Source organism: Streptomyces sp. S063, from assembly GCF_002832675.1.
In the GTDB taxonomy this organism is placed as follows: Bacteria; Actinomycetota; Actinomycetes; order Streptomycetales; family Streptomycetaceae; genus Streptomyces; species Streptomyces sindenensis.
Map to the genome: position 1 here is coordinate 7,295,619 of NZ_CP021707.1, position 55,308 is coordinate 7,350,926.

Sequence of the window (55,308 nt, forward strand, 5' to 3'; positions counted from 1 at the left end):
GTGGACCTGCACCGGCTGCGTCTGGCCGATCCGGTACGCCCGGTCCGTCGCCTGCGCCTCGACCGCCGGATTCCACCAGCGGTCGAAGTGCACGACATGACCGGCACGGGTGAGGTTGAGCCCGGTCCCCGCCGCCTTGAGGGACAGCAGGAACACCGGCGCCTCGCCCGACTGGAAGCGGGCCACCATCTCCTCGCGCCGGGCCACCGGCGTACCGCCGTGCAGGAACTGCGTGTCCACCCCACGCGCGGCCAGGTGTGCCTCCAGCAGCCGGGCCATCTGCACGTACTGCGTGAAGACCAGCACCGAGCCCCGCTCGGCCAGGATCGTGTCCAGCAGTTCGTCCAGCAGCTCGACCTTCCCCGACCGGTCCGCGATCCGCGGCTGCTCCTCCTTGAGGAACTGTGCCGGGTGATTGCAGATCTGCTTGAGCGACGTCAGCAGCTTCATCACGAGCCCCCGCCGCTCGAAGCCGTCGGCGGCGGAGATCTCCGCCAGCGTCTCGCGGACCACCGCCTCGTACAGACCGGTCTGTTCCGGCGTCAGCGACACGGCCCGGTCGGTCTCGGTCTTCGGCGGCAGCTCGGGCGCGATGCCCGGGTCGGACTTCCGGCGGCGCAGCAGGAACGGCCGCACCAGCGCGGCCAGCCGCTCCGCGGCGCCCGGATCGCTGCCGCCCTCGACCGCGGCGGCGTACCGCGTACGGAAGGCGCCGAGCCGGCCGAGCAGACCGGGCGTCGTCCAGTCCAGAATCGCCCACAGCTCGGAAAGGTTGTTCTCCACGGGGGTCCCGGTGAGCGCGACCCGGGCCCGGGCGCCGATCGTCCGCAGCTGCTTGGCCGTCGCCGAGTGCGGGTTCTTGACGTGCTGGGCCTCGTCGATGACGACCATGCCCCAGGACACGGCGGCGAGCCGGGGCGCGTCGAGGCGCATCGTCCCGTACGTCGTCAGCACGAACTCGCCGTCCACCAGTCCCTCCAGGGAGCGCGACGCGCCGTGGAAGCGGCGGACGGGGGTGCCCGGCGCGAACTTCTCGATCTCCCGCTGCCAGTTGCCCATCAGCGAGGTCGGGCAGACCACCAGCGTCGGACCGGCGGCATCGCGATCGGTCTGCCGGTGCAGATGCAGGGCGATGAGCGTGATCGTCTTGCCGAGGCCCATGTCGTCGGCGAGACAGCCGCCGAGCCCCAGCGAGGTCATGGTGTTGAGCCAGTTCAGCCCGCGCACCTGGTAGTCGCGCAAGGTCGCGGTGAGCGCCTCGGGCTGCCCGATCGACTGCCGCGCGGCGGATTCCGGATCGGCCAGCCGGTCCCGCAACCGCTGGAGCCAGCCGGTCGCCGCCACCTCGACGCGCCGGCCGTCCACCTCCGTCGTACCGGTCAGCACCGCGCCCAGCGCGTCGATCGGGGTGACCTTGCGGTCCTGGGTCGCCCGCGCCCGGCGCGCCTCCTCGGGGTCGATGAGCACCCATTGGTCACGCAGCCGCACGATGGGCCTGGACGATTCGGCGAGCCGGTCCAACTCCTCGCGGGTCAGCTTCTGGTCCCCCAGGGCGAACCGCCAGTCGAACGACAGCAGCGCGTCGGCGGAGAGGAACGAGGGAGTGTCCGCAGCGGTACGCCCCGGTGGTCCGGGCCGCCGCCCGTCGCCCTCCGGGTCCGTGACGTCCCGGCCCGTGGCGTCCCGGCCCGTGACGTCCCGGCCCGTGACGTCCCGGCCCGTGACGTCCCGGCCCGTGGCGTCCCGGTCGTCCGGGCCGATCACGGCGCGCGCGGTGAGCTTCCTGGCCATTTCCTTGGGCCAGTGCACCTGCACACCGGCGGCGGCCAGGGCGCGCGAGGCGGACCCCAGCAGTTCGGCGATCTCCTCGTCGGCGGGTTCCACCGAGTCCGGCACCGCGGCGGAGAGCAACGGCGCGAGCGGGGGCCACGCGCGGGCGGCCCGCCGAAGGGACAGCAGAGCGTCCATCCGGGCCCGTGGCCCGAACGCGGCGGCGGTCCGCGAGCCGCCCGCCCACAGCTCTGCCGCATCGGCGACCAGGGAGGGATCGCTGACGCTGTGGATCTGCAGCACGGCCCGGAACGACGGCGCGCCCCCATCCGTACCGGACCCCTCCGCGCCCCGGTCGGTTTCGTGGTCCGCGTCCGCGCCGCTCCGCCGCGACGCAAGGCCCGTGACCTCGATACGCAACGAGAGCCGTACGCCCGCGTCGTGACCCGCCGCCACATCGGCCGCCCAGGCCCGGCCCTCGGGCAGGCGTTGGGGCTGGTGCGCGGTGAACGCGGGACCGGCGGCGGCGAACCCCGCTGCCGGGGTCCGGGGCATCGCGTCTGCCACGGCATCGAGGAACGCACGCAGCAGGCGCTCCGGTTCGGGCAGCCACGGTTCGCCGTCGCCGTCGCTGTTTCCGTCGTCCGACGTCATGTCCGGGACCGGAGTCGCGTGCGCCGCAGGCGGCATCGACGCCGCCAGCTCCCGTACCCGTTCGAGGTCCTCGGCGCTCAGCGGCCCGATCCGCCAGGCGTCGTGGTCGGCGGGGCTCAGCCCCGGCAGCAGCAGACCGCGCGCGACGAACTGGAGGGCGAGGAGCGCCCCGGCGCCCCAGAAGGCGGTTGCGGGGGAGGCCTGCGCGGCGGCGCGTGCCCGGGTCAGTACCGGAAGAGCCTCCCGGAGCGGGAGGAACAGCGCCGGAACGGTACGGGGCCGCAGGTCGGCTTCGACGACGGTCAGCTCCGACACGGTCCCGGAGGTGTCGCAGGGGATGCTCCCGTCCGGGTCCCAGAACGCGATCATGCTGGTGCGGGCCGGGTCCGCAGGGACGAAGATGGCGGAACAGCGGGACAGTCCGGCGATCTCGAAGGGCGTTGCCGCAGGGTGCCTGTGCACAGGAATGGCTGATTCCTCAAACTTGACTAGTGGGCGGAGTCGCCGAGGGTACTCCACTTTGATTGTCGGCGCGCCGCTTGCCTGCGTGGTGTGCGTCACGTTTCTTGGGGGCTGATTCCCGGCTTCCTGGTGGCCAGGTCTCCACGGTGCAGTCAGCCCCACCACCGCGTACGGGGGTCTGCCCCAGGTGGATCAGGGTGGTGGCGCCATGGCTGCCTCGGCCCTCGGTCCGTACGTTCGATGAGGTCAGCGCCTTAGAGGTTCCAGAGACCGGAGACGTCATGCCCCAGGCGACAGCCACTGTTGCGGATCCCGCCGACGAAAGCAGCCCGGGCAGCCCGGCCGGGCCCAGCGCCGCGGCGGCCGGGAGCGACTTCGCGCCGCTGCTGCGCGCCGCGAGGGACCAGGGTCTGCTGGAACGCCGCACGGACCGGTACGTTCTCGGCATCGCCGTCAATCTCGCGGCCCTGGGCCTGTTGGTCACCGGCTTCGTCCTGTTGGGCGACACCTGGTGGAGCCTGCTCCTCACCCTGCCGATGGCGGTTCTGTGGACCCGTACGGCCTTCGTCGCACACGACGCGGGGCACGCGCAGATAACCGCGGACCGCAGGACAGGCAGGCTGATCGGTCTTGTGCACGCCAATCTGCTCCTCGGCATGAACGAGGCGTGGTGGAACGACAAACACATGCGCCACCACGCTCATCCCAACCACATCGACAAGGATCCCGACGTCGGCGTCGGCGCCCTGGTCTGGACCCAGAAGCAGGCGGAGCAGCGGGAGGGCCTGGCGCGTTGGCTGACCAGGAACCAGGCCCGGCTGTTCTTCCCGATGCTGCTGCTCGAAGGCATCGCGCTGAAGATCTACGGATTCCAGTTCCTGCCGCGTCAGCCCCTCCGGGAGCGGGCCGTCTCGGCGCTGCTGCTCACCGCGCACTTCGCGCTCTGGGCGACGCTGTTGTTCAGCACGCTGTCCCCGGGCAAGGCGATCGTCTTCGCCCTGGTGCTGCACGCGCTGTTCGGTCTCCACCTGGGCCTGGCCTTCGCGCCCAACCACAAGGGGATGGAGATGCCCGACCCCGAGGGCGAGCGCTGGGGGCACCTCCAGCGGCAGGTCCTGACCTCGCGCAACGTACGCGGCGGCCCTCTGACCGACTGGTTCCTCGGCGGGCTGAACTACCAGATAGAGCACCACCTCTTCCCCAGCATGCCCCGCCCCCACCTGCGGCTCGCCCAGCCCCTGGTCAGGGCATACTGCGCCGGCATCGGGATGCCGTACACGGAGACCGGGCTGATCGAGTCCTATCGCCAGGCGCTGGCACACATGCACGACGTCGGTGAGCCGCTGCGGTAGCGCGGGAAACCCGGGAACGTAAGGGAGCGCGGAGGCGTTCACACAACAGGAGCGGCGCCGGCCGCGAAGGAGGCGTGGACCATGTCGAATGGTGCGAAGGTCGCTGTCGGGGGCGTGCTCGCGGCAGCCATCCTGTGGCCCCTGATCGGATTCTGGTGGGCACTGCTGGTCGTGATCGGTGTCCCCGTGGCGGGCTACCTGCTGCTGGACCCCTCCCAGCGGCGCAGGCTCCGCAGGATCAACCGCAAGGAAATCGGTCGCTGATCCGGACGTCGGTCTGGCTGTGCCAACGGCCGGGACGTCACAGTGCCGGGGCGGCCAGCCCGTCCAGGGCCGTGAGCAGGCCGGGCAGTGACGTTCCGCGGCCGACGGGGATGACCGTGCCCGGCTCCTCGTCCAGCAGGAACAGGGCGATGTCGTTCGTCCGGGCCACCATCGACCAGCCCGGGCCGTCGACGCGCAGGGTGCGTACGTCGGCCGAGGCATAGGAGGAACGGATCCGCCCGGGAGGCGGCGGAGCCTTCGTGTAGGCGGTCGCCTCCGACAGGGCCCTGCGGACACCGGGGTGCCGGGGGAAGCGGGAGGGGTCGTTGTCCTGATCCCCTCCGGTGCCGTTTCCCGCAGTCGCCTCGGCGTCGTTCGTGGCCTGGCCCTCGGTGTTGCTGCCCCGCTCCCCGGTGGTGCCGGGCAGCGGAAACTGCGTGTCGTCGATCTGCTCGCGCCACGCCGACCACTGCGCGGCGATCTCGTCGGCGCCGAGCCGGCGCTGTGCCGGACCCCAGGCCTCCGCGTCGGGCGGGGCAAGTGGCGCCGGGCCCTCCCCGTCCGTATCCGGGTCGTGCGGATCCGGGACACCGGGCGCCGAGACGGCCAGGTCCATCGGCCAGCCCGGCAGAGCGCACACCATGGAGCGCTCGTCGGGGGAGAGGTCGTGCTCCATGCCGCAGTCCCACGCGGCGATGGCGACGGCCACCTGGGAGGTGTCCTCGACGACCACCGTCCACCGCGCCCCCTCACCGTCCTGTCCGAGGATGAGCCCGTACCCCTCCTCGTACGGTTCGAGCGCGAGCGCATCGCACGCGGCGACATAGTCGTCCCCCAGCACACTGGGAAACCGCGAGGGTGTCAGCAGCATCGCGGTCAGCACCAGCAGCGCGTCGTCGGCGGCCGCATCATCCGCACCTGCCACGGTGCCCTCCCCATCGCTCATCGTCTGCCCGCTCCTCGCCACGCCCCGTGTTTCCCGTTTCATCGTTCCCGGGGCCGTCGCTCCTGGATCCCGTCGTTCCCTGTCCGTCGGCGCACCCTAACTACTCGGTAACCTCCTCGTCGAGGGTCTGACCCTCCCCGGCGTGCACCGGAGCGGACCCGCCCCGTCCGGGTCCGGAGAACCGAAGAACGGGAGCGTCCGGGAGGCCTCCGCGTAAAGTTGGACATCCGGCCGAGCGAAGGGAACAGCATGGTGACGCGGTACGACCGGCTGAAAGAGATTCAGCGACTGGACCCCGAGCGGGACTTCCTGGAGATCTACCGGCTCACCGTCACGTACGAGTTCCCCTGGGACATCACCCGCGCGCTCGAACTGGCCCTCTACCGCACCTATGCTGTGCCCAGCATCGGCCGACTCCTCGACGAGACAGCGGAGTTGACGGAGCGCTCCCAGAAGCGTTACGACGACACCGCCCTGCTGCTCGACACCGTGGTGGAGCACGGCTTCGACACCGACGAGGGTCGCACGGCGGTCCGCCGGATCAACCAGATGCACCGCAGCTACGACATCAGCAACGAGGACATGCGCTACGTCCTGTGCACGTTCGTCGTCACACCGAAGCGGTGGCTGGACGATTTCGGCTGGCGACGCCTCTGCTGCCACGAGCTGGCAGCCTTCGCCGCTTACTACCGCACGCTCGGCGCACGGATGGGCATCAAGGACATTCCGGAAACCTACGAGGACTTCGAGCGCACCCTCGACGCCTACGAGGACGAGCATTTCGGCTGGGACGAAGGAGCCCGACGGGTCTCCGACGCCACCTTGGCCCTGATGGGCTCCTGGTATCCGGCGCCCCTCGCCCCGGTGGTGCGCGGGGCCAGCCTCGCCCTCCTGGACGACTCGCTGCTCAAGGCCTTCCGCTATCGCCGACCGGGTCCGGTGGCTCGCGGACTGACGAGGGGCGCACTGCGGATGCGGGCCCGGGCCGTCCGGCTCCTGCCGCCCCGGCGGAAGCCCCACTACGCGCGCCAGAACCCCGAGATCAAGGGATACCCGGACGGGTACGAGATCGCGGGGCTCGGCACGTTCCCCACTCCGGGCGTCCGTGGCTGCCCGGTCCCGGGCCACCGCCCGTCGCAGGCATCCGCCGAGTGACGGTGCACCGCCCTGGGCGGTACACCGCCGAGCCGGGGACGCGGCGTGACCCGCCCCCCGGCCGGTCCGCCGTGGAGCGGGGCGCAGGGCGGCCGGACCGGGGGCCGTCGGCCTCAGCCCTGCTTGGAGGCGAGCGCGAGGAAGCGGTCGTCCTCGTCCGTGTAGGACTCCAGCAGCCACCCCGCTCCGGCCAGCAGTTCACGCAGCCTGGGCTCGGCCCGCAGGTCGTCGTCGGTGATGGAGCGCCCCTGCCGCGCGGCGAGCGCCGCCCGGCCGATCGGGTGGAACAGGGCGAGGACTCCGCCCGGCCGGACCACGCGCGCGAGCTCCGCCATATCGGCCTCGGGCCGGGCCAGATGCGAGATCAGCCCGGCCCCGAACACCGCGTCGAGGGCGCCGTCGCGCAGGGGCAGCCGCGCGACGTCGGCACGCATGAGCGTCCCGCTGGCTCCACGCCCCGCCCGCGCCGCCGCCTCCAGCATGGCCGGGGTCAGGTCGGCGCCCAGCACCGTGCCCTCGGGCCCGACCACCGACCGCAGCGCGGGCAGTGCGCGCCCCGTGCCGCAGCCCGCGTCGAGCACGGCATCGCCGGGGCGCAGCCCCAGCAGGCCGGCCGCCGCCATGTAGGCGGGGCCGTCGTCGGGGAACCGGCTGTCCCAGTCGGCCGCACGCGGGGTGAAGAAGTCCAGGACATGGGTGTGGGTGAGGTCGTCGGTCATGAGGGACATGCTCGCGCAACCGGCGGAGGCGTGCGAGCGCCGCAACCCGGCCCGTCCGGTCAGACGTTGACGCCGTAGTCCGAGGCGATGCCCGCCAGGCCTGAGGCGTAACCCTGGCCGACGGCCCGGAACTTCCACTCGGCGCCGTGCCGGTACAGCTCGCCGAAGACCATCGCCGTCTCGGTGGAGGCGTCCTCGCTCAGGTCGTAACGGGCGAGCTCGACGCCGTTCGCCCGGTTCACCACGCGGATGAACGCGTTGCGTACCTGGCCGAAGCTCTGGCCACGGCTCTGGGCGTCATGGATCGAGACGGGGAACACGATCTTCGCTACCTCGGCGGGAACCGACGACAGATCGACCTCGACCGACTCGTCGTCGCCCTCGCCCTCACCCGTCAGGTTGTCACCGGTGTGGCGGACGGAACCGTCGGGGCTGTTGAGGTTGTTGTAGAAGACGAAGTGGCTGTCGGAGAGGACCTTGCCCGCCGCCGAGCACAGCAGCGCACTGGCATCCAGGTCGTGATCGGCCCCGGTCGTGGTCCGTACGTCCCAGCCGAGCCCGACGGTCACGGCGGTGAGGCCGGGGGCCTCCTTCGACAGGGAGACATTGCCGCCCTTGGCCAGGGTCACACCCATGAATTTCCTCCAGTCTTCGGACGGTCCGTACCTGTGATCCGGAGATCCGCGGCTTCACCGCATCCGAGTCCGGTGACCGGATCCGTTCTGCTGTCACTTGTCACTTTTGCTGGCCGCTATCCGTTACAAACGCTCGGCGCGACACTCCCGGTTCCCCGGATCGTCAGGGCGAGCTCTCGTCCTTCATCGCCCTGGCCTCGCTCTTGAGGATGCGCATGGACTTGCCCAGCGCACGGGCCGTGTCCGGCAGCTTCTTCGAGCCGAAGACGGCGATCACGACGACCGCCAGGATCAGCAGGTGCCAGGGTTGCAGGCCGTTGCGCAGCATGCCGGTCCCGCCCTTCTCTCCGTACGGGTTTCTCCGCGGCGGTAACACTTGCCGCATTGCGCAACTGTACAACTAGCGCATGGGGCCGGAACGGGCGCCCCTCGACGCCCCGACGCCTTCTGCCGCGGCGTCGGGCACATCGGTCAGATGGCGGCACTCGTAGCGACGGCGGGCCGCCGTGAGCGCGACCGCGTACAGCCCCAGGACCGAGCCGAGCAACAGGTAGTAGAGGGGCGGCAGGGCGCTCATGCTCAGCAACGGCCCGACCGGGGTGAGCGGGAGGGCGACCCCGACCGCGGCGAGACCCGCAGCGGCGGCCCGCAGCGGCCCGCCCGCCCGGCGTTCGGCGGCGCTGCGGCCGGTCCGCAGCAGAACCATCACGAGGGCCTGGGTGAGCAGGTTCTCCGTGAACCACCCGGCGTGGAACGCCGCCTCCCCGCCGTCCCCGGACGCATGGTGGAGGGCGAGCGCCAGCACCCCGAAGGTGGCGAGGTCGGCGGCCGCGTTGAGCAGACCGAAACCCGTGATGAAGCGCAGGAAGTCGCGGGGCCGCAGCGCGGTGGGGCGGCGCAGGGCCGACGCCGGCGGGCGGTCGAACGCGAACGCCAGCTGCGCCGCGTCGAAGCAGAGGTTCTGCACCAGCACCTGCGCCGGGAGCATCGGGAGGAAGGGCAGCATCAGCCCGGCGGTCAGCATGGCGATGACGTTGCCGAGGTTCGACGAGAGAGTGATCCGCAGATAGGAGGCGATGTTCCCGCTGCTGCGCCGTCCCGCCAGCACCGCACGGTCGATCGCGGTGAGGTCCTTCTCCGCCAGGACGACATCGGCCGCCTCCCGGGCCACGTCCACGGCGTTGCGGGGGCAGATGCCGACATCGGCGGCGCCGAGGGCGGGCAGGTCGTTGACGCCGTCGCCGAGGAAGCCGGTCGTGCGACCGCCGGCGCGCAGGGCCGAGACGATCCGGGCCTTGTGCTCGGGGGTGCAGCGCGCGAACACGACGGCCCGGTCCGCCACCTCCACCAGCTCCGCGTCCGACAGGGTGTCCACCAGTTCGGCGGTGACCACATCGTCGGGACCGGAGTGGCCCTCGGGGCGCAGACCGAGGTCCGCGCACACCCGGGCCGCGGTGCCGGGATGGTCGCCGGTGAGCACTTTGACGCGCACACCCCGTCGTGCGAGCACCGCGAGCGCGTCGGCGGCGCTCGGAGCCGGAACGTCCCGCAGTGCCACCAGTCCCAGGAAGGTCAGGCCCCGCTCGTCCGCAGGGGTGTACGCGCCCACCCGGGACGCCCGGTCGGCCCGGGCCACGGCCAGCAGACGCAGCCCGGACGCGGCCTTCCGGTCGGCCAGGGCGAGCAGCCGGTCGCGCTCGTCCCCGTCCATGGCGCACCGGTCGAGCACGGCCTCGACGGCGCCCTTGGTGACCAGGGTGTGAACGCCGAGCCGTCCGGGCCGCCTGACCACGGCGGTCGCGACGCGGCGCACCGGATCGAAGGGCAGGACGGCGACGCCCTCGTAGACGTCCGGATCGACCGCCCCGGCAGCGGGCGGGCCGTCTGTGCCGACGGCCTCCAGGACCGCTTCGTCGAGGGCGTCGGCGGCGGGCAGTTCCGCCAGCTGGAGCGTCCACAGAGCATTGACCGCCGCCCACCGCAGTACGTCGGGGTCGGGCCGGCCCTCGCCGTCGACCGCCGCCGCGACGACCGGCCGGTCCTCGGTGAGGGTGCCGGTCTTGTCCAGGCACAGCACATCGACCGCTCCCAGGTCGTGCAGCGCCGGGAGCCGTTTGACGATCACTCCACTGGTGCGCGCCAGCCGGGCCGCGCCCCGCGCGAGCGCCGTGGTGACGATGACCGGCAGCATTTCCGGGGTGAGCCCCACCGCGACGGCCACGGCGAAGGGCAGCGTCTCCAGACCCCGTCCGCGCAGCGCCGCATTGGCCATCAGCACCAGGGGAGGGGTCAGGAGCATGAAACGGATGAGGGTCCAGGAGATCCCCCGGACCGAACGGTCGAAGGCGCTCGCGCCCCGCTGTCCGGCCCGGCCGTCATGGGTGGCGGCGAACCGGGTCTCCGCGCCGGTGGCCACGATCACCGCCGTACCGCTGCCCGAAGCGACACTGCTGCCCTGGAAGCACCACTGGGGCTGTGCGAACGGTCCGGCCCCGGACAGCGCCGGGTCGGGGACGTCCAGAGCCTGCTTGACCACCGGCGCCGACTCCCCGGTCAGGGCCGACTGATGCACGGTGAGGCCGTCGGCGCGCAGCAACTGCACATCGGCGGGCACGAGATCACCCGGTTGCAGCCGGACCACGTCTCCCGGTACCAGGTCGGCGACGGGTACTTCCCGTTCCCGGGGAGGGGAGTCGTCAAAGGCGCGGCGCACCACGGTCGCGGTGGTCGCCACCAGTTCGCGCAGCGCCGCGGTCGACCGGTCGGCGCGGTGCTCCTCGGCGGAACGCAGCAGACAGCTCACGGCGACGAGGGCCAGGATGACGCAGGCGGTGCCCCAGGCGGCAACGAGGGCCGACACCAGACCCAGACAGAGAAGTACGGAGGTGAAGGGGTCCCGAAGGCTGCGCAGGAATCGGCGGGGCCAGGGGACGGGCCGCCGGGCCGGCAGCACGTTCTCGCCCGTCCGGAGGAGCCGGATCTCCGCTTCTGCCTCCAGCAGCCCGCGCGGCCCACTGCCGAGGGCACGCAGCGTCTGGAGAGGGGTGGGCACGGCGCCGGGGAGCGGTGCGACGGAGGGCGGCGTGCCGATGGTGGGACGCCCCGGGCCCGCGGCTGGACGGCTCTCAGGCACCGAGTTCACGCAGGCGGACGGGCGCGGGGGAGGGGTGCCCGGCGCGTGCGGCCAATTGGCCGACCATCAGCCGGACGACCGTCACCACATCGGGATCGTCGACGAGATAGACCTGCCGCCGGCCCTCACGGCGTGATCGGACGAGCCCGGCCAGCTTCAGCTTCGTCAGATGCTGGCTGACGGAGGGGAGCGTACCGCCCACACGTTCGGCGAGTCCCGTCACATCGCTCTCGCCCTGGGCCAGTGCCCACACGATGTGCAGTCGTGCGGGTGTCGCCAGGAGCCCGAAGGCCGCGGCGGCCTCCGCCAGCACCTCAGCGGGCGGATCCTGGAAACCGCCGCCGGAACCTGTCGACACGCTCGCATCCCCTCGTCCCCGGGCCGCCGGCACGGACCCGGCCTCGCTGCCCGTTCCGGACGGCCGAAAAGAACCAGTGTAGGGGCCGTGACGGAAGCGGCCGGGGCCCGTCCGGAACGTCCGGCCCTCCTCCCGCCCGCCCAAGAGAGACGCAATGGGGTCGGGATGCGGCAAGGAGCGACGGATACGAAGCCTCATCGGCCAAGAGCGATCAACTCGCTCGAACGAAGCCGAACGGTTGCCATGCTGTCCGCCCGACCTGTCCTTGAGGCCCGAAGTGACGGCGAAGCCGGCCACGAGCTTCAGCAGATTCGAGAAGACAGCCCAGAAGACAGCCGAGAAGAGAGACCTGAGAGAGCCCTGAGAAGAGAGCACCGACAAGCCCGACAAGAGGGCCCCGAGGAGAGAAGGGACGTATGCCCTCCGAGTCCGTCTACGGCGACGAGAATCTCCGTGCCACCCACCGAACCTCCGCGAACGTGGGCCGGACCATGCTCGGAGAAGACATCGAGCTCACTCTGAAGATCGTCGTGGCGGGCGGCTTCGGTGCCGGGAAATCGACCCTGATCGGCTCGGTCAGCGAGATCCGCCCGCTGCACTCGGAGGAGACGCTGAGCGAGAGCGAGGCCAGGAGGGGGCCGGAGCGGAGCGACACCGGCGGGGTGGGGCGGAAGACCACCACAACCGTGGCGATGGATTTCGGCCGTATCACCGTCCACTCGGGCCTGTCGCTCCATCTGTTCGGCACGCCGGGCCAGGAGCGCTTCCAATTCCTCTGGGAAGAGCTGAGCGAAGGCGCCCTCGCCGCCGTCGTGCTCGCCGACACCCGGCGACTGGAGGACTGCTTCGCCGCCGTCGACCACTTCGAGCGCCGAGGGATTCCCTTCGTCGTCGCCGTCAACCGCTTCCCCGGCGCTCCCGACCATACGGAGCACGATGTCGCGCAGGCGCTCGACCTCGACGTGGGCGCGCCGGTCGTGCTCTGCGACGTCCGCGACCGGGCCTCGGGAAAAGAGGTCCTGATCCGTACGGTCGAGTATGCCGGGCGCATGCACACCGCCCGGCTCCTCGCCGCCGTCGGCTGACGGCCCGGCGTCCGGGGCCCTCCGTCAGTCGGCCATGTCGGCCATCGCGATCACCTTGTCGATCCGCACCCGTACGACCAGTTCGCCGGGCACCCCGTTGCGCCGGCCGAACTCTTCGGCGGCGCCGGCCCCCACGTAGCGGCCGGCGATCCGCGTCGCCCATCGCAGGAGTTCCTCGGGGTCCTCGCTCAGCTCGGCACGCCCCTGCACCACCACGAACGCGTACGGGGGCCGGTCGTCGTCGACGCACAGGGCGACCTGCCCGTCCCGTGCGAGGTTGCGTCCCTTCACACTCTCCTTGCCGGTGTTGAAGACCACCGAGTCGCCGTCGAGAAGGAACCAGACGGGCGCGATGTGCGGGCGGCCGTCGGCCCGAACCGTCGAAACCTTCGCCGTGCGGGTGCCCTCCGAGAGGAAGGCCCGCCATTCTTCATCGGTCATGTGGTGTGCCATGGGCTCATCCTGAGGCCGAGCCCCGCATGGCGCGAAGCGGCACCCCGGGCAGTCGGGGGCGCTTGCCCCCACGGGAGCGGTGCGCGAGGCTTACGCGCGTAGCGGGGAACGAAGGTACGGGGAGGACGAGCACATGCCGCTTGACCGGGGACTTGACTGGCTCCTTGACGATCTCACCAGCAGGGTGCAATACATACGCCACGCGTTGGTGCTCTCGAACGACGGGCTGGTCACCGGGGCCAGCAGTGGCCTCGCACGAGAGGACGCGGAGCACCTGGCGGCCGTCTCGTCCGGCCTGCAGAGTCTGGCGCGCGGGTCGGGGCGCCACTTCCGGGCGGGCCGGGCCCGCCAGACGATGGTCGAGTTCGACGAAGCGCTGCTCTTCGTGACGGCCGCGGGCGACGGCAGCTGCCTGTGCGTCCTGACCGCCGCCGAAGCCGATGTCGGGCAGGTCGCCTACGAGATGACCCTGCTCGTCAACCGGGTCGGTGAACACCTCGGAGTCTCCGTCCGGCAGGGCGGATCTGAGGGTATCGTACCTTTCTGACCTGCCATTCTCGTCGCCGCTGAGGAGTTATCCACAGGGCTGACGGGCGATGACTCCCTCGGGCTACCGTGATTACGGAGAGTATTCGAGTCGACGGGGGAGAACAGTCATGACAGTCAAGGAAATGCTCCGAGGGCACATCGCCGGCCAGGGGAACGCGAGCGCGGAGGCGCCGGGCGAGGACGGGCCTGCTCCGTCCGCCGACCCGGCGGCGACGGTCGCGGCCGGGCGAGCGTCCCAGGAGCTGGGGATCCGCCGTGCGGAGTTCGAGCTGGCGGTGCACCTGGGGCTGATCGCCGTCGTCGGTGTACCGGGCGGCGGGCGGCCACGGGTGCATGAGGACGAGGTCGCGCGCCTGCGGGAGCAGCCGGGCTCCCCCGACGCGCTGGTCGAACGGGTCCGCACCGTCGGTACGGCGCAGGGGGCGGCCTTGCTGGGCATCGCTCCGGCACGGTTCACCCGGCTGGCCCGGGCGGGCTGTGTCTCACCGGTCACGTTCTATCTCAACCGGTATCGCGCGGTGGTCTGGCTCTATCTCGCGGACGAGCTGGCCTCGTTCGCGGCGCGGGAGCCCGAGCTGCTCGCCGGACGGACGCCTCCGGGGATGCGCACGATGCTGGAGTCGGGCGTCGATCGGCGGGCGCGCAACTGGCGTTCGCAGCGCATCGACCGGCTGCTGGACCGCACGACGGACCCCTGGGCTCGAACGGCGGTCCAGGCGTCGGCGCTGGATCCGGTGCAACTGGCGGAAGTGGTGGACGACCCCTACGAACGCGCCTATCTCGTACGGGTACGGCCGGAGCCGGTCTTCGGGCGTCCGGGGTCCATGGCGGCCAGGGAAGCCATGGCGGAGCTGATGCTCGCCGACGACCCCGACGAGATCCTCTGGCGGCGGGTCAACCTGACGCTGGAGCTGGACGCGGCCCGCGAGGGCCGGCCGGCCCCGCGCCCCGGCGACGACGGAGGAGCCCGGACGACACCATCCGCCCGGAGCGGAGCCCGGCCTCGGCCCGGGCATCAGGCGCCTGCCGCCGAGTTGGCGACACCGGCACCGGCACCGCCCGCCCGCAGTGGGACGCCACGTCCCGCAGCGGCGGGCCGGACGGCGAGGAAGGGGCTGCTGGCCAGGGTGGGGTGGCGCGGCCGGGGCGCCGGATGAGATTTCGCGACGATCACTCGGATGGGCCATCCTGTCCGCATGTTGATCAGGGAAGCAAAGTCCGAGGACTGGCCCGCCATCTGGCCGTTCTTCCACACGATCGTCTCCGCGGGCGAGACGCTCACCTATCCGCTCGACCTCGGTAAGGAGGACGCGGAGGGGTGGTGGTTCGTCCCGGCACCGAGCCGGGTGGTCGTCGCTGTCGACGAGGACGGGACGGTGCTCGGCACGGCGAAGATGAACCGCAACCACATGGGCAACGGATCCCACATCGCGAGCGCCACCTACATGGTCGACCCCGCGCACTCGGGCCGGGGCGTGGGGCGCGCACTCTGCCAGTACTCGGTCGACTGGGCCCGTGCTGAAGGGTATCGAGCCATGCAGTTCAACGCGGTGGTCGAAACGAACACGCACGCCGTCAAGCTCTATGAATCGATCGGCTTCGAGGTGATCGGCACCCTTCCCGAGGGCTTCAACCACCCCACGGAGGGCTATGTAGGGATTCACATCATGCACAAGTCCCTGTGACGACGTACCGCCGGCACAGGCCATAGGCCCACCCGCCCAGCGGGAACAGTAAAGCGGGCAGAAGGAGCAGCAGAAGCAGAAGTTGAGTAGGCGCGGGAGCGGGAGTGGCGATCAGGCGGTGGGGTGATCCGTTGCCGGTCCCAGCTCCGGGCCCGGCAAGGCACGACCCGCCGGGCCGCCGTCCGCCACGCCGCTCGCAGTGACCGCCGGGACGACCGTCCCGGCCCAGGAGAGGGCCGTCCACCCCGAGTCCGGCGTTCCCTCGACCACCACCACACCCGTGTTGTCCAGGCCGTGTCGGGCGGCGAAATCGACTGTGACGTTCCGTGCGCGGGCGGCTGTCCACACACGGATGGCGGCGCCGTGACTGACGAGCGCCACCGTCCCGTGCTCATCGGCCTCCGCCGCTTCGGCCACCACCGCGTCGAAGCGGGCCAGCGCCTCCGTCCCGTCCTCGCCCCCGGGCAGTCGGCGGGCGAGGTCCCCGGCGGGCCAGGCGAAGACGGTCGTGAGGAACTGCCGGATCGCTTCCTCGTCGGCCCGCATTTCCAGGTCACCCGCCGACAGTTCCCGGATTCCGTCACGGATCCGGACCTCGATGGCCCGCTCAGCGGCCAGGGGCGCGGCCGTGAGTTGTGTACGCGTCAGCGTGGAGGCGTACAACGCCGCGATGTCCTCCCCGGCGAGCGCTCCGGGCAGGGCAGCGGCCTGTCGCAGCCCGAGGTCCGTGAGCCCGGGGCCAGGCCGCGCGGTGTCCAGGAAATGGCCGAGGTTGGACGGTGTCTGGCCGTGACGGATCAGTAGCAATCGCATAGAACGGGTCATGCTCCAGGCTCAGGCGCGCGGGCGGCGGAAAATAGATGCACATCCCACCCTCTCATTCGGCCATCTCCGGAGGACAGCCTGACAGAGGTGTGCCCGCCTTGCCGGAAGTGGCGTGGATATGCCCGGAGTTCAAGCGACGGGTCAGGCACAGGGCGGCTGCGTCGATCCGGGGTGATGGCAGTACTGTGCGCCCCACCGCCATTCGGGCGATGAGAAGTATCTGGAGGAAGAATCCATGACCATACCCAGGAGATCGTGGCGTGGCGCGGGAGCGCTCGTGGCCGCTGCGGTCGTCGGTCTGACCGGTGGCGTCATCTCCGCCGGTCCGGCCGTCGCTCACACCCCCACCTGGGCCGTGACCTGCTCCGAGGTGACCGTCGACCTCACCAACTACACGAGCGACGTTCCCAACACGGTGACGGTATCGGTGGACGGCAAGGACCTGCTGCCCACCGAGACGTTCGGCCGTGAGTTCCACAAGAAGCTGGCGCTTCCCGACCACGACAAGCCGGTGACCGTCCGACTGGTCGTCAAGGACGCCGACGGCGACGGCAAGCACTCCATCGACCAGACGAAGACGGCGGAGGTGTGCGAGGACGAGCCCAGCCCGACGCCGACCGAGCCGGGCCCCAGCGAGCCGGCCCCGAGCGAGCCCGCCCCGTCGGAGACGCCGTCGACCGGGACGCCCGAGCCGAGCGACGAGCCCTCGGAGTCCGCACCCGCCGTGCCCGCCCCGAGCCCGAGCTCGCCGGACCTGGCCGAGACCGGTTCGTCGTCGGCGACGCCGGTCATCGGCGGCGCCGCTGTCGCGGTGCTGCTGGCCGGTGGCGGCATCCTGTGGGCCGTCCGCAAGCGGCGTACCGCCCAGGACTGATGCCTCGCGTGAACCGCGGTTGAGGCCGTACGAGCCGTGGTCGGGGGGTGTCTCGCACCACCGCGTTGGTGCGAGACACCTCTTTCGCGCTTCCCCCTCTCCTGGCGGGCCGCCATCCTTCGCGCCGGGTCACTGCTCGGCGAGCGGCGGCGGTGGCATGGTGGCCGACGGGGGAGTGGGGCCGATCTCGCACCAGACAGCCTTGCCCTCACCGCGGGGTTCGATCCCCCAGCGCGTGGCCACCGCGTCGAGCAGGAGCAGTCCCCGGCCGGAAGTGGACGTCTCGCCCGGGGTACGCCGACGGGGCCAGGCGCTGGACCGGTCCTGGACGGACAGCCGGATGCGTCGCACCGGTTCGGGCAGCACTTCCAGGGTCAGGACGGCCCCGCCCTCGGTGTGCAGGAGCACGTTCACCAGCAACTCGCCCGTGACCAGCTCCGCATCGTCGGCGAACTCGGCCATGTCCCAGTCGGCGAGGGCCTGACGGACGATCGCGCGGGCGTCCGAGAGCCCTTCCGGGTCCGCCTGGTGGATGTACTGGTGGAGTCGCGGCGCGTGCGACGACCCCACGTCCGGGCTGCGGCGCAGCACGAGGAGTGCCACATCGTCCCCCGACCCCCACCGTTCCCACAGCCGTTCCGACAGATGATCGGCCAGCGCCTCGGCCCCCGCGGGCCCGGCGCTCACCTCGTTGCGCAGCGCGTCGATCCCCGCGTCGAGATCGGCGCCGGGCTCCTCCACGAGCCCGTCCGTGTACAGCACGAACGTCTCACCGGGCACCAGATCGAGCCGGGTCTCCGGGTACTCCTCGTCCAAGAGGTCCGTCGAGGTGCCCAGCGGCAGCCCGCCGCGCACCTGTGGGCTGCCGACCCGCCCGTCGACATGGCGGATCAACGGGCCGAGATGCCCGGCCCGCACGACCTTCACCGTCCCGGACGCCAGGTCGACCTGGGCGTACGTACAGGTGGCGAAGCGCTCGGTGTCCAGTTCGGAGAGGAAGCGGGAGGCCCGTGCCAGCACGGTGGCCGGAGGGTGCCCCTCGGAGGCGTAGGCGCGCAGGGCGATGCGCAACTGGCCCATGATGGCGGCCGCGTGAGTGTCGTGACCCTGGACGTCCCCCACGACCAGCCCGTAGCGGTTCTTGGGCAGAGTGATCACGTCGTACCAGTCGCCGCCGACCTGACGCCCACTCCACGCGGCGTGGTAGCGGACCGCGATCTCGCCGCCCTCGACCTCCTGTATCCGGGGCGGGAGCATCGCGGACTGGAGCTGGGTGGCGAACTCCCGCTCCTCGTCGAAGAGCATCGCCCGTTGCAGGGACTGGGCCACGATCGCGGCGAGCCCCAGGCACAGAATGCGCTCGTCCGCGTTGAAGACCGTGCGCTCGCGGTAGAAGAGGGCCAGGCCGCCGAGCGACCGCGCCTGGGCCACCAGAGGGAGATACGCCGCCGCCCGGAATCCGAGCCTGCCGAGGTGCGGCTCCAGTTCCGGATACCGGCGGGCCAGCGCCGCGAGTGAGGTGATGAACCGGGGGCGCCCGCTGCGGATGGTGTCGGCGAGGGGAAGGTTGCGGTCGAGATCGCCGGAGCCGAGGCCGTCGAGCACTTCGAGCGACTCCCCGCTCAGCGCGACGATGTTCAGCGCGGAATTCTCCACCAGACCCAGGGCGAGGCCGTCCGCCCCGAGGCGTGCCAGTCCGCCGGGCCCGGTGAGGGCGGCCGTCACATCGTCCACGGTCACCGCCCGGGACATGGCGCTCGTTGTTCGTTCAACGATATTGGTCTGGCGCTGCCGCCGCTTTTCCAGATCGAGCACGAAGGCCGAATGGGTGACTTCCGCCGTCGCGTCCCGGACGATCCCCACGATCCGGTGGGCCATTCCGTCCTTCGAACGCAGGATGCGGGCCTGGACATGGGTCCACTGCGTGGTCCCGTCGTCCAGGGGCACGCGGAAGTGGACGCTGAAGGAACTGCTGCCGCCGGTGATGGCCTCGTCGATCGTGACGTCGAGCCGGGCCCGTTCCGCCGGTTCCAGGTGCTCCAGCAGGGCGCCCGGGCGTGCGTCGAACGTCGCCGGATCCACGCCGAACACCATGAGCCCGGCCTCGTCGATGTCCAGGGTCCGGGTGTCCAGGTCCCAGTCGAAGCTGCCGGTCCGGTTCATGGCGAGGCGCTCCGTCGGCCGGATCTCACCGTTGGTTCTCCGGTCGATCCGGGGGAGCGGAGAGGCTTCGGCGTCCTGCCGCCGTTCGTCGTCGGTCATTCCTGCTCCGGAGGTCGTCCGGCGGGGCCGGGCGTCGGCGCGTCCCGTAGGCCTCAATTGTCGAGCCGCATCCATCGGAGTGCCACAGCGGCCGGTCCGGGGCCGCGGAACGACGGGCCAGGGCCGTACGCCACCATGGAGGGCCGTCCCACCTGCCCACGAGCCCAGCGAGCGGAGCGCACCATGAACGACGACCGGCCCGTCCTGCTGGAGACGAGGGGCACATGCATGCACCTCACACTGAACCGCCCCAGGGCCCTCAACGCCCTCAGCCACACCATGGTGCGACTGCTCGACGAGGCCCTGGCCCGAGCCGAGCAGGACGATGCGATCCACTCGGTCCTCCTGTCCGGAGCGGGCGACCGGGGCCTGTGTGCCGGGGGCGACATCCGAGCCCTGCACGACGACGCCCGGGCCTCGGGGCGTGCCTCCCTCGGATTCTGGCGTGACGAGTACCGGCTCAACGCCCGTATCGCCCGATTCCCCAAGCCGTACGTCGCACTGATGGACGGCATCGTGATGGGCGGTGGGGTCGGGGTGTCGGCCCACGCCGGAATCCGTGTCGTCACCGAACGCTCCCGCATCGCCATGCCCGAGACCGCGATCGGCTTCGTGCCGGACGTCGGGGGCACCCGCCTGCTGGCCGCCGCCCCGGCGAACTGGGCACCCATCTGGCGCTCACGGGCCGCTCCGTCGGGGCCGCCGACGCCCTCCTCTGCGGCCTGGCCGATCATCACGTCCCCGCCCGGCTCCTGCCGGCCCTGACCGAAGCACTGGGGAAGCCGGCCGGTCCGGGCACGTCCGTCGCAGACATCGTCCGGGGGTTCGCCGCCCAGCCGCCCGTCGGCGAGCTCGCCGCGCAGCGCGACTGGATCGATGCCTGCTATGCGCCCGGCACCGTCGAGGACATCATCCGGAGACTGCGCGAGAGCGGTGTCCCCGCAGCGGAGGAGGCGGCGGACGAACTGCTGACCAAGTCGCCCCTCGCCCTCAAGGTCACGCTGGCCGCGGTCCGCCGCGCCGCCCGGCTCGACAGCCTGGAAGCCGTCCTCGACCAGGAGTTCCGGGTCTCCAGCCGGGCGTTCGAACACCCGGACTTCGTGGAAGGTGTTCGGGCCCGGATCATCGACAAGGACAACGCCCCGCAGTGGAAGCCGGGCTCCCTCGCCGAGGTCGATGACCAGGAGGTCGCCCGGTTCTTCGCTCCGCTCGGCCCCGACGAACAAGAACTCGGTCTCGCTCCGGGACCCGCCGGAATCCCCGCCCGGCACGGACAGGGCGGGCAAGGCGGGTAGGAAGGACGCTGCCCGTGGCGCCCGGCAGAACCCGCCCCGCCGGGCGCTATCTGTCGCTGCCGGAAAGGCTCGGCTGCAGCGCCCGGACGAGAGCGAACAGCCGGTCCTCGTTGCCCGTCAGTCCCGCGCTGCGCAGGGCCTGGTCGGCCTCGCGCATCGGAGAGGTGAGCAGCGGCAGATAGACCGGTGCGTCGTCGGGGTCCGCGAGCGCCGCCCGGGTGGCCTCCAGCAGGCGGACGTACGCCTGCGCCGCGGCGAGTTCGTCGCTGTCCATCTCAGCATCTCCTCCTCAGAGCTGTCGGACCGTCAAGCATCTCTCATGGGTCTGACAACGCCCCCTCATGACCGGGCGGGCCCGCCGGGCAACCCGCTCGGCGGCTCCACCTCCAGGTAGCGCCGTCTGCGGGGCCCCCGGTAGAGCAGCACCGTCCAGCCCGCCTCCCGCAAGGCCGAGGCGCAGCCGGCCAGCGCCTCCTCCTCGTCGTGCGCGGCGCCGCTGCCGGGCGGCCCGGTCCACTCGACCCGGACCGAACCCGCCGACTCCCCGTCGCTCACCCGGTACCCGGCCGACACGCGGCGCCCCGCCGGATCGACGGCCGAAGGCGTCGCTCCCGACCTCTCCAGCGCCAACGCGACCGCCCGCACCGGACGGTTCAGCTCCCAGGGAGCCGGCACGGCCTCGGGGTCGGGCCGGTCCGTCCCGGTGAGGCGACGGATCTGCAGCAGTCCCTCGAACGCGGTCCGCACCGAAGCGGCCCGCGCGGCCGCGGGCTCGGTGACCGGCGGTCCGTCACCGGTCGCCGGTTCGAACCCGGTGCTCTCCTCGGTGCCCATGCGTCCCCCTCCTGTCGCGCGGCCGCCCGGCCCGTCAGTCTCCGGCCCCCGGTATGTCCCCCTCCAGCGCCGCCTTGAGACGCTTCAACGTCGTACGGATATTGCCGGTCTGGAACTGTGCGAAGGTCTTCCCGCCCGTCGCCAGGCGGTCGAAGGCGTTGGCGAGAAAGTCCGGCCAGCGGCGGCGGTCGTCGGTCCAGGTCTCGGTGACCCGCGTCGCTCCGTCCACCGCCTCGAAACGGTACTCCCACGTGGCGATCGGACCCGGCAGCAGCGGGCGCCGCAGACCGATCGCGTGCACCCGGAAGGCGAAGCGCTCGCCGGGGTCGGCCGCCGTCACCGTGCACCGGGTCGTCCAGCGCGCCGCTCCGCGCTTGTTGCGGCCGTCGAAGACCATGCCGACGTACGCGTCGCGCCGATCGCCCCGCACGGTCGCGCCCCGGTTCTCGGGGCTCCACCGCCCCATCGCCGCGGGGTCGCTGAGCTGTGCGTAGACAAGCGCCGGGGCGGCGTCGACGATGATGCTGTCCGTTACGGACATGGTGCGGGACATGACGCGACTCCTTGTCCACGGTCGTCGAAGGACCACGCCCGGGCGCCGGACGGACCGTGGAGCCGGCATCCCGGACCCATACCTTACTCGCGGGTAGGTTCTCGCCGGGAGGGCGTCGGCCGAGGATGGTCGGTGATCCGGCCGACCGGGCGGGTACCCCCGTTTCCCGCCCGGCCGGAGTACCCCGGCCGGTCCTCCCTCGCGCCCGACACCACGTATCAGGCGCGAGGACGCCGGTGTCAGGCGCGGAACTCCGCCGGGCGCTCCGGCGACGCCTCCGAGAGCGCCTTCACGATGGCATCGACGTCGCCCCGGTTGCCGTACACGGGCGTACCGGGCTGCTGGCGCCACGACTCGTCCAGGCCGCCGCCGTCCACCGTGTCGAAGCCCAGCTCGTCGATGAGGTCGCGCACCGTCTGCTTGGCCGCCGGGTCGTCCCCGGCCACCGGGAGCGCCTGGCGGTCCGGCGTGCCCTGCGGGCGACCCCGGTCCAGGATGTCCTGCGCGTAGGTGCCGTTGAACGCCTTGATCACAGGGTGGCCGATCTGCTGCTCCGTCCACCGGCTCTCGGGCAGCCCGTCCTCGATGGCGGCGATGCGGCCGTCACGCTGCTGCGGGTAGTAGTTGCCGGTGTCGATGACCGCGACGCCCTCCGCCGCGCCGTCGAGGAAACCGGCGGGCAGGTCGGGCACGGCCTTCAACGGCACGGTGACCACGACCACCTGGGCGCCGTTGGCGGCCTCCGCCGCGGTCACCGGCGTCGCCCCGGTCTCCTCGGCGAGAGCGGTGAGCGTCTGCGGTCCGCGGGAGTTGGCGACGGAGACCTCGTGTCCGAGGGCGGCGAGACGCCGTGTCAGATTGCCGCCGATGTTGCCCGCGCCGATGATGCCGATCTTCATGGATCAGACCTTCCGTAGCTTGCCCGGTGAAGAGGGGTGGGTTCTGTCGCTTCACCAACTCCGGCTTCAAAGGGGCTATTCCTATCTCCGCGAAGGAATATCCGAACGGCCCCTGGGTGTTGCTGTGCGCTCAGCGTTGCGCCGACCGAGGGCGGAGCGTGCGGCGTAGGCCATTTGAGTGTCCTTGTCGGCCGCTCGCGCCGGACGGGGAAGGATGTCCCACCGCACAGATCGCCGCGGGTCCATTCTGGTCGCCGAGTCCATACGGGCCGTCGACCGAAGGAGCGTCGTAGTGACGACGAGGGGCATCTCGCAACCGGTGGAGACCGATACCGCCGAAGAGGACGAAATGCCGGTACGGAGCGGAGAACCCGGCAACGTGGTCATCAAGTGGCTGACCACGACGGACCACAAGACGATCGGTACGCTCTACCTCGTCACCTCCTTCGCGTTCTTCTGCCTGGGAGGGATCCTTGCCCTGGTGATGCGGGCCGAGCTGGCCCGGCCCGGTATCCAGCTGATTTCCAACGAGCAGTTCAATCAGGCGTTCACGATGCACGGCACGATCATGCTGCTGATGTTCGCGACGCCGCTGTTCGCCGGATTCGCCAACTGGATCATGCCGCTGCAGATCGGTGCGCCCGACGTGGCGTTCCCGCGGCTGAACATGTTCGCGTACTGGCTCTATCTCTTCGGCTCGCTCATCGTGGTGGCGGGCTTCCTCACCCCGCAGGGCGCCGCGGACTTCGGCTGGTTCGCCTACGCGCCACTCAACGACGCGGTCCGTTCCCCGGGTATCGGCGCCGATATGTGGATCATGGGCCTGGCCTTCTCCGGCTTCGGCACGATCCTCGGCTCGGTCAACTTCATCACCACGATCATCTGCATGCGCGCCCCCGGCATGACGATGTTCCGCATGCCGATCTTCACCTGGAACGTCCTGCTGACCGGTGTTCTGGTCCTGCTGGCCTTCCCGGTTCTGGCCGCGGCCCTGTTGGCGCTGGAGGCCGACCGCAAATTCGGCGCCCATGTCTTCGACGCGGCCAACGGCGGCGCACTGCTGTGGCAGCACCTGTTCTGGTTCTTCGGCCATCCCGAGGTCTACATCATCGCTCTGCCGTTCTTCGGCATCGTCACGGAAATCTTCCCGGTCTTCAGCCGTAAACCGGTCTTCGGCTACATCGGTCTGATCGCGGCCACCATCGCCATCGCCGGGCTGTCCGCGACCGTGTGGGCGCACCACATGTTCGTCACGGGTGCGGTGCTGCTGCCGTTCTTCTCGTTCATGACGTTCCTCATCGCGGTGCCGACGGGCGTGAAGTTCTTCAACTGGATCGGCACGATGTGGAAAGGATCGCTGTCCCTGGAGACCCCGATGCTGTGGGCCGTCGGATTCCTGGTCACCTTCCTGTTCGGCGGGCTGACCGGAATCATCCTCGCCTCGCCGCCCCTGGACTTCCATGTCTCCGACTCGTACTTCGTCGTCGCCCACTTCCATTACGTGGTGTTCGGCACCGTGGTCTTCGCCATGTTCGCCGGATTCCACTTCTGGTGGCCGAAGTTCACCGGCAAGATGCTGGACGAACGGCTCGGGAAGATGACGTTCTGGACGCTCTTCGTCGGATTCCACGGAACGTTCCTCGTTCAGCACTGGCTCGGCGCCGAAGGCATGCCGCGCCGTTACGCGGACTACCTCGACGCCGACGGCTTCACCGCGCTGAACACCGTCTCCACCATTGCGTCGTTCCTGCTCGGCCTGTCGATCCTGCCGTTCTTCTACAACGTCTGGAAGACCGCGCGGTACGGCAAGAAGGTCGGGGTCGACGACCCGTGGGGTTACGGCCGTTCGCTGGAGTGGGCGACCTCCTGCCCGCCCCCGCGGCACAACTTCGTCACCCTGCCGCGGATCCGGTCCGAGTCCCCGGCGTTCGACCTGCACCACCCCGCGGTCCGCACCCTGGAAGAAGCCACCAACCGCCCCGACGCCTCCGACATCGTCGCTCCGGGGGACCGGCAAGAGCCGTGACGTCGGTCGGTCCCGGACCTGACGGCGTGACGGAGAGGAGGACAGATGAAACCCGACAAGGACAGCGCCAGGGGCCTGGCGCAGCTGGAGGGCTTTCTGCTGTGGAACGCCGAGGTCGAACGGGCGCGACGGCAGGCACGCCGCTTCACCGACCAGTTGCCCTGGCTGACCACGGCGCAGCGTGAGGACGTCGAGCGGGTGTTCATCACCGAACGCGTCGCCGTTTCGCGGGAGTCGCTCACCCGCGTCCGCGACCGAGCGGAAGAACTGCGTGAGGAGTACTCCGGGCGCTACGCGCGGCTCCGGGCCCGCTGCGTCGCCGTCTCGGTCGGTGCGGTGGGCGCGGTGACCTGCATCGGTACGGCGGTGACCCTGGCCATCCGGTGACCCCGGAGCCCCAGGGTGCGGCCGGCCGCACCCTGGGGCTCCGGGGCGAAGGAGCGGAGCCGGCTACGTCACCGACGTACCAGGCAGAAGGGATGCCCGGCGGGATCGGCGTACACACGCCAGCCACTCTGCTCGTCCCCGGCGTCGAGCAGCGAGGCTCCCGCCGCCAGGACCTCCTCGTGCGCCCGGTCCTGGTCGGTGACGCCGAAGTCCAGGTGGAACTGCTGGGGCACCTCCTGGCCGGGCCAGCGCGGCGGCCGGTAGCCCGCCACCCGCTGAAAGGCGAGGACGAGCCCACCGGGCGTGTGCAGCGTGGACCACTCCGCGTCGCACCCCCACCGCCGGTCGGGACGGTCGACCTCGCCCCCCAGCAACGACGCGTAGAAGCCGGCCAGCTCCCTCGGGTCCGGGCAGTCCAGGACCACGCACTCCAGTTCAGCGATCATGACCGCATCGTAGGCATGCCCCGGCCACACCGAGCCCTCCGCGCGGGCTCAGCGGGCCCCGAACACCTGCGTCCACACCGGACCGCCGCCGGAATCCTGCTTCCCCATCCCGATCTCCTTGAACGAGCAGTTGAGGATGTTCGCACGGTGGCCCGGGCTGTCCATCCAGGACCGCATCACGTCGGCCGGCGTCCGCTGACCCTTGGCGATGTTCTCGCCGTACGTCGACCACCGGTATCCGGCGGCGGTGATCCGGTCGCCCGGGTCCCTGCCGTCCTGCGAGGTGTGGGAGAAGTAGTCCTGGGCCGCCATGTCGGCGGAGTGCCGCTGCGCGGCCGTGTTGAGCAGGCCGTTGACGGACACCGGGCCGCAGCCCTCCTTGGAACGTTCGGCGTTGACCAGTCCGGCGACCTGCTCGGCCATCCCCGAGGGGGCGGGCGGCGCGGGAGCGGGCGGGGCCGGCTTCGGAGCCGGAGCGGCGGAGCTGGGAGCGGGCGGCGGCGGCGTGCTCTTCTTGGGCTTCGGCCTGGGTTCGGGCTTCGTCGAGGGGCTCGGCGACTTCGAGGCGCTGGGCGACGCGGACGCCGACGGGGAGGGGGACGAGGAGGCGGGGGCGGCCGACGTGGGCGCCTGCGTACGGTGGGCCGGAGCATCGGCCGTGACGGTCGTCGCGTCCCGGTCGTCGCCGTCGGTGTAGAGGTGCACCGCCGCGCCGCCGGTGCCCAGCGCCGCGACCGCGACGACGGCGGCGACGGCAGAGTTGCGGCGGCGCCGCCGGGCCTGCACCCGTCTGCGCTCGGCGCGCCCCGCCCCGGCACCGTCCGCACCCGCAACGGGCGCCTGGAGGTGCGCCGCCGTGGCGAGCAGTTCGGGAGCGGCTCCCGCCCCCGCCGCCGCGGCCACCGGAACGAGCGCGAGACCCACCAGCAGCCCCTCGGCGGGCACCAGCCCCGCCCCATGACCCGAGCACACCGTGCACTCGCGGGCATGGCGGGCCAGCCGCTTGCGCCACAGGGAGGAGGGGACGCCGTCCCAGCCTGCGGTGATGTCCTCCAGCAGCACGCACGGCGGATCCGCCGCCAGCGCGCCCACGACGACCCGCGCCGCTTCCAGTTGGGCCTTCATCCGCTGCACCCGTACGGCGGTGTGCTGCGGGGTGAGTTCGAGAGCGGCGGCGACCTCGGCCCGGGACAGATGCCCGGCGGTCTCCAGCCACCACAACGACAACAGGGCACGGTCGTCCTCGTCCAGCCAGCGTGTCGCCTCCGCCACCTGCCGCCGCTGGCCGGTCAGGCCGAGCTCCAGGATCGTCACCTGGACGAAATCGGCGCGGGGATCCGGCAGGTCGTACGCGGCGTCGAGCCGGTCCGCCGGTATCGCGCCCGCCTGCTTCTCGCGCCAGTGCGTACGTATCTCGTTCATGGCTATCGCCACCAGCCAGGAACGGAAGCGCTCCGGGTCGCGCAGGTCGGGCAGACCCCCGAGCATGCGCAGCACCGTCTCCTGCACCACGTCGTCCACGTCCGCATGGCCCTCCAGCGCGCGTCCGACGACGTTGTAGAGCAGCGGCAGGTACGCCGAGACGAGCTGGTCCTTGGCCTGCTGGTCGCCGCCCTGCGCGGCCGCGATCAAGACCGTCGGGTGATCCTTGCCCATGCTGTGCTCACTCTTCCGGGGTCCGGTGCTGTCACTTCCCACACTCGGGAGATGGGGTGAGGGCGGGACGATAACAAGAATCCGGCGAGCAACCCCGGAAACCTTTGTCACGGACCCGCGCCGCCCGGCCCCGCCGGGCCTGTGGCGGCACGGTGCGCAGCGGCCCCGGCACACTCCGCGCGCCGGTCTGTGCCACGGAGGGTGATCCGTGGCACAGACCGGCGCGCGGGAAACCGGGGGACCGGACGTCGGTCGCCCGGTCACCGGTGGCGCGGCTCAGGTGCGGGGCGGCCCGTCCTGGTCGCGGTCCGCGCCCAGCTGCTGCTTGGACTTGTCCTGGGCGGTGTCGACGTGCCTCGTGTACTTGCCCTGGGTGCGGTCGTCGACCATGTCGCCGGCCTTGTCGATGCCCTTGCCGGCCTGGTCCTCGTGGCCCTTGAGCATCTTCTTGATCTTGTCCAGTGCGGACATGTCTTCTCCTCGTCGATTCTGCGCCCCCACACTTCAAGGGTCACCGCACCGGGCCCTGACCGCATCCGCGCCGGAAGACGGCGAGAGGCCGGGCCGACGGACCCGGGGCGCAGAAGTGTGAAGCCGCGCCGACTGGGCAGATACCGGTTGACCAGGAGGAGGTGGTGGCAATGGGCCGCATCCGAGTCGTCGTCCGTCGTCCCCCGCCCCCGTCGGGGCCGCCGCCGCTCGATCTGCGCACTCCGTCGGGCCGCCCCCTGCCGTACTGACCGGACCCCGCCCGCGACCTCTCCGGCCCGGACAGGCGCGTCCATGCGAGTGACGGGTCGCCCAGGTCGCCCACCCCCGTCGTGGGTGGTCCGCCCGTGTCACGGGTCGCCCGGGTGAGGGCCACCGTCCAGCGGGCCGTGCCGCCGCCGTCGGTCGTCGTACCGTCCGGTGTCCGGCCCCGACAGCGGCGCGAGCTGCTCCACCAGGGCCTCCAGCTCCTCGACGGCGTATTCCGTCTCCCGGCGGATGTTCTGGTGCTCCGCGACGATGGCCCCGAGCAGCAGAGCGGTGAGCGCGACGGATGCGTTGAGCAGCGACAGATTGGCCATGACCTGCATCAGGCTGTGTCCGGCGAACGGCCCCAGCGCGTCCGTACCGGCGATGATGGCGAGCACCGAGACGACCAGGGCGCACGGTGCGCTGCCGGGCAGCTGGAAGCGCAGGGCCGACCAGATGATCACCGGGAACACCACATAGATCATCGAGAGCGAGCTGCGCGTGGCGATCAGTGACGTCACGACCACGACGACCGCGAGAGCGGACGCCTCCAGCCACCGGTCGCTCGGGCGAGGCCACCGCACCCGGCGCAGGACCAGCAGGACGGGGGTGACCACCAGGACGCCCATCGCGTCCCCCGCCCACCAGGACGACCAGACCAGCCAGAACCGTCCCGGCGGGACCTTGTCGTCGAGCAGCAGCGTGAAACTCCCGACGGAGGCGCTGATCAGCATTCCCGCGAACGCGCCGAGGAAGACCAGACAGACCCCGTCCCGCAGCCGGACCAGCTCGCTGCGGAAGCCGACCCTCCGCAACAGCGCGTACGCGGCCAGCGGGGCGGCCGTGTTGCCGAACATGATGGCCAGACGGCTCACCGTGAACGCGTCGCCGATCTCGGAGACCGTGACCAGCGTGCCCAGAGCGATGCCCGGCCAGACGCGGACGCCCAGGCACAGCAGCGCGGCCAGAGCGATACCGGTGGGCGGCCACAGCGGAGTGACGACCGCGCCGTCGATGACGACCTGGCGCATCAGCCCGACCCGCCCCGCCAGATAGTAGGCGCCGGCCACGCCCAGGATCTGTGCCACGTACACGGCCCGACGTCTGGCTTCCTTGCTGCGGATCACACCACTCATCAGACACCGACCGCGGTGGGAGTCGGCTGGTGACACGCGCGGTACGGTCCGGCGTCACCGGGCTCCGCGACGGGCGGCGGCGTGCCGCAGGACCAGGACGGCGGCATCGTCCTCGTGCCCCGTCACCTCCGCCGCGCCCAGGACCTCGTCGGCCAGCTGCGTCGCGCTCGCCCCGGCGTGCGCGGCGACCAGCCGCCGGACCCGCTCCAGGCCGTCCTCGATCAGCAGCGACGGTCCCTCGACCACCCCGTCGGTCAGCAGCACGATCACCCCTTCGCTGTCGAGGGTGTGCCGGGTGACGGGATAGCCCTCGCCCGGCTCGATGCCCAAGGGCATGCCGCCCGGGTCCTCCGTGACGCCGGACCGGCCCCCCGTGGTGGCCCACACGGACGCCACGTGCCCGGCCCGGGCGCTGCGCAGCTCCCAGGTCGTCGGGTCCAGCCGCAGGAACGTACAGGTCGCGAAGAGCCCCGAGTCCACGGAGACCAGCAGATCGTTCGTCCGGCCCAGGATCTCGCCCGGATCGGACGCCGTGCCCGCGATGGCCCGCATCGCGATCCTGACCTGCCCCATGAAGGCGGCCGCCTCGACGTCATGGCCCTGTACGTCACCGATGGCGAAGCCGAGGGCCCCGTCCGCGAGGGGGAAACCGTCATACCAGTCGCCGCCGATGTCCAGTCCGTGGCGGGCGGGCGCATAGCGGGCCGCGGACTGCAGACCGGGGAGCGTGGGCAGGGCCGCCGGAAGCATGTCGCGCTGGAGGGCCTGCGCGAGTTCCACCCTGGCCTGGTGGAACTCCACCTCCCGCCGAGCGCGCGCGGTGAGGTCCTGCAAGGTGTTGAGCAGGTCCTCGGCGCTGGCTGAACGGGGAGTCCGACGCCGGTTCATGGGCCGCTCCGCGATGCGTTATGTCCCTGAATCATATGGCGGGCCACCCCGAGCGGCGACTGCGGCGACGTCCGCGTACCGGCGGCCGGGGCGGCGCGCCGTTCAGGACGGACGGGCGCGGTACAGATCGCGGAGGAGGGCGATCTCGGCGCCGTGGTGCAGCACCTCCTGGTTGACCCACCAGACCACGTCGACGAAGGGGTCCTCGGCGTCGCTGCCGTTCGGATACGCGCTGTACCCGATGGTGTCCAAGGCCCTGTCGTCGGCGCTGAGCAGCGCCTCGCGCCAGGCGGCGGACGCGGTCTCGAAGGCGGCCACCGCCCCGGCGGCGTCCCCCGGGGTGTGGTAGCCCCGGCGGGTGAGCGTCCTGCCGCCGTGGGTGTGGTCGGCGCGGAGGGCGAGCATCTCGGAGAGATGGCTCAGACGCCAGGCGATGGTGGTGAACGGCGGGGGGAACGGATGCGGGAAGTCCGCCGCGTCCCGTCCCCAGTCACCGGCCCCGGTCAGAGCGGTGGCCCGCGTCCCGGGGCCGTCGCCGCGACGGCGCACGGACCAGCAGTCGGGCACGGGTTCCCAGAGGTATTCGTCGTCGCCGAGCGGGGTGACGCCGACGTCCATGCCGTTGCCGCTGTCCATGACAGGGCCGGCCAGGCGGGCGAGGAGCCGCTCGCAGGCGAAGTCGAACTGCTCGAGCAGGGGGATCAGACGGGGTGGGATGGTCACCGGTGGAGCGTGCCACAGCCCACGGGCGGGCGCGCGCCGATTTCCGCCGGCCGCCCGCGGGCTCGGCCGGACGGCCCGGCACCGCACGTCCCGCCGCCGGACGGTGGCCGGATGGACGCTCGTACCGAGCCGTTGTCAGTGCTCGGTGGGATGCTGCCCGCATGGACGAGCTGATGAGGCAGCGACGGGTGTACGGCACCGACCACGACGACCCCCGCCCGGGACCCAGACCGGGGCACGACTACCGCGAACTGGTCGGCGGCCCGCTCGACGGGCTGCTGCTCGACGTCACCGGCTGGGACGAGGCGGACCTGCGCGACGGCGTCGGGCTGGTGACCGAGATCGGCGCCTACGGGCCCGGCGGACGAGCCGAGTACGGACCGCGGTCGCCGGACAGCCACCAGTGGGACTGGCGCGGCGACGTGCGCTGACGGAGGCCGGGTGGTGAGGGCAGGGGCGGCAGGAATCGAACCTGCGACATACGGTTTTGGAGACCGCCGCTCTGGCCGCTGAGCTACGCCCCTTGGGTACGGGCCGAAGCTTGGCACGCCCGTCGGCGCGCGCCAACCGGTTTTCGCGACACCGCCCCTGCTCCGTTCCACGGCGCCGGGCCCGCCGGGCTCACCCGACTGCCCGCCGGTCGACCGCCACGGGCGGTCGACCGGCCGGGGAGGGGCTGAAGGCCCGTCCGGGCCGTCCGGTAGGTTGGCCGGTCATGTGGGCTTTGAGCGCGGTCGGACACCGGCGGCTGGGTGCGGTGGGATCCCTGGCGATCGTCGGCAGCGGCTGGTTCGCCGGAAAGCTCCCGGTTCACGACCCCTGGGGTGTGTGGACCGACCACGGGTCCACCACCAAGGCCGTGGCCGCCGCCGTCGCCTACGTCGGGCTGACCGTGCTCGTCGTTGCCTGGTGGCAGTACGGCAAGACCGCCTCCACCGTTCGCGACACCCTCGTCACCCTCGCCTGGTGGACGGCCCCGTTCCTGCTCGCACCCCCGCTCTACAGCGCCGACGTCTACAGCTACATCGCCCAGGGCTCGATGGTCGTCGAAGGGCACGACGTCTACACCGTCGGTCCCTCCGCCCTGGACCCCGGCGGCATTGGCGGCGACGCCGCCGCGAGCGTCGGCAACCACTGGCGCGACACCCCCGCCCCCTACGGGCCGCTCTTCCTGCTGATCTCCGCCGCCGTCGCCTGGACCACCGGCGGCACGATCGTCCCCGCCGTCCTCGCCATGCGGCTCGTCGCACTCGCCTCGCTCGCCCTGATCGTCTGGGCCCTGCACCGCCTGGCGCGCGAACACGGCCTCGGCGGGAGCCGCGCCCTGTGGCTGGGCGGCCTCAACCCGCTGCTGCTGATCCATGTCGTCGGCGGCATGCACAACGACGGACTGATGATCGGCCTCATGCTCGCCGGTTTCGTCCTCGCCCTGCGCGGAAAGTGGATCGCCGGCAGCGCACTCGTCGGACTCGCCATGATGGTGAAGTCACCGGCGGCCGTCTCGCTGCTGTTCATCGGGGTCCTCGTACACGCCGCCGCGACGGGCCCCCAGTGGCGTCGCTGGGTCAAGGGGCTCCTCGCGCCCGGACTGATCGCCTGCGCGGTCGCCGGAGGGGCCACGCTGATCAGCGGCACCGGATTCGGCTGGCTCGACACCCAAGGCGTCGCCGCCAACATCCACACCGCGCTCTCCGTCACCAGCGACGTCGGCCTCGGCCTGGGAGAGCTGGCCCACCTGCTGCTGGACATCGACCCGGAACCGGTCAAGTCCGCCGTCCAGACTCTGGGCCTGGCGGTCGCGCTCGGTCTGATCCTCGTCCTGGGCCACCGCGCGATGCGCGGCACCGTCACACCCGCACACGCGCTCGGTCTCTCGCTGCTCGCGCTGGTCGCCCTTTCGCCCATGGTCCAGCCCTGGTACCTGCTGTGGGGCATGGCAGTCGTCGCCGCGACCGCACCGTACGGACGCCTCTCCGCCGTCCTGATCGTGCTCTCGGCGGCTCTGGTGTACGAGACGCACCCCATGGGGGCCACCCCGCCCTACGGGTTCGCCCTCGCCGGACTCGCCGTCGTCCTCGGCACCCTCGCGATCCGCCGGAGCCCCGTCGTGCCCCCGGACGTCACGCTGCCCCGCCGCCGCAGCCCGGAGGACGCCGCGGCGCACCGGCACACCCCCGCGCCCGCCGATTCCCGGGCTCCCGCCCCGGCCTCGCAGAACGCGCCGTAGAGAAATTCCTCGACGCTCCGCGAGACCCTCCGTTACGGTGGGCGGGTCCTGTTGTCTCCGATAGAGGTGGACGTTGCGCATCTGAGGTCCGCGATCATCGCGCGGTACGGCCCTGGCCCGTACACGGTCACGACGCAGTCGGCATGTCTGCCGCCCGTGACTTCCGCGTGGATGCGACCTCGGTGCTGAGCCGTCCTCACCTCCGCAGGACCGTCCTCCCCACCCCTCTCCGCCCCTTCGGGCCGGGTCGCCGCGTGCTGTTCGCATACGAAGCCCCCTTGTTCCTCCGCTTCCGACTGCGAGAACTCCTATGAGCCATCCCACCGCACCCGGCGCCTCCGTCGCCGCCTCCAACCTCACCTTCCGGTGGCCCGACGGCACGAACCTCTTCGACGGGCTCTCCCTCACCGTCCCCCGGGGCCGCACCGGTCTGGCCGGGGCCAACGGCGCCGGCAAGTCAACGCTCCTGCGCCTGTTCGCGGGAGTCCTGCGTCCCGCGTCGGGTTCCGTCACCACCGGCGGAAACCTCGCCTACCTGCCCCAGAACATCACCCTGGACACCGGCCTCCGCGTCGATGCCGCCCTCGGTATCGCCGAGCGGCGGGCCGCCCTGCGCGCCATCGAGTCCGGCGACGTACGGGAGGAGCACTTCGAGACCGTCGGCGACGACTGGGACGTCGAGGAACGCGCCCTGGCCACCCTCGGCTCCCTCGGGCTCGGTTCCGTCGAACTGGACCGTAACGTCGGGCAGTTGTCCGGCGGGGAGACGGTCCTGCTGCGCTTGGCCGCACTGATTCTGGAACGCCCGGACGTCCTCCTCCTCGACGAACCGACCAACAACCTGGACCTCTTCGCCCGTCGCAGGCTTTACGACGCCGTCGACTCCTGGCGCACCGGCATCCTGATCGTCGTCAGCCATGACCGGGACCTGCTGGAACGCGTCGACCGCATCGCCGAACTCCGCTCGGGCTCGGTGAGCTGGTACGGCGGCGGCTGGTCCGCCTACCAGGAGGCTCTCGCCGTCCAGCAGGAGGCGGCCGGGCGGATGCTGCGCGCCGCCGACGCCGACGTACGCCGTCAGCAGCGCGAGCTGGAGGAGACCCGGATCAAGGTGGCCCGCCGCCAGCGCCACGACAAGAAGCTGGACGGGCAGCGGAAGGCCCGCGCATCGTCGCGGGGGAGCGCAAACGCTCGGCCCAGGAGTCCGGGGACCGGCTGCGCGGACTGCACGAGGAACGCCTCGACGAGGCCCGCGAGCGCAGGGAGGAAGCGGCCGAAGCCATCCGCCGCGACGCCGAGATCAAGGTGAGCCTGCCCCACACCGCCGTACCGGCGGGCCGCACCGTCCTGACGGTACGGGACCTGAGCCTCCCCCACGGACGGCTGCGCGAGGGCAGCCTCCATGTGCAGGGACCCGAGCGCATCGCCCTGATCGGCCGCAACGGGGCCGGCAAGACCACCTTCCTGCGCACGCTCACCGGGGAGCTGGCACCGAGCACCGGAGAGGCCACGGCGGCGGTGCAGCTGAAGTTCCTCCCGCAGCGGCTCGACGTCCTCGACGACGCGCTGAGCGTCGCCGACAACGTCGCCCGCACCGCCCCGGGCACCACCGACAACCAGATCCGCTCCCAGCTCGCCCGGTTCCTCTTCAAGGGCGCCCGCGCCGAGCAGCCGGCCGGCACCCTCTCGGGCGGCGAACGCTTCCGGGCCGCGCTCGCGGCGACGATGCTCGCCGCGCCCGCCCCGCAGCTGCTCCTGCTGGACGAGCCGACGAACAACCTCGACCTGGCCAGCGTGCGCCAGCTGACGAGCGCCCTGGAGTCCTACGAGGGGGCGCTCCTGATCGCCGGCCACGACCTGCCGTTCCTGGAATCCGTGAGCATCACCCGATGGATCCTCCTGGAGGACGAGCTGCGGGAGACGGATCCCGACGAGGTCCGCGAACTGTTCGGGAGCGCGGAATCCACCCAGGGGGGCACGGCGTGACGGGCGACGGACCGGGCCCCTGCGTCATCCTGATCACCGGAGTGATGGCGGCGGGCAAGTCCACCGTCGCCCAGCTCCTGGCGGAGAGCCTGCCGCGAGCGGTCCATGTGCGCGGCGACGTTTTCCGCCGCATGATCGTCTCCGGCCGCGCGGAGATGACCCCCGACGAGGCCGAGGAGGCGCGGCGCCAGCTCGATCTGCGCCAGCGGATCTCCGCGCAGGTGGCCGACGCCTACGCGGACGACGGATGGACGGCCGTCGTCCAGGACATCGTGCTCGGCGAGGACCTGCCGCGTTACGTCGACAGGGTCCGCACCCGCCCGCTGCACGTCGTCGTGCTCGCCCCCTCGCCGGAAACCGTGCGCGAGCGGGAGGAGGCGCGGGGCAAGACCGGGTACGGGGCGTGGACGGTCGAGGCGTTCGACGCGTATCTGCGGAGCGGGACACCGCGGATCGGGATGTGGCTGGACACGTCCGGCCAGACACCCGAGGAGACGGTTTCGGCCATCCTCGACGGACTGCGCGGGTGAGCCGCCGGGTGCCGGCCGCGGTGGGGTGAGACGGTGGGGCGGTGCGGGTGGCGGCGGGCTGTCAGGCCGCTTCGTAGCTGTGGGCCCGCCCGCCCCGCCACTCCACCCAGACCGGGTTGTCGAGGAGCCGGTCCGCTTCTTCGAGGCCGGCCTCGCTCAGGAACACGATCACGTCGTGGTCGCTGTGGGCCAGCCCGAGTATCTCGTCCCGGCCTTCGTAGTGCACGGTCACCCGGCGGCCGCCCGAGGGGGTCGGACGGTGGATGACGATCGGGGGATTTGCCATGGATCCACCCTGCGACGCTCCTCGCACCCGCGCATCCCCGGCAGAACCTCCTGGCGAGCGGCCCGGCGACGGCCCGGACAAGGCCCCCGCACCGCCCCCGGGGGTCGCGAGGGCCCTCACCGCCCGGTGCGCGCGAGTTCCACCGTTGTGGTGACGCGGACCAGGGAAGGGCTGCGCGGGGCGGAGCCGAACCCGAAGGCGACCGGCGGTTCGAGCGGGGCGAGCGCGCCCAGGCCGACACCGTCCAGCACGGCCTCGGCTGCCACGACGGGCCGCAGCCCTCGCGCCCCGTACCACTCGCGCCGTCCCGGGCCCGCGCGGCCCAGGGTGCGTACGCCGGGCATCAGCAACCGGGCCGGTACGTCGCACAGCGCCGCCCAGACCGGGCTGCGGGCGAACGCGGCAGGAACGGCGGAGAGCAGCAGACCGAGGGCCGACCGGCGTCCGGTCCGCAGCCGCAGGCGCAGCGGCCCCGCCTCGACGAGCCAGACGGAGGCCCTGGCCGGGGCGACGGCCGTGACGGACACGGGCACCACCTCGACCCGGTCGAAGCGGTAGGTGGCGGCGACGAAATCGGCGATCCGCCGGGACGGGGCCAGCAGGACCCGCTCGCCGTCCGGATGCTCGACCATGACGTCGCTGAACGCCCCGAACGGCGAACACGGCCAGTGCCCGACCACCAGCCGGGTCCCCGAGGAGGTCCCCACACCGGCGATCCAGCCGTCGAACCGCAGTCGCTCATCCGTCACGACCGCCAGTCTGCCCCGCAACCGCCCCGGATCACTCGAAGCGGGACGTGTCCCCGGCTCCGCGGCGGACGATCTCGGGCTCGTCGCCGGAGAAGTCGATGACCGTGGTCGGCTCGGTGCCGCAGTCGCCCGAGTCGATGACGGCGTCCACCTCGTGGTCGAGCCGTTCCTTGATCTCCCAGCCCTGCGTCAGCGGCTCCTCCTCGTCCGGCAGCAGCAGGGTGCTGGAGAGCAGCGGCTCGCCCAGCTCGGAGACCAGCGCCTGGGTGACGACGTGGTCCGGGATGCGCACGCCGACCGTCTTCTTCTTCGGGTGCAGCAGCTGACGGGGGACCTCCTTCGTCGCGGGGAGGATGAAGGTGTAGCTGCCGGGCGTCGCCGCCTTGACCGCGCGGAACACGTCGTTGTCCACGCGGACGAACTGCGCCAGCTGCGCGAAGTCGTGGCACACCAGCGTGAAGTGGTGCCGGTCGTCGAGATTCCGGATCGACCTGATCCGGTCGATGGCGTCGCGGTTGCCCAACTGGCAGCCCAGGGCGTAGCACGAGTCGGTCGGGTACGCGACGAGCGCACCGGACCGAAGACTGTCGACCACCGTGCCGATGGTGCGGGGCTGGGGGTTTGCGGGGTGCACGTCGAAGTACTTGGCCATCCGCCGAGCTTACGCGTTCGGGCAGGGCCGGGAGAGCCCTGTGCACGGACGCGTGAAGAGGCGGCCCGTCCTGCGACGGGCCGCCTCTCCTCCGCTTCGTACGCCGGTGTGCGGCGCGGGGCCGGTCAGACCGCGGCGGCCCCCACCAGCTCGTCCAGCACGTCCTCCATGGTCACGAAGCCGATGACCGTGCCCTTGTCCCCGGTGACCGCCGCGAGATGCGTACCGGCGGCCCGCATCGCGGTGAGGGTGTCGTCGAGCGGGGTGTCGATCTCGACCCGGATGACGGGGTGGAGGGCGCTCGTCGGCAGCGCCTTGGTGCGCTCCGCGACACCGAGGGCGTCCTTGATGTGGAAGTAGCCCAGCAGCCCGTCGTCGGGGCCGATCACCGGCAGCCGGGAGAAGCCCGAGGCGACCGCGGCCCGCTCCAGGCCCTGCGGGGTGATGCCCAGGTCGATGGTGACGGTCCGGTTCAGCGGGACCATCACCTCGCCGACCGGCCGGGTCCCGAGCTCCAGGGCGTCCCGCAGCCGCTCGCCGTCGGCCGGGGCCAGCAGTCCGGCGTCGCTGGAGTCCTTCACCAGACGCACGAGCTCGTCGTCGGTGAACACCGAGGCGACCTCGTTCTTGGGCTCCACCTTCAGCAGCCGCAGCAGCATGTTGGCGAAGGCGTTGATGCCGAAGATCACCGGACGCAGTGCCCGGGTCAGGGCCACCAGGGACGGCCCCAGCGCCAGGGCGGTGGCGACGGGGGCGGCCAGCGCGATGTTCTTGGGGATCATCTCGCCGATGAGCATGTGCAGATACGTCGCCAGCGTCAGCGCGATCACGAAGGCGATCGGGTGGACCAGCGCGTCGGGCACGCCGACCGCGTCGAACGGCGGCTCCAGCAGATGGGCGATGGCCGGCTCCGCGACGGCGCCCAGCACCAGCGAGGAGATCGTGATGCCGAGCTGCGCGGTGGCCATGGCGGCCGACAGGTGTTCGAGGCCCCACAGGGTGCTCTTGGCGCGGCGGCTGCCCCGGACGGCCTGCGGCTCGATCTGGCTGCGGCGGACCGAGATGAGTGCGAACTCCGCGCCCACGAAGAACGCGTTGGTCAGGAGGGTGAGCGCGCCGATGGCGAGCTGAATGGTGGTCATCGGGCGTCCTCCTCCACGAGGGCCAGCGCCGGCAGGGGCGCGGTGATCCGGACCCGGTCGGCCCGGTGGTGCTCGATGTCGAGCACGTCGAACTGCCAGCCGTCGACCTCGACCCGGTCCGCGCGGACGGGGATGCGGGCCAGCTGGTTGGCGAGCAGGCCGGCGAGCGTTTCGTACGGGCCTTCCGGCGCGGTGAACCCGATCCGGTCGAGCTGGTCCAGCCGGATGCTGCCCTCGGCCGCCCAGACCTGGCGGCCGTCGCCGAGCGGCTCGGCCGGTGCGAGGTCGGGGCGCTCATGCGGGTCGTGCTCGTCCCGGACCTCGCCGACGACCTCCTCCACGATGTCCTCGACGGTGGCGACTCCCGCCGTACCGCCGTACTCGTCGATCACCACGGCCATCGTCCGGTGCTTGCGCAACTGCGCCAGCAGCCGGTCGACGGGCAGCGAGTCGGGGACGAGGAGCGGCTCGGTGGCGAGCGAGGTGACCGGAGTCCGGGGCCGCTCCGACTCGTCCAGGGCGAGGACGTCGCGGATGTGGACCGTGCCGATGACCTCGTCCAGGCTGTGCCGGTAGACCGGGAAGCGGGACAGGCCGGTGGCCAGCGTGAGGTTGGCCGCGTCGGCCGCGGTGGCGTGGGCTTCCAGCGCCCGGACGTCGACGCGCGGCGTCATGACGTTCTCGGCGGACAGCTCGGCCAGGTGCAGGGTGCGGACGAAGAGCTCGGCCGAGTCCTGCTCGATGGCGCCCTCGCGGGCGGAGTGCTCGGCGAGTGCCACCAGCTCCTGCGGCGTACGGGCGGAGGCCAGCTCCTCGGCGGGCTCCAGGCCCAGTCGCCGCACGAAGCGGTTCGCGGTGTTGTTGAGGTGCCGGATGAGCGGCCCGAAGGCGGCCGTGAACGCCCGCTGCGGGGTGGCGACGACCTTGGCGACCGTGAGGGGGCTGGAGATCGCCCAGTTCTTCGGGACCAGCTCGCCGACGACCATGAGGACCACGGTGGACACGGCCACGCCGAGGAGCGTGGCGACCGTGGACACCGCGCCGGACGGCAGGCCGACGGCGCCCAGCGGGCCGCGCAGGAGCACCGCGAGGGACGGCTCGGCCAGCATGCCGATGACCAGGGAGGTCACGGTGATGCCGAGCTGGGCGCCGGAGAGCTGGAAGGTGAGCCGCTTGGCTGCCTTGAGGGCGCTCTCGGCGCCGCGCTCACCGGCCTTCGCGGCGCGTTCGAGCTCGCTCCGCTCGATGGTCGTGAGCGAGAACTCCGCCGCGACGAAGACCGCACAGGCCAGTGTCAGCGCGAGGGCGAGGAGAAGAAGGACCACTTCGCTCACCGTGTCACCTCCGTTCCCTGGTGTGCGGGGTCGGGGATGACACGGTTCGTACTGGGAGGCTCACCCATTGCGGTGCCGCAGCTCCTTCTCTGTTCGGGTCGTCGGGATCGACGGTGGGGGACGGGTGTGAAACCCGCCTGATAGATAGTAAAGGGAGCGCAAATCAATAGGGTGTGGCGGGCGTCACATGAGGTGCCGTCCGAGGGGAAACTCCTCGCGGAGGGTGATGCGGTACGGGCGCGGGGTGAGCGTTCGCGATCTTGATGGCCGGAACTGTGCGTAGCGGTCGTGGGCTGGGGAAATCCTTTACCTCCCGGGAGCTTCGGCCCGGCGAGGTGGCTCACGCCCCTCGATCGCCCATCCACAGAAGGAGCGGACGCCGCACATGGTGTTCAAGAAGTTGCTCGGAGCCCTCGGGGTCGGTGGCCCCTCGGTCGACACGGTTCTGCAACCCGGCCCGGCCCTGCCCGGTGGTCTCCTCTCCGGAGAGGTCCGACTGCGGGGCGGCGGGTCGGACGTGACGATCGACCGGATCTCCCTTCTCCTCGTCGCCCGGGTCGAGAGAGAGGGCCAGGAGGAAGAGGACGAGGGCACGGTCGTCCTCGAACGGTTCAGCGTCGGCGGCGGCTTCCGGCTGGCGGAGGAAGCCGACCACGCCGTGCCGTTCACCGTCACCCTGCCGTGGGAGACGCCGATCACCGAACTCCACGGCCAGCACCTCGGCCCCGTGCTCGGCATCCGGACGGAGGTGGAGATCGCGGGGGCGCGTGACAAGGGCGACCTCGACGCGCTCGCGGTGGGACCGCTGCCCGCCCAGGAAGCGATCCTGGAGGCCTTCGGCCGGCTCGGATACGTGTTCAGGTCCGCGGACCTGGAGCTCGGCCACATCCGCGGCACCGGTCAGCGACTGCCCTGCTACCAGGAGATCGAAATCCTCCCGCCCGCCGGCCACGCCCACGCCGTGAACGAGATCGAGGTGACCTTCATCGCCGCACCGGGCGGCCTGGAGGTCGTCATCGAGGCGGACAAGCGTGCCGGGCTCTTCACCGAGGGCCACGACACGGTCCACCGCTTCACCGCATCCCACCACGCGGCCCCGCAGACCGACTGGAACGCCCAGGTCGACGCCTGGCTGAAGGAGGTCATCGCCGGCCGCGAGGCCCATGGAGCGCCGCCCTCGTACGGTGGCGAGCACGGTGACCGGCACCGCTCGGGCCCCGGCGCGGGCTCCGTGGTGGCCGGGGTCGCGGCGGGCGCGGCCGTCGGTGTCGTCGGCGGCATGGTCGCGGCCGAGGTCGTCGACGAGATCGGTGACGCCTTCGAGGGCGAGGAGGACGAGGAGAGCGGCGAGGAGGGCTGACCCGAGGAAGCCCCGGGCCGGAAGGGGGTCAGCCCGCCTTCCGGCCCGTCCCGTCCGGGGCCAGGCGCTCGCGCAGGGCATCGAGGTCCGGGAGGAACCAGATGTCCTGGCCCCGGTTGGCCTCCCGGACGAGGTCCGGCAGGGCCGAACTGGCCGCCAGGTGACGGCCGATGTCCCCGACGACGACCAGGCGCAGCCGGTAGTTCGCGAATTTCTGCAGGATCTCCCCGGCGAAGCCGGTGCTCAGGTCGAAGAAGCGGTCGTCCAGTCGCGGGGCGGGCACGGCCACCACCTCCGCGGCGTGGAACGCGGCGCCGATCAGATGGTCGAGGGCGTCCTGGACCGTGGAGATCGACGCCCCGTCGGCATCGCACACCAGGACCGGCGCGCCGTGATGCTCGACGACGTCAGGCACGGTCCGCCTCCTGCTCGGCCGATGCGGCGTGGGCGAACAGACCGCTGTCCGGGCCGAGCACGCCGTCGATCAGGCGCAGCAGATCGGCGGTGGCGCCTGCCCCGCCGAGTACGACGATCTTCATTCGGCTTCGCTCCTTGTCGTAGACCGTCTGGACACGCAGGGAGCCCGACACCCGCCGCGCGGACTGTGCGCTCGCCGTCACCAACGTGCCGAGGCGGTCCGCGGCGTCCGGACCGAGCGCGTCGATCTGCACGATGCTGGACACCTCGACGTGCCCCGACGCGGCAGCCGGAGGTGGCGTGGGGGCCGTGCTGCTCTCCGGTGCGCCGGTCAGGGCTTCGAAGTCCTCCCTGCTGACCCGGTACTGCTTGCCGATCCGGACGGCCCTGAGCCGTCCGTCGCGGACGTAGTTGCGCACGGTCCGCACGTGCAGGCCCAGCCGTTCGGCCACCTCGCCGATCGAGTAGAGCTCACGCTCGTCGCTTCCCATGGATGCAACGTACCTCAATGTTCTGCATCTGTCCCTATTTTCTTCCTTGTTCCTCTTCAAGGGAAAATAGGGAAGGGTGGAGAGTGATTGCTCTCCCCGGCCGTGCTCGGCAGGTGTCATGGGCTCCTGGGAAGGAAGGTGAGAAGCGAACGGCCGCCCACGTGGACAAGGAGCCCCCCCATGAACCCCGGAACCCGGCAGCCCGATCCCCGGCACCGGCGCCCCGAAGGCGTCACCGACACGACGGTCGAGGCGCTCGGCGCCCTGTCGAAGGCGCTCGAGACCGCAGAGCGGGCCCGGGGCGCCCTGTACGAGTTCCACCAGCTCACCGGGAGCGCCGACCTGGCCCTCGACGAGGCCGTACGGCTGCTCCGCGCCGCGGGGCACGGGCGGCAGGCCGATCAGGTCGAACGGGAGATCCTCGGCCGCAACGTCATCCCCGGGCACTGGACGTTCCAGATCGTCGAGGAGTACAACTCCACCTACTACGACGTGTTCCGGACGGTCGAGCAGGGGATCCGACAGGACCTCGCCGAGGGCCGTGACCACCTCTACGAGGCCGAAATGAAGGCGGCCCGGCGGACCGAGGGGCATCCGGACCACACCGCCGACTGACCGTCGCCCGTCGTATCGGGGAGGCTCACCCCACCCGCCGTCACCGAACGTAGCCGCACGAGATGCGGACCGCACCGACTCCGGTGACGCTGGGGCTCCGGTCGCGCACGCAACGCCGGTCGCCGACGGAGGACCCACGACGGAGGACACCCCCATGAACCTGTACGACAGCCCGGCGGAGCGAGCCCGCCGCACCCGCGAACGCGCCGAGGAACTGGGCCGCGCCGCCGACCGGGCGACCGACCCCGAGCACCGCCGACGGCTGCGGGCGAAGGCCCTGCGACTGCTCCGCGAGGAACCCACGCCCGACGCCGGCCGCTGAGGCCCGCCTTATCGGCCCCCTGCCTGCCGTGCGGAGGAAAGCCGATTGCCCGGGTGCTCGCCGCCCGGGTAGCGTCACGCCCCGTGACCCCGACTCTGCGCACCGAGCGGCTCCTGCTGGAGCCGTACGTCCCCGAGGACGAAGAGGATTTCGTCTCCCTGTTCCAGGACACCAGGGTGTCCCGATGGATGGGTGACGGCCCTTCCCCCGAGGCGGAGGACCGGGCCCTGTTCGGACGGGTCTTCACCAAGGTCTACGCCCAGGACCTGTTCGCCGTCTGGGCCGTCCGCCGTGACGGCCGACTGGTCGGGCACGCCGAGATCAAGCGGACCGACACCGTCGACGGCCACGAGATCATCTATGCCCTGGCGCCCGCGGCGTGGGGCTTTGGCCTCGGGACCGAACTGGCCCGGGCCGTCATCGCCCATGGCTTCGACACCCTCGGGCTGGACGAGGTCCACGCCACCGTCGCCGCCGCGAACAAGGCCTCGTTGACCCTGTTGGACAGGATCGGCTTCGCTCACGTGAGGGACATCGAGGAGGACGACGGCAGCACCACCCGTGTGCTGACCCTCCGTCGCTGACCCCGGTCGTCCGCCGAGGCCCGGCGGGGAGTCGGAGTTCAGGCCGGGGGAGCCACCGACGCACCGTCGACGCCATGACGCTCGAGGGCGTCGGCGACGAAACCGTCCGCCTTCATCTCCTCCACGAACGACGCCAGCAGCTTCTGCGCCGCCGCCCCTCGCCCGGCCGGCACCCCATGGCCTGCTGGATCACCATGAACCGCCCCGGCAACACCCGTACGCCCGCCTCCCGCGCGGCCTCGGCCTCCAGCAACTGCCGGATCCCGGCGGCCACCTCGACCCCGCCCGCCCGCAGGGCCGCGAGCGCGCGCGGGGCGCCCTCCAGCCGGACGATCTCGGCACGGCGGATCTCGCGGGTGAGGAAAAGGTCGTAGGCGGATCCGGCCCCGACCGAGATCCGCGTGCCCTCACGATCCACCTGGTCGTTCTCGGTCAGGGAAGCGCGCTCCGGCACCAGATAGCTGCCCTCGATCAGGACGTACGGTGCGGTGAACCGCAGCCCCTCGCCCCGCGCCGGGTCGACCGCGAAGAACCCGATGTCCGCCCGTTCGGCCCGCACCGCGTCGACCGACAGCGCGGCCCGCTCGAAGGCCACCAGCTCCACGGCCACTCCGAGCCGCCGCCCGAACTCCCGTGCCAGGTCGACCGATACCCGGCCGGCTCTCCGCTCGCCGGATCACGGTGGGCCAGGATCGGGTTGCCGAGGTTGATCGAGGCACGCAGGGTGCCGCCGGGCGCGAACGAGGAGACCAGGGTGGAGGGCGTCGGCTGCTGAGACATGGAGCCGAGTCTATGAGCGGGCCCACGGCGGTCGACGGGCGGGCCCGCGGCGATCGAGGGGCGTACGGAGCCGGCCGAGGCCCGCGACGCCTCGGACCACCGCCGACCGGTATGCCCCCACCCTGCGTACTCAGGCCCCCACCGTGCCGTCCACCCCTTCCCGCAGCAGATCCGCGTGACCGTTGTGGCGGCCGTACTCCAGCAGGACGTGCACCATGACCATCCGCAGCGAGACGTCCTTCTCCCAGCGCGGCTGACGCCCCACCAGGTCCAGCGAAGCCGCCTCCCGCTCGATCCGGCGCGAGGTCTCCACCTCCGCCTCCCAGGCGGCGAACGCCTCGGCGCCGGTGGAGGCGCTCGCGTCGTACGCCGCCTGGAAGTCGAAGGGCTTCTCCGACCACACCATCGGAGCGTCCTCGTCCTCGAACACCCGCCGGAACCAAGCGCGTTCCACCTCCGCCAGATGTCGCACCAGAGCCAGCAGGGACAGCGTGGACGGCTCCATCGACCGCTCGCGCAATTGCTCGTCGCTCAGCCCGGCGCACTTCAGGGCCAGGGTCTCGCGGTGGTAGTCGAGAAAGGCCCGCAGCGTCTCGCGCTCACCGCCCAGGAGCGGGGGCCCGACCCGGTCGTCACGCTTCATGATCATCATCCTCGGTTCCGGGGTTCCGGCCGACAGTATGTCCGTCCCGGCGTTCCCCGGGCAGCCGGGTTTCCGCGCAGCCGCCTCTAGGCTGGGGCCATGGACGTACGAGAACTGCTGCGGCGTTCCGGGGGACCGGTGACACGGGACCGGATCAGGGACGACCTGGCCGCGCTCGGTCTCGGACCGGGCGACACCGTGATGTTCCATACGCGCCTCTCCGCGGTCGGCTACGTCCCGGGCGGCCCCCAGACCGTCATCGACGCCCTCCTCGATGCCGTCGGCCCGACCGGCACGCTGATGGTTTCCTGCGGCTGGAACGACGCCCCGCCGTACGACTTCACCACCTGGCCCAGCCCCTGGCAGGACGCCCTGCGCGCCCACCATCCCGCGTACGACCCGGAACTGAGCGAGGCCGAGCACACGAACGGCCGCCTCCCCGAGGCCCTGCGCCGCAGACCGGGGGCCGTACGCAGCCGCCACCCCGACGCGAGCCTCGCGGCACTCGGCCCGTCCGCCGCCGCGCTGATGGCCGACCACCCCTGGGACGACCCGCACGGCCCCGGCAGCCCGCTGGCCCGCCTCGTCGCCCTCGGCGGGCGGGTGCTGCTGCTCGGGGCGCCCGGCGAGACGATGACCCTGCTTCACCTCGCGGAGTCGCTGGCCCAGGCGCCCGGCAAGCGGTTCGTGACGTACGAGCAGCCCGTCCGCGTGGACGGCGTCCGTCTCTGGCGCACCTTTCACGACATCGACTCGACGGACGGCGCGTTCGACTACTCCCGGGTCGTGCCCGAGGGGCAGGACCCGTTCGCTGTGATCGTCCGGGCCATGCTCGACGCGGGCATCGGCCGGTCCGGCGCGGTCGGGGCGGCCGAGAGCTTCCTGTTCGAGGCCGGCCCGGCCGTGGAGTTCGGCGTCCGCTGGATCGAGGAGCAGCTGAACGCCCCCGCGTGACGGCGTTCGCTCAGGCCAGCCTCACCCTCACGGTGTGCGTCGCCCCGCGCGTCCCGGACAGGTCGCCGAAGACGAGCCGCAGCGATGCGTCCGTGGTCGCCGACGTCACCGTCGCCGGCTTCGACACGACCGAGGCGACGGCCCGGTTCCAGGTGAGGGTCAGGCTGGTGCGCATCCGCATGGGGTCGCTCACGCACACCATCGCCGTCCCGTCGGCGAGTTCGGTCACCATGACGGAGCACGGGGCGTCCGCCACCAGGGGGCCGACGCTCCCGCCGAACCAGAAGTTGACCGCCGTCAGTCCGAGCGAGGGGACCGCCACCCCCTGCTGGTCGTCCGTGTTGGCGAGCACCCGCAGCCAGCCGCTGTCCGCCGCCCGCTCTGCCGTGCGCTGTTCGGACGCGCCGGGCAGGAGCTGGTACGCGTACGTGGCGGCCGACGGGTCCGTGCCGTGGTCGAACCAGAGGGTGAGGTACTTCCGGGACGCCGGATCGGTGGAGCCCGCCCGGTTGATGTCGCGCCAGCGGCCCGTCCGGTTCTCCCGCAGCGCCTTCACACTCGCCCCGCCCGGGAACACGTAACCGCCGTGCCCGGCCAGGTGCGCCCAGGACGCGCCGGACAGCGTCGCCGACCAGGGGGCGGCGACCGGTTTCGCCGAGCCGTCCACGGTGAACGGGGCGTTGCCCGTCGGCCCCAGGTTCCGGTTGTCGACCGTGGTCTCCACGGTCGTGCCGTCGCGGCCGTGGATGCCCGCGCCCAGACACACCACCGTGTCGTCGAGGAAGAACCACGACTTCTTCGCCATCAGCGTGCTGGAGAGGCCCTTGACGTACTGGCCCACGGCGGCGCGCTTGGTGTCGGTGACCCCGCCGACCCAGTTCACATCCGGGAGCGCGTTGCCCAGTCGCCGCCCGCCCCGTCGGCTAGCACCTTGCGCGAGACCGTGGTGCCGGGCAGCCGGTACGGGTCGACGGTGGGCCAGAACGCGTCGCTGTACTGGCCGTTGGCGAAGGTGTCGCCCCACCAGTAGAGCATCCCGTTCCCGGTGTGCCAGCCGCGCAGATTCTCGCCGTTGCCGGTCTCGTAATAGGTGATCCGCCGGTCGGCCATGCTCAGCGACGCCGACCAGCCGGGACGGCGGTGGGTGGCCCGGGCCATGTCGGGGAAGAGCCGGTGGCCCGCCGGTTCTGGGATCGGGGTGAGGGCGGTGTCGTCCAGGACGCTCTTGATCCGGGCCAGCGCGGTGAGCCCGAGCGAGGGGTTGCTCAGCGGCGGGCTGTAGTAGTCGCGTTGCGCCCAGCCCTTGACGAGCGCCCGCCACCGGGCGTTCTCGGCGGCCGACGCGCCCCGCCCCAGCAGCACGATCGAGGCCAGGATGGGGTGCCCGCGCCGGTGGTCGTCGGCCTCGCCCCGGCTGATCGCGCGCCCCGCGACGGAGTCCATGACCAGGCCGTTGTAGAGGAACGGGGCCCACGCGTTCTCCACCGCGTCGAACACCACCTGCCGCTTCGGGTCGGTGACCTCCCACGTGGTGCCCTTCAGCAGCGCGAACAGCAGCCCGAGCCCGCCGAGCATCACCGATCCGTAGCTGCCGGTGTAGGGCACGGTGGTGTGCTGGATGAACGAGCCGTCGGCGTACAGCCCGTCGCCCTTCGTCACCAGCGGGAAGACCGGGGAGAGGGCGTCCCGGGCCAGCGCGATCTTCGCCGCGGTCCCTCCGACGACCCCGCGCAGGGCCAGCACCCGGCACAGGTCGACCCGGTTCGCCCCGGTGCTGGTCCCGGTGTAGGAGGCGACGGCGGAGTCCGGGACGAAATGGTCGACGGCGGCGCAGTAGCGGGCGAGCCGCGCCGGGGCGATGGCGTCGTACATCAGCACGCACACGTCCAGCAGGGCCTGCGGCGCGCCGATCTGCCAGCTGTACCAGTTGCCGTACCGGGTCTGTCCGTCGTTGTAGACCTGGGTGTTGAGGTGCTCCAGGCCGGTGAGCACGGCGTCGCGCAGGGCGGTGTTCCCGGTCAGCCCGGTGCCCTGCTGGCGGTAGGCCTGGGCCATGGTGTTCAGGCGGATGAAGCTGTCGGCCATCCGCCCCGAGAAGACGTACGACTCCGCGTCCGTGTCCGGATCAGGATCCGCGAAGACGGCGTCGGGCCAGAGCGAGCCCTCCGCCGGGGCCATCGCCTCCAGCCACTGCGACGCCTTCGCGCCGAGGTCGGCCAGCCGGCTCCTGAACGGCTCGGCTGTCGGGCTGAACCCCTCGCCGAGGATCAGCGCGCTCCATGTCGTGCGGAGCGCGGCGTACGGATCGTCCTCAGGGGCGGCGGAGGCGGCGCCGGGCGCGGCGAGCATCAGCGCCCCGCCGCCCGCGGCGGTGAGCACCGCGGAGGTGGCCAGGAAGGTACGGCGGGACCAGGCAGAAGTCATGGGAGAGCTCCGGGTCGGTGACGTGTCTCCGGCGGGAACCCGGCGCGTGGAGGGCACCGAAGGAACGGGCGCTGAACCGACCCCGGGATCCGACTGTTCTGAGCGGGCGGGCACTTTCTAGCAGCCGCCAGACGACACGCTCAATGACTTTGGCCGAATTGATCGTATCGATCGCTTCTTGGGGCGTGTAGGGCTCTCCCGTCAAGGAGCCGGCTCGCACAGCTCGCGTCGCCGCAAACCACCGCTCGGATCGTTTCGAGCGGATGCGATCGATATGGTTGACCCAGGCCGGACGGCGGCCGCCCGGGGCCGGGAACCCCGTGCTTCCGCCACCGGAACGCCGTTCGCCCGAGCCCAGCCGTCTCCGAGTCCAGGGGGATCCATGCGACTGCACGTCGACCAGCGCCACGAGCGGGTGCTCGAACTCGTCCGCGAGCGCGGCAGCCTGCGCGTCGCCGAGCTCGCCGAGGAACTCGGCATGTCCGCCGTCACCCTGCGCCGGGACGTCGAGGCGCTGGCGGCCCAGGGGCTGGTGGAGCGGCTGCACGGCGCGGTGGTGTGGCCCGCCGGGCAGTCCCGGCCCGCACCGGCCCCCGCTCCGTCCGCCGAAGGACTGGTGGTGGGCATGGTGGTGCCGACCACCGAGTACTACTACGCGGACGTGGTGCGCGGTGCCCGGGAGACCGTCGAGGCCGCGGGCGCCCGGCTGACGATCGGGCTCTCCCACTACCTCCCCGACGAGGACGCCGCCCAGGCCCGGCGGCTGCTGTCCACCGGCGCCGACGGGCTTCTGCTCACACCCAGCTGGGAGCGCGGCTGCCCGGAGCGGGGCGAGGGGTTGTGGACGGTGGAGCCGAAGACCCCCGTCGTCCTGGTGGAACGCTCGGCACCCCTCGGCCATCCGGCGGCGCGCCTGGACCGGGTGCGCTCGGACCATGCGCACGGGGCCGCCGAAGCGGTGGCGCACCTTGCCGGGCTCGGCCACCGGGCGATCGCGCTCGCCGTGCAGGACAGCCCGACCGCTCCCCGGCTCCGGGTCGGCTACCGGGCCGCCGTGGAGGCGCTGGGGCTGACTCCGGTGCCGACCTCCCCGTTGGACGAGGCCCCGTCGCGGTCGGAGGCCGATCGTTTCGAGCGAACCCTGGAGTACCTGTGCCAGGGCGTGGCGAGCGGCAGCGTGACCGCCGCGATCGTGCACAGCGACGCCGACGCGATCGTCCTCATCCCCCGCCTCCAGGCCAGGGGGGTGCGGGTGCCCGAAGACCTCGCGGTGATCGCGTACGACGACGAGGTCGCGTCGCTCGCCGACCTGCCGCTCACCGCGGTGGCCCCGGACAAGTACGCCGTGGGCGCCGCCGCGGCCCGGCTCCTGCTGTCCCGCCTCGGCGTGGCCGAACCCGGCGCGTCGGACGCGACGGGCCCGGGGGCCGGGGGCCGTCGGCATCTGGACATCCTGCCCACCCTGCGGGTCCGGGTCTCCTGCGGGGCGGCCGCCCCCGCTCCCTGACGCTGAAAGCACCGCGCCACGAGCCGCGCCCCGGGCCAACAGACCCTGGGGCACGGCTTTTCGCGTTCCCAGGGGGCGGGGGTGCCGGGAGCGGCCTCTACGCCCCTGGATGATCGATTCGATTGAATTGGTCATTCGCTCTTGACGGCGATCGGTTCTGCGCAAAATGATGTGTGTCGTTCACCTCATCTCCCGCAGTTCGAGGTCTCGTAGGAGCCGGCCCATGCCCTGTATCGCCCGCACGTCCCGCCTCGCCCTCGCGGCGTCCGCCGCCTCACTCGCCCTGCTCGTCACCGCCTGCGGCGGATCGGGCTCGGACGCCTCGGGCCCCGGGGACGGCAACCCCGTCACCCTCACCTTCTGGTCGGCCACCGCGGGCGCCAAGGAGACCGCCGACGCCTTCAACAAGACGCACACCGACATCAAGGTGAAGTTCTCCATGGTCCCCGCGGGCCCCGAGGGCGTCACCAAACTGTCCAACGCGGTCAAGGGCGGCAACGCCCCCGACGTGGCGACCATGGACTACTCCGCCCTGCCCGAGTACGCCAGCGAGGGCAACCTGGAGAACCTCACCCCCAGCTCCGGCGAGCTGGTGGAGAAGGAGTTCCCCGAGGCCGTCCAGTCCCTGGTCAACCTCGGCGGGTCCACCTGGGCGGTCCCCTTCGACGTCACACCCATCCAGCTGTTCTACCGCAAGGACCTGTTCAAGAAGCACGGCGTCGACGTGCCGACGACCTGGGCCGAATACCGTACGGCCGCCGAGAAGATCCACGCCGCTGATCCCGACGTCACCATCACCAACTTCGGCGGCGGCGACCCCGCCCTGCTCTCCGGCCTCGCCTGGCAGGCCGGCGCCCGGTGGTACGGCACCAACGGCGACGCCTGGAAGGTCGACATCGACGACCCGGCCTCCCGCAAGGTCGCCGCCTACTGGGACGACCTCCTCGCCGAGGGCCTCGCCTCCAAGACCCCGCTCTGGGGCGAGGGCGAGACCAAGGAACGCGCCACCGGCAAGGTCGCCACCATCATCGGCGCCGCCTGGAGCGCCGGGAACTTCCCCGTCAGCTACCCCGACTCCAAGGGCAAGTGGGGCATAGCACCCCTGCCCACCTGGGACGGCAAGGCGAGCACCGGCATGTACGGCGGAACCTCCTACATCGTGCCCAAGGGCAGCGAACACACCGAGGCCGCCGCCGAGTTCATCAAGTGGGTCACCACCGACCCGGAGGCCATGACCGCCCGCCTCAGCTCGCTCAAGACCCCCAGCAGCGCCCTGCCGGCCAACGAGGGCATGCGTGCCGCGGCGGCGAAGCAGTTCGACAACTCCTACTTCGGTGACCAGGACGTCTACGCGCTGGCCGGCGAGGCCGCCGACACCATCGTGCCCGGCTGGACCTGGGGCCCGGTCCAGCAGCAGGTCACCTCGGTGCAGATGGCCGCGGGCGGTGACCACACCAAGATGCTGAGCACCGGTCAGGCGAAGGGCGAGACGGCGGTCACCGACCGCGGTCTGAAGCTCGACAAGTAGCCACGCGCGGCTGCCCGGCACCCGCGGTGCCGGGCGCCCCTCCCGACCGACCGCCCCACCCCGCCGAAGGAGCACCAGGTGGCAGCCCCACTCGCCCGGCCGGCCAAGACCCCGGCACCCCCGGCCGTGCCGCCTCCCGCCGGAACCACCGGATCCGCCGGACCGGGAAGGCCCGGCGCCCCGGGCGGACCCGGCACACGACGCGGACAACGCCGGGCCGTCGCCCTGTTCACCGTCCCGTTCTTCGTGCTCTTCGCCGCCGTCACCGTCCTGCCGTTGATCTACGCGGCCTGGATGAGCCTCTACCGGGAGGAATCCTCCGGCCTGGGATTCGGCGGAACCGAGCGCGTCTTCGCCGGATTCGGCAACTTCACCGAAGCCCTCGGCAACGAGGCGTTCCTCCGCTCCTTCGGGAACATCGCCCTCTACTGCGTCCTCTACATCCCCGCGATGGTCGGCGGCGCGCTCATCCTCGCCCTGCTCGTCGACTCGTCCATGGCCCGGGCCAGGCGCTTCTTCCAGATCGCCTACTTCCTGCCGCACGCGGTGCCCGGCCTGATCGCCTCGCTGATCTGGCTCTACCTCTACACACCCGGCCTCAGCCCCGTCACCGACGCCCTCGACGCGTTCGGCGCGCACTGGAACTTCTTCGGCGAGGACGAGGCGATCTTCTCCGTCGTCAACATCTCCGCCTGGCAGTGGACCGGCTACAACATGATCATCTTCTACGCGGGTCTCCAGGCCGTTCCCCGCGAGGTCCTGGAAGCCGCGACCGTCGACGGAGCCGGCGCCCTGCGCACCGCCCTCCAGGTCAAGATCCCCATGATCCGGCCGACCGTCGTCCTGACCCTGCTGTTCACCTGCGTCGGCGCCATCCAGCTCTTCGACGCCCCCAAACTCGTCCAACTCCGTGCCAACACCATGGGCGAGGACTGGTCGCCGACCATGTTCATCTACACCGCGGCCTTCAAGGGCCACGACTACGGCCTGGCCGCCGCGAGCTCCCTGCTGCTCGCCCTCGTCGCCGGCCTGCTGTCCTTCGTCGTCACCAAGCTCGGCAACCGGTGGAAGGCCTCATGAGCACCCAGACAGCCCACCGCGAGGCACCGACCGCCGCCCCCCGGCGCGACGGGACCGGACGTCGCACCGCGCCACGGCCGCCCGCGCGCCGAATCCGCACCGGCGGCCTCACCTCCCGGGTGGCGGTGAACGCCGTGCTCGCCGTCGTCGCCGTCTACACGCTGATGCCGCTGACCTGGCTCCTCATCGCCTCCACCAAGAGCTACCGGGACCTGTTCGCCACCAACCCCTTCAGCGTCGGCGACTTCCACCTCCTGACCAACCTCAACGCCCTCCTCGAGTACAACGACGGCGTCTTCGTCCGCTGGATGCTCAACAGCCTCCTCTACACCGTCGTCGCCTCGCTTCTCTCCACCCTCATCTCCGTCGCCTGCGGCTACGCCTTCGACAAATACGCCTTCCGCGGCCGGGAGAAGTGGTTCGGGGTCGTCCTCGTCGGCGTCCTCATCCCCTCGACCGTCGTCCAGCTCCCGCTGTACCTGATGGCCTCCGAACTGGGCCTCGTCAACACCTACTGGGCCGTCCTCATCCCCAGCCTCGTCAACCCCTTCGGCGTCTACCTGGCCCGCGTCTTCTCCGAGGGGTACGTGCCGGGCGAGGTCCTCGAAGCCGCCCGCGTCGACGGAGCCGGCGAGGTGCGGACCTTCGTCACGGTCGCCCTGCCGATGCTCGCACCCGGCTTCGTGACCATCTTCCTGTTCACCTTCACCGCGAGCTGGAACAACTTCTACGGCGCGCTCATGATGCTCAACGACGACCGGCTCTACCCGGTCAACCTGGGCCTGTTCATGTGGAACCAGAACGTCTACCAGCAGCCGGAGCTCTACCCGATGGTCATCATCGGCTCCCTCGTCGCCGTCGTCCCCCTGATCGTCGCCTTCCTCTGCCTCCAGCGCTTCTGGCGCTCGGGCCTCACCGCAGGAGCCGTCAAGTGAGCCACCCCGCCCCGCCCCGGGTGACCCGCCCCCGCACCGTCCTGGCGATGAGCGGCGAGACCCGGGCCGCGATCCTCGCCCCCGAGGCCCTGGACCGGCTCACCCGGGTCGCCGACCTCGACCCCCGCCTCCTCGTCACCGACTTCGGCGCCGACGACTCCGCGCAGCGCACCGGACTCCACGAGGCCGAGGTCCTGTTCACCGGCTGGGGCTGCCCCCCGCTGGACCCGGCCGCCCTGAGCACCATGCCCCGGCTGCGCGCCGTCGTCCACGCCGCGGGATCCGTCAAACACCACATCACCCAGGACGTCTGGAACCGGGGCATCACCGTGAGCACCGCCGCCGCGGCCAACGCGCTCCCGGTCGCGGAGTACACGGTCGCCGCGATCCTCTTCGCCAACAAGAACATCCTGGGGAGCGCCCGCGTCTACCGCGAAGCACGCTCCCGGGTGAACCTCCTCGCACGGTTCCCCGGTGTCGGCAACTACCGCCGCACCGTGGGCATCGTGGGCGCCTCCCGCATCGGCCGCCGCGTGATCGAACTGCTGCGCCCCTACGACCTGCGCGTCCTGGTCCACGACCCGTACCTCGACGAGGCGGACGCCCGGGCCCTCGGCGTGGAGCGCACCGAGCTCGACACCCTGGCGGCCGAGAGCGACGTCGTCACCATCCACGCCCCCGAACTCCCCGGCACCCGCCATCTGTTCGACGCCCCGCGCCTCGCGCTGATGCGGGACGGGGCGACTCTCGTCAACACCGCACGCGGCTCCCTGGTGGACACCGAGGCGCTGGTGAAGGAAGCGGTCACCGGGCGTCTGAACGCCGTCCTCGACCATACGGAACCGGAAGTCCTGCCTGCCGAATCGCCCCTCTACGACCTGCCGAACGTCCTGCTCACCCCGCACATCGCAGGCTCCCAGGGCGGCGAACTCCACCGGCTCGCCGACGCCGCCGTCGACGAACTCGAACGGTACGCGCACGGCCTGCCGTTCGCCCATGCGGTGGACCCCCGCACCCTGCACCAGCAGGCCTGAACCCGTCCCGTGCCCACCCCACGTACCTCACCGGGAGACCCGCCATGTCCCGTGCCCGCCGTGTGCTCGTCGTCGGCATCGACGGGGTGCGCCTCGACACCCTGCGCCGGGTGCCAACCCCGCACCTCGACGCGGTGGCCGACGCCGGCTTCCTGGCCCCGGTGACCGTGGGGGAGGAGACCCCCACCATGTCGGGCCCGTGCTGGGCGACCGTCGTCACCGGCGTCCGCGTCACCAAGCACGCCGTGTGGAGCAACGACTTCAGCGGCCACCGCCTCGGCGTCTTCCCGGACTTCGCCACCCGCCTGGCCCGTCAGGACGGCCGCCGCACCTATGTCGCGGCGGCCTGGGAACCGCTGGTCACCGTCGCCGAGGGCGGCCCGATGCTCCGTCGCCCCACCCGGCTCACCCACCACGCACCGGCCGCCGACACCCCCGCCGCCTGGGAGGAGGCCGATGCCTCGACCGTGCGCGACTCGGTGGCCGTCCTCACCCACGAGGATCCCGAGGCGTCCTTCGTCTACCTGGGCGCCCCCGACGAGACCGCCCACCATCTCGGCTGCGGCACCGCGTACGAGACCTCGGTCGAGACGGCCGACCACCGCCTGGGCGACCTCCTCGCCGCCCTGCGCGCCCGGCCCACGTACGGGGACGAGGCCTGGACCGTCCTCGTCGTCACCGACCACGGGCACCGCGACGAGGGCGGCCACGGCGGCGACAGCCCGGCCGAACGCACCGCCTGGCTCGCCTGCGCGGGCCCGGACGTCACCGCCGGGGCCCGCCCCGCCCGCCCCGTCCGGCACGAGGACGTCGCCGCCCTGGTGTACGCGGCCCTGGACCGTACGCCCGACTCGCACTGGACGCTCGACGGCCGGGAGGTGTCCACCGTGCCGCGCGGTGTGCTCCTCGACATGGACGGCACGCTCGTCGACACCGAGCCGCTCTGGCTGGAGGCGTCGCGTGCCG

At 71.7% G+C, this 55,308-nt stretch carries 53 protein-coding genes, 1 tRNA gene and 3 pseudogenes (2 of these 57 running past the window's edge); 26 read left to right on the top strand and 31 right to left on the bottom strand.

Translation table 11 applies throughout. The annotated features are described in order from the left end of the window. A protein-coding gene (locus CCZ36_RS33145) for a DEAD/DEAH box helicase (protein ID WP_128819232.1) crosses the window boundary here: on the bottom strand, positions 1-2,886 show its 5' portion. Its footprint begins 162 nt before the window's first position; the window shows 2,886 of its 3,048 coding nt (coding positions 1-2,886); it begins with the start codon at positions 2,884-2,886; its stop codon lies beyond the left edge, outside the window. A gap of 281 nt (positions 2,887-3,167) precedes the next feature. On the opposite strand from CCZ36_RS33145, the gene CCZ36_RS33150 reads away from it, so the two are divergent. Both CCZ36_RS33150 and CCZ36_RS33155 read left to right on the top strand, forming a co-directional pair. Beyond that, entirely contained in the window at positions 3,168-4,238 is a 1,071-nt protein-coding gene (locus tag CCZ36_RS33150) for a fatty acid desaturase family protein (RefSeq protein WP_069735942.1), read from the top strand. An 81-nt stretch (positions 4,239-4,319) separates the two neighbouring features. Then, positions 4,320-4,502 carry a hypothetical protein gene (locus CCZ36_RS33155; protein WP_069735941.1) on the top strand — a complete coding sequence of 61 codons (183 nt, stop codon included), beginning with the start codon at positions 4,320-4,322 and terminating at the stop codon, positions 4,500-4,502. Between the two features lie 37 nt (positions 4,503-4,539). Here CCZ36_RS33155 and CCZ36_RS33160 read toward each other — a convergent pair whose 3' ends face one another. Then, positions 4,540-5,448 (bottom strand): hypothetical protein, encoded by a 909-nt coding sequence (locus tag CCZ36_RS33160; RefSeq protein ID WP_128819233.1) that lies wholly within the window; start codon positions 5,446-5,448, stop codon positions 4,540-4,542. A 249-nt stretch (positions 5,449-5,697) separates the two neighbouring features. Here CCZ36_RS33160 and CCZ36_RS33165 point away from each other — a divergent pair, with 249 nt between their 5' ends. Further along, the gene (locus CCZ36_RS33165) at positions 5,698-6,603 is read left to right on the top strand and encodes an oxygenase MpaB family protein (RefSeq protein WP_128819234.1); all 906 of its coding nucleotides are present in this window, start codon (positions 5,698-5,700) and stop codon (positions 6,601-6,603) included. Between the two features lie 113 nt (positions 6,604-6,716). On the opposite strand, the gene CCZ36_RS33170 is transcribed toward CCZ36_RS33165, so the two are convergent. From CCZ36_RS33170 to CCZ36_RS33190, 5 genes are all read right to left on the bottom strand, one after another. Next, positions 6,717-7,322, bottom strand: coding sequence for a class I SAM-dependent methyltransferase (locus CCZ36_RS33170; RefSeq protein ID WP_069741656.1), 606 nt, complete (start codon positions 7,320-7,322; stop codon positions 6,717-6,719). A 59-nt stretch (positions 7,323-7,381) separates the two neighbouring features. Continuing rightward, positions 7,382-7,957 (bottom strand): TerD family protein, encoded by a 576-nt coding sequence (locus tag CCZ36_RS33175; RefSeq protein ID WP_006129409.1) that lies wholly within the window; start codon positions 7,955-7,957, stop codon positions 7,382-7,384. Between the two features lie 163 nt (positions 7,958-8,120). After that, complete coding sequence (gene tatA / locus CCZ36_RS33180) at positions 8,121-8,285, bottom strand: Sec-independent protein translocase subunit TatA (RefSeq protein ID WP_069735937.1); 165 nt, start codon at positions 8,283-8,285, stop codon at positions 8,121-8,123. 72 nt (positions 8,286-8,357) lie between these two features. Beyond that, positions 8,358-11,090, bottom strand: a complete 2,733-nt coding sequence (mgtA, locus tag CCZ36_RS33185) for a magnesium-translocating P-type ATPase (RefSeq protein WP_443069831.1) — start codon at positions 11,088-11,090, stop codon at positions 8,358-8,360. Continuing rightward, complete coding sequence (locus CCZ36_RS33190; RefSeq protein ID WP_006129412.1) at positions 11,083-11,448, bottom strand: ArsR/SmtB family transcription factor; 366 nt, start codon at positions 11,446-11,448, stop codon at positions 11,083-11,085. The genes mgtA and CCZ36_RS33190 overlap by 8 nt, the downstream gene beginning before the upstream one ends. Positions 11,449-11,864: 416 nt before the next feature. Here CCZ36_RS33190 and CCZ36_RS33195 point away from each other — a divergent pair, with 416 nt between their 5' ends. Further along, entirely contained in the window at positions 11,865-12,533 is a 669-nt protein-coding gene (locus CCZ36_RS33195; RefSeq protein ID WP_206515786.1) for a GTP-binding protein, read from the top strand. A gap of 24 nt (positions 12,534-12,557) precedes the next feature. On the opposite strand, the gene CCZ36_RS33200 is transcribed toward CCZ36_RS33195, so the two are convergent. After that, positions 12,558-12,986, bottom strand: a complete 429-nt coding sequence (locus CCZ36_RS33200; RefSeq protein WP_069735935.1) for a PPOX class F420-dependent oxidoreductase — start codon at positions 12,984-12,986, stop codon at positions 12,558-12,560. Between the two features lie 133 nt (positions 12,987-13,119). On the opposite strand from CCZ36_RS33200, the gene CCZ36_RS33205 reads away from it, so the two are divergent. From CCZ36_RS33205 to CCZ36_RS33215, 3 genes are all read left to right on the top strand, one after another. Beyond that, positions 13,120-13,533: a roadblock/LC7 domain-containing protein gene (locus tag CCZ36_RS33205; RefSeq protein ID WP_128819236.1), complete on the top strand. Its 414-nt coding sequence runs from the start codon at positions 13,120-13,122 to the stop codon at positions 13,531-13,533. A gap of 109 nt (positions 13,534-13,642) precedes the next feature. Beyond that, positions 13,643-14,692: a DUF6397 family protein gene (locus tag CCZ36_RS33210; RefSeq protein WP_128819237.1), complete on the top strand. Its 1,050-nt coding sequence runs from the start codon at positions 13,643-13,645 to the stop codon at positions 14,690-14,692. A 39-nt stretch (positions 14,693-14,731) separates the two neighbouring features. Beyond that, complete coding sequence (locus tag CCZ36_RS33215; protein ID WP_128819238.1) at positions 14,732-15,220, top strand: GNAT family N-acetyltransferase; 489 nt, start codon at positions 14,732-14,734, stop codon at positions 15,218-15,220. 111 nt (positions 15,221-15,331) lie between these two features. Here CCZ36_RS33215 and CCZ36_RS33220 read toward each other — a convergent pair whose 3' ends face one another. Then, the gene (locus CCZ36_RS33220) at positions 15,332-16,033 is read right to left on the bottom strand and encodes a histidine phosphatase family protein (protein ID WP_128819239.1); all 702 of its coding nucleotides are present in this window, start codon (positions 16,031-16,033) and stop codon (positions 15,332-15,334) included. Between the two features lie 247 nt (positions 16,034-16,280). Here CCZ36_RS33220 and CCZ36_RS33225 point away from each other — a divergent pair, with 247 nt between their 5' ends. Beyond that, the gene (locus CCZ36_RS33225; protein WP_164873573.1) at positions 16,281-16,919 is read left to right on the top strand and encodes an LAETG motif-containing sortase-dependent surface protein; all 639 of its coding nucleotides are present in this window, start codon (positions 16,281-16,283) and stop codon (positions 16,917-16,919) included. A gap of 129 nt (positions 16,920-17,048) precedes the next feature. On the opposite strand, the gene CCZ36_RS33230 is transcribed toward CCZ36_RS33225, so the two are convergent. After that, positions 17,049-19,181 carry a SpoIIE family protein phosphatase gene (locus tag CCZ36_RS33230; protein ID WP_128819240.1) on the bottom strand — a complete coding sequence of 711 codons (2,133 nt, stop codon included), beginning with the start codon at positions 19,179-19,181 and terminating at the stop codon, positions 17,049-17,051. Positions 19,182-19,364: 183 nt separating this feature from the next. On the opposite strand from CCZ36_RS33230, the pseudogene CCZ36_RS33235 reads away from it, so the two are divergent. Beyond that, positions 19,365-20,476 (top strand): annotated as a pseudogene (locus CCZ36_RS33235) (enoyl-CoA hydratase/isomerase family protein). A 46-nt stretch (positions 20,477-20,522) separates the two neighbouring features. Here CCZ36_RS33235 and CCZ36_RS33240 read toward each other — a convergent pair. The 4 genes from CCZ36_RS33240 to CCZ36_RS33255 all read right to left on the bottom strand — a co-directional run bounded on the left by CCZ36_RS33240 (position 20,523) and on the right by CCZ36_RS33255 (position 22,762). Continuing rightward, complete coding sequence (locus CCZ36_RS33240) at positions 20,523-20,750, bottom strand: hypothetical protein (RefSeq protein ID WP_006129422.1); 228 nt, start codon at positions 20,748-20,750, stop codon at positions 20,523-20,525. A 65-nt stretch (positions 20,751-20,815) separates the two neighbouring features. After that, positions 20,816-21,310: a hypothetical protein gene (locus CCZ36_RS33245; RefSeq protein WP_069735928.1), complete on the bottom strand. Its 495-nt coding sequence runs from the start codon at positions 21,308-21,310 to the stop codon at positions 20,816-20,818. A gap of 34 nt (positions 21,311-21,344) precedes the next feature. Then, complete coding sequence (locus CCZ36_RS33250; protein ID WP_128819241.1) at positions 21,345-21,863, bottom strand: SRPBCC family protein; 519 nt, start codon at positions 21,861-21,863, stop codon at positions 21,345-21,347. 239 nt (positions 21,864-22,102) lie between these two features. Beyond that, positions 22,103-22,762 (bottom strand): NADPH-dependent F420 reductase, encoded by a 660-nt coding sequence (locus CCZ36_RS33255; protein WP_069741644.1) that lies wholly within the window; start codon positions 22,760-22,762, stop codon positions 22,103-22,105. A 349-nt stretch (positions 22,763-23,111) separates the two neighbouring features. Between CCZ36_RS33255 and ctaD the strand changes: the two genes are divergently transcribed. Together ctaD and CCZ36_RS33265 are read left to right on the top strand one after the other, a co-directional pair. Then, positions 23,112-24,788: an aa3-type cytochrome oxidase subunit I gene (ctaD, locus tag CCZ36_RS33260; protein WP_237302868.1), complete on the top strand. Its 1,677-nt coding sequence runs from the start codon at positions 23,112-23,114 to the stop codon at positions 24,786-24,788. A 45-nt stretch (positions 24,789-24,833) separates the two neighbouring features. Continuing rightward, positions 24,834-25,175, top strand: a complete 342-nt coding sequence (locus CCZ36_RS33265; RefSeq protein ID WP_069735924.1) for a hypothetical protein — start codon at positions 24,834-24,836, stop codon at positions 25,173-25,175. Between the two features lie 68 nt (positions 25,176-25,243). On the opposite strand, the gene CCZ36_RS33270 is transcribed toward CCZ36_RS33265, so the two are convergent. The 6 genes from CCZ36_RS33270 to CCZ36_RS33295 form a co-directional block, all read right to left on the bottom strand. Further along, positions 25,244-25,621 (bottom strand): VOC family protein, encoded by a 378-nt coding sequence (locus CCZ36_RS33270; RefSeq protein ID WP_069736047.1) that lies wholly within the window; start codon positions 25,619-25,621, stop codon positions 25,244-25,246. Between the two features lie 48 nt (positions 25,622-25,669). Then, entirely contained in the window at positions 25,670-27,277 is a 1,608-nt protein-coding gene (locus tag CCZ36_RS33275; RefSeq protein ID WP_128819242.1) for a sigma-70 family RNA polymerase sigma factor, read from the bottom strand. 276 nt (positions 27,278-27,553) lie between these two features. Continuing rightward, on the bottom strand, positions 27,554-27,748 hold the full coding sequence (locus CCZ36_RS33280) for an antitoxin (protein WP_069735922.1): 195 nt from the start codon (positions 27,746-27,748) through the stop codon (positions 27,554-27,556). A 368-nt stretch (positions 27,749-28,116) separates the two neighbouring features. Continuing rightward, positions 28,117-29,142, bottom strand: coding sequence for an MASE1 domain-containing protein (locus tag CCZ36_RS33285; RefSeq protein ID WP_164873574.1), 1,026 nt, complete (start codon positions 29,140-29,142; stop codon positions 28,117-28,119). Positions 29,143-29,205: 63 nt separating this feature from the next. Continuing rightward, positions 29,206-30,039: a PP2C family protein-serine/threonine phosphatase gene (locus tag CCZ36_RS33290; RefSeq protein ID WP_069735920.1), complete on the bottom strand. Its 834-nt coding sequence runs from the start codon at positions 30,037-30,039 to the stop codon at positions 29,206-29,208. 102 nt (positions 30,040-30,141) lie between these two features. Then, complete coding sequence (locus CCZ36_RS33295; RefSeq protein ID WP_128819244.1) at positions 30,142-30,762, bottom strand: DinB family protein; 621 nt, start codon at positions 30,760-30,762, stop codon at positions 30,142-30,144. A gap of 161 nt (positions 30,763-30,923) precedes the next feature. Between CCZ36_RS33295 and CCZ36_RS33300 the strand changes: the two genes are divergently transcribed. Next, positions 30,924-31,193, top strand: a complete 270-nt coding sequence (locus tag CCZ36_RS33300) for a hypothetical protein (protein WP_006129434.1) — start codon at positions 30,924-30,926, stop codon at positions 31,191-31,193. Positions 31,194-31,213: 20 nt separating this feature from the next. On the opposite strand, the gene CCZ36_RS33305 is transcribed toward CCZ36_RS33300, so the two are convergent. Next, positions 31,214-31,286, bottom strand: a tRNA-Trp gene (locus CCZ36_RS33305). Between the two features lie 191 nt (positions 31,287-31,477). Between CCZ36_RS33305 and mptB the strand changes: the two genes are divergently transcribed. The 3 genes and pseudogenes from mptB to CCZ36_RS33320 all read left to right on the top strand — a co-directional run bounded on the left by mptB (position 31,478) and on the right by CCZ36_RS33320 (position 35,505). Further along, positions 31,478-32,989: a polyprenol phosphomannose-dependent alpha 1,6 mannosyltransferase MptB gene (gene mptB / locus CCZ36_RS33310; RefSeq protein WP_128819245.1), complete on the top strand. Its 1,512-nt coding sequence runs from the start codon at positions 31,478-31,480 to the stop codon at positions 32,987-32,989. Positions 32,990-33,299: 310 nt separating this feature from the next. Beyond that, a pseudogene (locus tag CCZ36_RS33315) lies at positions 33,300-34,975 on the top strand (ABC-F family ATP-binding cassette domain-containing protein). After that, positions 34,972-35,505, top strand: coding sequence for an AAA family ATPase (locus CCZ36_RS33320; RefSeq protein WP_069735916.1), 534 nt, complete (start codon positions 34,972-34,974; stop codon positions 35,503-35,505). Before CCZ36_RS33315 ends, CCZ36_RS33320 begins: the two are co-directional and overlap by 4 nt. Before the next feature lie 61 nt (positions 35,506-35,566). Here the strand turns inward: CCZ36_RS33320 and CCZ36_RS33325 are convergent, their stop codons facing one another. The 5 genes from CCZ36_RS33325 to CCZ36_RS33345 all read right to left on the bottom strand — a co-directional run bounded on the left by CCZ36_RS33325 (position 35,567) and on the right by CCZ36_RS33345 (position 39,668). Further along, positions 35,567-35,791: a hypothetical protein gene (locus CCZ36_RS33325; protein WP_010062441.1), complete on the bottom strand. Its 225-nt coding sequence runs from the start codon at positions 35,789-35,791 to the stop codon at positions 35,567-35,569. Between the two features lie 116 nt (positions 35,792-35,907). Continuing rightward, positions 35,908-36,540, bottom strand: coding sequence for a hypothetical protein (locus CCZ36_RS33330; protein ID WP_128819246.1), 633 nt, complete (start codon positions 36,538-36,540; stop codon positions 35,908-35,910). Positions 36,541-36,571: 31 nt separating this feature from the next. Further along, positions 36,572-37,192: an L-threonylcarbamoyladenylate synthase gene (locus CCZ36_RS33335; protein WP_069735915.1), complete on the bottom strand. Its 621-nt coding sequence runs from the start codon at positions 37,190-37,192 to the stop codon at positions 36,572-36,574. A gap of 125 nt (positions 37,193-37,317) precedes the next feature. After that, positions 37,318-38,334 carry a hemolysin family protein gene (locus tag CCZ36_RS33340; RefSeq protein ID WP_069735914.1) on the bottom strand — a complete coding sequence of 339 codons (1,017 nt, stop codon included), beginning with the start codon at positions 38,332-38,334 and terminating at the stop codon, positions 37,318-37,320. Beyond that, a complete protein-coding gene (locus CCZ36_RS33345; protein ID WP_069735913.1) occupies positions 38,331-39,668 on the bottom strand; it encodes a hemolysin family protein in 1,338 nt (445 codons plus the stop codon). The genes CCZ36_RS33340 and CCZ36_RS33345 overlap by 4 nt, the downstream gene beginning before the upstream one ends. Positions 39,669-40,053: 385 nt before the next feature. Here CCZ36_RS33345 and CCZ36_RS33350 point away from each other — a divergent pair, with 385 nt between their 5' ends. Beyond that, complete coding sequence (locus CCZ36_RS33350; RefSeq protein WP_128819247.1) at positions 40,054-41,028, top strand: sporulation protein; 975 nt, start codon at positions 40,054-40,056, stop codon at positions 41,026-41,028. Between the two features lie 28 nt (positions 41,029-41,056). Here CCZ36_RS33350 and CCZ36_RS33355 read toward each other — a convergent pair whose 3' ends face one another. Together CCZ36_RS33355 and CCZ36_RS33360 are read right to left on the bottom strand one after the other, a co-directional pair. Continuing rightward, positions 41,057-41,443, bottom strand: coding sequence for a DUF4180 domain-containing protein (locus CCZ36_RS33355; protein WP_128819248.1), 387 nt, complete (start codon positions 41,441-41,443; stop codon positions 41,057-41,059). Continuing rightward, positions 41,436-41,936 carry a helix-turn-helix domain-containing protein gene (locus CCZ36_RS33360; protein ID WP_069735910.1) on the bottom strand — a complete coding sequence of 167 codons (501 nt, stop codon included), beginning with the start codon at positions 41,934-41,936 and terminating at the stop codon, positions 41,436-41,438. The genes CCZ36_RS33355 and CCZ36_RS33360 overlap by 8 nt, the downstream gene beginning before the upstream one ends. Before the next feature lie 180 nt (positions 41,937-42,116). On the opposite strand from CCZ36_RS33360, the gene CCZ36_RS33365 reads away from it, so the two are divergent. The 3 genes from CCZ36_RS33365 to CCZ36_RS33370 all read left to right on the top strand — a co-directional run bounded on the left by CCZ36_RS33365 (position 42,117) and on the right by CCZ36_RS33370 (position 43,457). Beyond that, positions 42,117-42,551, top strand: coding sequence for a hypothetical protein (locus CCZ36_RS33365; protein WP_128819249.1), 435 nt, complete (start codon positions 42,117-42,119; stop codon positions 42,549-42,551). 154 nt (positions 42,552-42,705) lie between these two features. After that, entirely contained in the window at positions 42,706-42,873 is a 168-nt protein-coding gene (locus CCZ36_RS34970) for a DUF6381 family protein (protein WP_164873575.1), read from the top strand. An 83-nt stretch (positions 42,874-42,956) separates the two neighbouring features. After that, positions 42,957-43,457 (top strand): GNAT family N-acetyltransferase, encoded by a 501-nt coding sequence (locus tag CCZ36_RS33370; RefSeq protein ID WP_069736045.1) that lies wholly within the window; start codon positions 42,957-42,959, stop codon positions 43,455-43,457. Between the two features lie 112 nt (positions 43,458-43,569). Here CCZ36_RS33370 and CCZ36_RS33375 read toward each other — a convergent pair whose 3' ends face one another. Further along, complete coding sequence (locus CCZ36_RS33375; RefSeq protein ID WP_237302781.1) at positions 43,570-44,061, bottom strand: transporter substrate-binding domain-containing protein; 492 nt, start codon at positions 44,059-44,061, stop codon at positions 43,570-43,572. 306 nt (positions 44,062-44,367) lie between these two features. After that, a complete protein-coding gene (locus tag CCZ36_RS33380) occupies positions 44,368-44,880 on the bottom strand; it encodes a DinB family protein (protein WP_069736044.1) in 513 nt (170 codons plus the stop codon). Positions 44,881-44,979: 99 nt separating this feature from the next. On the opposite strand from CCZ36_RS33380, the gene aac(3) reads away from it, so the two are divergent. Beyond that, on the top strand, positions 44,980-45,834 hold the full coding sequence (gene aac(3), locus CCZ36_RS33385) for an aminoglycoside 3-N-acetyltransferase (protein WP_069735907.1): 855 nt from the start codon (positions 44,980-44,982) through the stop codon (positions 45,832-45,834). A gap of 10 nt (positions 45,835-45,844) precedes the next feature. Here aac(3) and CCZ36_RS33390 read toward each other — a convergent pair. After that, positions 45,845-48,258: pseudogene (locus CCZ36_RS33390) on the bottom strand (polysaccharide lyase 8 family protein). Between the two features lie 382 nt (positions 48,259-48,640). Between CCZ36_RS33390 and CCZ36_RS33395 the strand changes: the two are divergent. The 6 genes from CCZ36_RS33395 to CCZ36_RS33420 all read left to right on the top strand — a co-directional run. After that, entirely contained in the window at positions 48,641-49,765 is a 1,125-nt protein-coding gene (locus CCZ36_RS33395; protein ID WP_128819250.1) for a substrate-binding domain-containing protein, read from the top strand. 223 nt (positions 49,766-49,988) lie between these two features. Continuing rightward, positions 49,989-51,293 carry an ABC transporter substrate-binding protein gene (locus CCZ36_RS33400; RefSeq protein ID WP_069735904.1) on the top strand — a complete coding sequence of 435 codons (1,305 nt, stop codon included), beginning with the start codon at positions 49,989-49,991 and terminating at the stop codon, positions 51,291-51,293. A 78-nt stretch (positions 51,294-51,371) separates the two neighbouring features. Beyond that, positions 51,372-52,373 carry a carbohydrate ABC transporter permease gene (locus tag CCZ36_RS33405; RefSeq protein WP_176735198.1) on the top strand — a complete coding sequence of 334 codons (1,002 nt, stop codon included), beginning with the start codon at positions 51,372-51,374 and terminating at the stop codon, positions 52,371-52,373. Continuing rightward, on the top strand, positions 52,370-53,308 hold the full coding sequence (locus tag CCZ36_RS33410; protein ID WP_069735903.1) for a carbohydrate ABC transporter permease: 939 nt from the start codon (positions 52,370-52,372) through the stop codon (positions 53,306-53,308). Before CCZ36_RS33405 ends, CCZ36_RS33410 begins: the two co-directional genes overlap by 4 nt. Then, positions 53,305-54,342 carry a hydroxyacid dehydrogenase gene (locus CCZ36_RS33415; protein ID WP_128819251.1) on the top strand — a complete coding sequence of 346 codons (1,038 nt, stop codon included), beginning with the start codon at positions 53,305-53,307 and terminating at the stop codon, positions 54,340-54,342. The genes CCZ36_RS33410 and CCZ36_RS33415 overlap by 4 nt, the downstream gene beginning before the upstream one ends. 44 nt (positions 54,343-54,386) lie before the next feature. After that, positions 54,387-55,308: the 5' portion of an HAD-IA family hydrolase gene (locus CCZ36_RS33420; RefSeq protein ID WP_128819252.1), read on the top strand. Its footprint extends 566 nt past the window's final position; the window shows 922 of its 1,488 coding nt (coding positions 1-922); its start codon is at positions 54,387-54,389; the stop codon falls past the right edge of the window.

Bases quoted from the DNA above. Each gene is read 5' to 3' on its own strand.
- CCZ36_RS33150 (WP_069735942.1), top strand. From the start codon at position 3,168: ATGCCCCAGGCGACAGCCACTGTTGCGGATCCCGCCGACGAAAGCAGC.
- CCZ36_RS33155 (WP_069735941.1), top strand. From the start codon at position 4,320: ATGTCGAATGGTGCGAAGGTCGCTGTCGGGGGCGTGCTCGCGGCAGCC.
- CCZ36_RS33160 (WP_128819233.1), bottom strand. From the start codon at position 5,448: ATGAGCGATGGGGAGGGCACCGTGGCAGGTGCGGATGATGCGGCCGCC.
- CCZ36_RS33165 (WP_128819234.1), top strand. From the start codon at position 5,698: ATGGTGACGCGGTACGACCGGCTGAAAGAGATTCAGCGACTGGACCCC.
- CCZ36_RS33170 (WP_069741656.1), bottom strand. From the start codon at position 7,322: ATGACCGACGACCTCACCCACACCCATGTCCTGGACTTCTTCACCCCG.
- CCZ36_RS33175 (WP_006129409.1), bottom strand. From the start codon at position 7,957: ATGGGTGTGACCCTGGCCAAGGGCGGCAATGTCTCCCTGTCGAAGGAG.
- tatA (WP_069735937.1), bottom strand. From the start codon at position 8,285: ATGCTGCGCAACGGCCTGCAACCCTGGCACCTGCTGATCCTGGCGGTC.
- CCZ36_RS33195 (WP_206515786.1), top strand. From the start codon at position 11,865: ATGCCCTCCGAGTCCGTCTACGGCGACGAGAATCTCCGTGCCACCCAC.
- CCZ36_RS33200 (WP_069735935.1), bottom strand. From the start codon at position 12,986: ATGGCACACCACATGACCGATGAAGAATGGCGGGCCTTCCTCTCGGAG.
- CCZ36_RS33205 (WP_128819236.1), top strand. From the start codon at position 13,120: ATGCCGCTTGACCGGGGACTTGACTGGCTCCTTGACGATCTCACCAGC.
- CCZ36_RS33210 (WP_128819237.1), top strand. From the start codon at position 13,643: ATGACAGTCAAGGAAATGCTCCGAGGGCACATCGCCGGCCAGGGGAAC.
- CCZ36_RS33215 (WP_128819238.1), top strand. From the start codon at position 14,732: ATGTTGATCAGGGAAGCAAAGTCCGAGGACTGGCCCGCCATCTGGCCG.
- CCZ36_RS33220 (WP_128819239.1), bottom strand. From the start codon at position 16,033: ATGCGATTGCTACTGATCCGTCACGGCCAGACACCGTCCAACCTCGGC.
- CCZ36_RS33225 (WP_164873573.1), top strand. From the start codon at position 16,281: ATGACCATACCCAGGAGATCGTGGCGTGGCGCGGGAGCGCTCGTGGCC.
- CCZ36_RS33230 (WP_128819240.1), bottom strand. From the start codon at position 19,181: ATGACCGACGACGAACGGCGGCAGGACGCCGAAGCCTCTCCGCTCCCC.
- CCZ36_RS33240 (WP_006129422.1), bottom strand. From the start codon at position 20,750: ATGGACAGCGACGAACTCGCCGCGGCGCAGGCGTACGTCCGCCTGCTG.
- CCZ36_RS33245 (WP_069735928.1), bottom strand. From the start codon at position 21,310: ATGGGCACCGAGGAGAGCACCGGGTTCGAACCGGCGACCGGTGACGGA.
- CCZ36_RS33250 (WP_128819241.1), bottom strand. From the start codon at position 21,863: ATGTCCCGCACCATGTCCGTAACGGACAGCATCATCGTCGACGCCGCC.
- CCZ36_RS33255 (WP_069741644.1), bottom strand. From the start codon at position 22,762: ATGAAGATCGGCATCATCGGCGCGGGCAACATCGGCGGCAATCTGACA.
- ctaD (WP_237302868.1), top strand. From the start codon at position 23,112: ATGCCGGTACGGAGCGGAGAACCCGGCAACGTGGTCATCAAGTGGCTG.
- CCZ36_RS33265 (WP_069735924.1), top strand. From the start codon at position 24,834: ATGAAACCCGACAAGGACAGCGCCAGGGGCCTGGCGCAGCTGGAGGGC.
- CCZ36_RS33270 (WP_069736047.1), bottom strand. From the start codon at position 25,621: ATGATCGCTGAACTGGAGTGCGTGGTCCTGGACTGCCCGGACCCGAGG.
- CCZ36_RS33275 (WP_128819242.1), bottom strand. From the start codon at position 27,277: ATGGGCAAGGATCACCCGACGGTCTTGATCGCGGCCGCGCAGGGCGGC.
- CCZ36_RS33280 (WP_069735922.1), bottom strand. From the start codon at position 27,748: ATGTCCGCACTGGACAAGATCAAGAAGATGCTCAAGGGCCACGAGGAC.
- CCZ36_RS33290 (WP_069735920.1), bottom strand. From the start codon at position 30,039: ATGAACCGGCGTCGGACTCCCCGTTCAGCCAGCGCCGAGGACCTGCTC.
- CCZ36_RS33300 (WP_006129434.1), top strand. From the start codon at position 30,924: ATGGACGAGCTGATGAGGCAGCGACGGGTGTACGGCACCGACCACGAC.
- mptB (WP_128819245.1), top strand. From the start codon at position 31,478: ATGTGGGCTTTGAGCGCGGTCGGACACCGGCGGCTGGGTGCGGTGGGA.
- CCZ36_RS33325 (WP_010062441.1), bottom strand. From the start codon at position 35,791: ATGGCAAATCCCCCGATCGTCATCCACCGTCCGACCCCCTCGGGCGGC.
- CCZ36_RS33335 (WP_069735915.1), bottom strand. From the start codon at position 37,192: ATGGCCAAGTACTTCGACGTGCACCCCGCAAACCCCCAGCCCCGCACC.
- CCZ36_RS33340 (WP_069735914.1), bottom strand. From the start codon at position 38,334: ATGACCACCATTCAGCTCGCCATCGGCGCGCTCACCCTCCTGACCAAC.
- CCZ36_RS33350 (WP_128819247.1), top strand. From the start codon at position 40,054: ATGGTGTTCAAGAAGTTGCTCGGAGCCCTCGGGGTCGGTGGCCCCTCG.
- CCZ36_RS33360 (WP_069735910.1), bottom strand. From the start codon at position 41,936: ATGGGAAGCGACGAGCGTGAGCTCTACTCGATCGGCGAGGTGGCCGAA.
- CCZ36_RS33365 (WP_128819249.1), top strand. From the start codon at position 42,117: ATGAACCCCGGAACCCGGCAGCCCGATCCCCGGCACCGGCGCCCCGAA.
- CCZ36_RS34970 (WP_164873575.1), top strand. From the start codon at position 42,706: ATGAACCTGTACGACAGCCCGGCGGAGCGAGCCCGCCGCACCCGCGAA.
- CCZ36_RS33380 (WP_069736044.1), bottom strand. From the start codon at position 44,880: ATGAAGCGTGACGACCGGGTCGGGCCCCCGCTCCTGGGCGGTGAGCGC.
- CCZ36_RS33395 (WP_128819250.1), top strand. From the start codon at position 48,641: ATGCGACTGCACGTCGACCAGCGCCACGAGCGGGTGCTCGAACTCGTC.
- CCZ36_RS33400 (WP_069735904.1), top strand. From the start codon at position 49,989: ATGCCCTGTATCGCCCGCACGTCCCGCCTCGCCCTCGCGGCGTCCGCC.
- CCZ36_RS33410 (WP_069735903.1), top strand. From the start codon at position 52,370: ATGAGCACCCAGACAGCCCACCGCGAGGCACCGACCGCCGCCCCCCGG.